The sequence below is a fragment of the Vibrio sp. McD22-P3 genome (genome assembly GCF_021568915.1).
Lineage (GTDB): Bacteria > Pseudomonadota > Gammaproteobacteria > Enterobacterales > Vibrionaceae > Vibrio > Vibrio mediterranei.
The window spans coordinates 114,123-171,793 of the sequence record NZ_JAKGTN010000007.1 but is presented as its reverse complement, the minus strand read 5'-3'; the positions used below and the strand labels follow the sequence as shown (position 1 = coordinate 171,793).

The following is a 57,671-nucleotide window of genomic DNA, read 5'->3' as shown; positions in this document are numbered from 1 at the left end:
ATGGAATAAACCACAAGTGTACTAATCCGCCTTCAAACAGTGAGTTGAGCGGACTTTGTAGCAAATAGTTCCAATAACCTTGACGCTCAGCTAAATAACCATGTTCGGCCACTACGGCTAAATTGAAAGGCAATACTAAATAAATCGCGCTCCAAATCACCCAAATGAGCATCAAAGGCAAAGTGTAAGCCTTGGTGGTTTGATATGGCTTTTCGTTTAGCTTGGGATAGATAAGATATCCAGCAATAAGGAAAAACAACGGAACGGCAAATCGAGCAAGTTGATTGGTGATGTAGTTAAGCCAAGGCTCACCGTTAATAAACCCGTAATCCATAAAGAGCTGACAATGGATGAAAATGACGGCGATCAGAGCGATGACTCTAGCGAATTCGAAGCTGGCAATTTTCTGCTTTGATGACATAAATGGAGGTAACAATCTCTTAGTAATACTTCGAAGCAAACAGTACCATCTAGCCCATTTTTAGCAGTGTTCAAAGTCAATAATTGCGTCTCTGACCTGATGTGAATTGCAACAATTTGTTGTATATCGCAGTTTTGACTAATCAGATGTTGACTATTCTTACACGTTTCTCGTGCTACATATCAGAATACTTGATAGGACCTATTTTGTCCTGTGCTGTCCGATTCACTAAAGTACCCTTACTGAAGCACTTTAATGCTTTGGTACCTTAAGCTTGTAATTAACTTGAATCACTGATTTAAGTCTTGATTGACACATGGTGTAGACGCACTTTTCCAATCTCAACGGTTCCCAACTAGGAGCCGTTTTTTTCTCTCATTTTTCTCGCACGTAAAGTTAAGTTTATCTGAACGATATTTAGATATTACTTGATATATTGAACGTCTATCTCTGAGTAGTATTCATCTGTAACGTGATGAGCAGGAGTGGCTATGTGTGAGTTAGATGAAGGTTATGATGACCTCAATTTTGAATTAAATGAGAGTGAGGTTGAGTTTCTTGGTTGGAATGACAAAGAATGGTTAATAGAGTTATTGGTGTTTTTACTGATTTTAGTCGGTGCCGTTGCAATTGTTACCTATCGAGTGTGTTTCGATGGTTAAAGATCTTCAAGAGGCGAAAGCAATACGCAGACGGCCCCTCTGCTGGAGTTTCTATTTCATCGGTTTATTAGCGGTTGCGATGGGAGTGCTAATCGGAGTGATGGCCACTTCTTAGTATTGGAAGCGACCATTTATTGACGGCTTAACAACAACTGTTAATAGCCTACTGCTCGTGCCAACGATTCTTGTATGCACTCGAATAATCAGGTGTTTCGATACTAGGATGGAGATCATCGCAAGGCTCAAGCGGTCCTATAACGGTGCGGTAGGGTAGAATGCCTGCCCACGCTTTTAGATCGAGATCCTCTTTGTCGTCATTGACTCCATGACGGCCAATTTTCACCGAAGCTTCGTTGAGCTCAATAGCAAGCACGTCCGTTGCGGTGAGCTCTTTATCGTTGCTGAGGCGAACTTCTTCAGTTCTACCTGGTGCAATATGCTCAACAAAGTGGTTTAACACTCGGTCTTTCTCTTTATTTTCTTCAATGTTTTCAAATTGGCCAAAGACGATTGCACTTCGATAGTGTGCACTATGATGGAAAGCGGAGCGGGCCAATACCCAGCCATCAAACAGGGTAAACGTTAAGCAGGTTTTTTGTCCCGCTTTGAGCGTACGAAGCAAACGACTGTTCTTGGCGCCGTGTATATAGACTTTATTGTCCAATCGCCATGCCAGCATAGGAATCACGATAGGACCGTTGTCATCATTGATGGCGACGTGGGCAATTAATGACTCATCAATAATGTCATAGAGTGCTTGTGGGTCGAAGACAGCTTTATGGCTGCCTTTCTTAATCTGTGTTCTTGTCGTGTTTGAAAGCACTGGCGTTCTCCATTCGATTGCAGTTAACGCCAAAGTAAATAATATTTGGTACTCTAGTTAGGTCCAAATAGATAAAAATGGTGGATCCAGTTTGAATGTTATTGATATCAGCGACATCTCATTGGCAAAATCCGGTGTCACGCTTCAGCACAATCTCTTTAGCCAAATACGCTCAAGGATCCTCAATGGACGTTGGGTATCGGGCGCCAAATTGCCTTCCACTCGTACGATGGCGAACCAACTTAAGGTCAGTCGCAATACCATTATTCAAACCTATGATCAGTTAGTAGCGGAAGGTTATCTAGTATCGAAGCCGCATAGCGGCTTTTTTGTTTCTTTAAGCCTGCCCGACCAATATCTCAACGCGCCCGAAGGCAAGAATGAAATTGCGTTGGGCGTTGATAACACGCCTAAAAGTGGTTTATTTTCACCTGGTGTCGCTGAATTAGCGCTGTTTCCTACAGCCCAATGGAACCGCTTATTACAACGTCATAGCACCCGAATCTCTCTACTGGGAAACCAAGATCTACAAGGGTATCTACCACTACGTGAAGCGTTGCATCGTTATTTAACTAGCAGTCGCTCTGTTGTGTGTAATCCAAACCAAATCATTATTACCTCTGGAGCTCAGCAATCTATAGCTATCGCTTTGCTGGCAATCAATAGCTTGGGAAACAACGACAAGTTGTTGGTTGAATACCCCGGTTACCGTCAGGTCGTCAAGGTGCTCGATACCTTCAATATGGATTATGGATTTGTCGACGTGACAGCTGAGCATGGATTGAATACCGAACATATCATCAACCAAAAAGCACTAGGTGTTTACTTAACGCCAAGCAATCAATATCCAATGGGTAGCTCTATTCAGACGGAGCAACGTTTGCAGTTAATCAGCTGGGCTCAAGAAAACCAAAGTTGGATTATTGAGGATGACTATGACAGTGAGTTCCAATTTGATAGTCGTCCGCTACGAAGTATGCAAGGGTTGGCTGCAGAGAGTGGTAATGCTAACCATATGGTGTATATCGGCTCAATGAGTAAGGTAATGTTTAATGCATTACGAATCGGCTATATGGTGGTTCCGGAAGGTTTAGTTAAAGTCTGTCTAGAAATAAAAGACGCGCTTTCCGGTGACACACCATCGCACACACAAGCCGCGTTAGCTGAGTTCATTGATGAAGGTATGTTGGTTCGCCATATACGCAAAATGCGCCGTCGATATGAGCAAAAATACCACCTGATGAAGCAATGCATTACTGAGCGTTTTGGAAGTGAGTGGCAAGTTGTCTCCCAAGGAGCTGGGCTGCACATTACTGTTCAGTGGCAAAGTGACGTCGATGAGCATCAATTTTCCGGTCTCGCCCTATCTCATAATATCGTGGTGCGACCGATGAATTATTATGAACCTATCAACCACAAGCGTCTCTGCGGTTCGGTTGTGTTAGGTTATGGAAATGCGCCGTTAGAGTCGATACCAGAGAGTATTGAAAAATTGTCAGTGCTTTATTTTGAGCTAAAGAACGATAATGCTGTCGACTCCGCGGAATAAATCTATAGTTCACGGATGCTCAAAAGGCACAAGTAACCAACTCGTGCCTTTTCATTATTGTGCGGTAGCCAAATTAAGACTGAGTAATCGGCTTACTTTCCAGCTGCTCCTCGAGGCGAGATTTATCAGCTTGCTTCTTTTCAAAGCGGGAAATCCACCACCAAGCAAGACCAGAGAAAACAGCAGTCATAAAGACGTTGATAAAGAACGCTCTGACTAAATCCACTCCAGTTGGGAAGGCCGACGCTGTCATACTAATCACGAAGATAGCAATCAGTACTGAAACCACGCCCATTCCGAATTTTCGAGAGCCCATGCGGAAGTCGCGTGGCGTGTCGTCATGTTTGAGGCGGAATACGAAGTAAGCGACCATGATAAAGATTGGTGGCAGCATCGCGGTACCTGCGGTGAGGTTGATCGCGGTGTTCATCATGTCTTGTACTGATTCTGAACCAAAACCGTTGATAACCAACATCACGAAGACAAAGGCAAATTGCCACCAAGCTGCACGCACAGGAACGCCGTGTTCGTTGAGTTCTGTGGTTTTCTCGCCGTAGACTCCTTTTGGAATTTCCGAGAAGTGGATTTTTACTGGTGCCGCGGTCCACATCATCATTGAGCCGAACATAGCGATAAAGAGAACAATACCAACGAAACGACCGACCAAAGTTTCTGAGATGTTGAAGTACTGTGCCATTCCTCTAAAGATTTCTACCATCCCGCCAGCGTAGGTCAGGTTTTCGCGGGCGACAAAAACGTTAACTAACAATGAGCCTACAGCGTACATGCCACCAATCACAACACCTGCGGCGATGATGACCTTGATAAAGGATTTGTGACCACCTTTGACATCGTTAAGGTACGCCGCTGCGGTTTCTGCCCCGCCTGCGGCTTGGAAAATCCAACACATAATGCCCAGTGTTGCCCAGTTTACGGTTGGTGTCATGGCTTGCAGTGTAATTGGCTCTGCAGGCGTGTGGTCACCACTCAGTGCCATCAATGCACCAAGAACGTAAACTGCAAATAACGCAAACACACCGTAAGCAACGATTTCAGCGATTTTACCCAGCCAGCTCGCGCCTTTTGTTGAGATGTGAGTAGCGGCCGCAAACAGTGCGATAGAAATAATAGAAGTGACTAATGGCGAGAAAGTGTACTCGTAACCCAACATCGCGTAAGACGCGTAAGCAATAACATTAGGAAGCAGGGAGACAAACCAAAATAGGTTCACAAACCAGTAAAGGAAAGAACCTAAATAGGCAGATTTGGTGCCTAGTGGCTTTTTGAGCCAATCGTACATGCCAGATTCAGAGTTTTTGTTTGCGGATACAAACTCAGCGATGATAAATACGAAAGGGATGAAGTAAACGACTGTCGCTAATAGGAAAATAGGAGCCGAGCTTAGGCCCAACTCAATGTTGTTGTTTACAATGTTGCGAACGTTGAAAACCGCCGCAAATGTCATGGACAATAGGGCAAACTTGCCTATTGTGCCGCGCATAGATTCAGACATAGTGTCCTCCAATGAATCACGTCTATTGTACTCTCATTCTTGAAGAGCAGTTATTTGAGGGGGCCAGATACTTGTGTCTGGCCCGAATAGTGTTATTTGTTTAAGAAGTAGCCATCTTCGATGGTGACTTTAAGCACGACCTTGCGAGCAGGCTCGTTACTGACAAATCGATGCGCTTCGCTATTGTCGAAAATCACTACCTGTCCTTGATGGACTTCACGTCGCTCACCTTGTCCAGAGAAAAACTCTCGGTCAGTTTCGTCTTGATATCGCTGCTCAAGTGTCAGGTCGGCTTTGCTTGCAAACTCAATAACCTCATGACCTGCCAAGTAGTAGTGCACATCAAAGTAACGACGGTTGCCCTCGAAGAGTTCAGTCCGTTTGCTCTCATTGGTTTCAATCATATAAACCAGAGAATCCCCGATAGAGTGCATTACGCCATCTTTGATATTTTCAATATTTTCAATGGCTTCTATGCAACGATTCCACTTCCGGCCATCACGATAGACCGACTTAAATTGTTCTAAGCTCTCTAAGATGATCATGGGTTATGCCTCGTTTGTGGTTGTGCGGGTAAAAAACTGGTTACTGAAGTCATAGTTGGCCAACGTATTGGCGTTACAGTCTCCGGACTGCATTGGAAGTAACGTTAAACCGTAGCGGAAGGTATCCATGTAGACACGGTAAGAGTCGAGAACTTCACTTCCCCACGAGTTAGAGCCTAAGCCCATGAGCTTGTGATCAAGGTTTAGTGTGATGTGACCGCTTGGTTTAAGCTCGTTGGTGTGCTGGGCTTGGTGCAGGTTTTCATTGCTGTAGAACCAAGCGCTTAGGTTGAGCTCTTGTTGTGGCTTAATAAACAAACCATTGCCGTTACGGTTAGTCAGAGCTGCCCAGCGCACGTGCTGACGATTGCCGTTGTTTTGCGGGAATGGATAGTTTTCGAACATATTCGCGACTGTGCTTTGATACACGTCGATAATATTGGCTTGTTGGCTGTCGAGGTAATTCTCTTCTGGGCCTCGGCCATAGTATTTCACTTGGTCGAACTGTTGATTGATGCCTAGTTCAAAACCAATAACAGGAATCACATGTGGATAGTCACCATAACGCTTACCTTGAAGCTCGATATTGAGCTGACCTTGAGGTGAAATTTGATAACGATATTCGGTGCGCATGCCAAAATCGAACACAGGTGGTGCAATAATGCTGGTGGTGCGAACTTCAATGCGCCCGTCGATCTGCTCTACTTCAATGGTTCGGAAATGCTCTTGCATGATTGGTAAGTGAGCAGGCTCCCATAGACCTTCGTGCTCTTGTTTATGGTTATCGATCATCGGTTTGAAGAAATTGAGCTTAGGCTCTGATTCGATAAACTGTTTCCCGTTTACTACCCACGAAGAGAGCTTGCCGTTGACTTTCGAGAAAGTCATTGTGAAGTTATGACCAGAAATTAGGTACGCTAATCGACTCTCCTCTAGTGAAAGAGGTGTGGTATTTGTACAAACAAACTCGGTTTCTTGTGCGCTATTTTCTTTGATTTTATATTGGTAAACGGCAATATCATGATTTGCTTGGCTATATAAAGTGCGGCTATCTTTACGCACGGTGAAGTTGATAAATGTTTCACGGTCATCGAGTTGAGGAAGACTAATTTCGATTTGGCGCTCGCTATTTGCGCTAAGATCCGCAACCTTAAATTGAACACTGCGAAGCGTTTCACCTTCTGCACGAATGTCAGCGGTGATGGTGTAGTCGTCTAGGTTGGTAAACCACAGTTTATTGCTAACGATGAAGGTACCTAGGCGTGCATCTACCTCGGTAATTTTCACTGGAGCGATGACTTGTTTGTATTCTTTCAACCCCGGTCCCGGTGTTTGGTCTGAGTAAACCAATCCGTCCATACAGAAATTGTAATTGTTTGGGTAATCACCAAAGTCCCCACCATACTTATAGAAACTTTGTCCCTTTTCATCGGTGGCGAGAATGCCGTGATCACACCATTCCCAAACGAAATGTCCTTGAATATGATCGTGATCGTAGAACACATTTTGATACTCAGTCAGACCACCAGGGCCGTTGCCCATTGCGTGAGCGTATTCGCAGATGATGCGTGGCTTTTCGTGGGGGTGTTCGCCAAAGTAGTTCATCAATTGAGCGCGAGAGTACATGGTTGAGATAACGTCAACGACTTCGGCGTCACGGTCTTCTTCATAGTGAACAAGACGCGTGTCATCAATGGCTTTAGTAGCGTCGTACATCGCTTTGATGTTACATCCATAGCCAGATTCATTGCCTAAAGACCACATGATGATGGAAGGGTGGTTCTTTTGTGCGTGAACATGACGTTCAGCACGGTCTACGAAGACGGCTTCCCATGCAGGATCGTTGGTGATGCGGCTAAGATCGCCAACATTGGCGAATCCATGGGTTTCCACATCAGTCTCTGCCATAACGAACAAGCCATAGATGTCGCAGAGTTCGTAGAATCGCGGGTCATTAGGATAGTGAGCAGTTCGTACGGAGTTGATGTTGTGCTGCTTCATTAAGATGATGTCTTTTTCAACACGATCCATGCCTACAGCCCTGCCTTTTAAATGGTCGTTATCGTGTCGGTTAACGCCATGCAGCATGACGTATTGGTTGTTAACGTAGAAGAGGCCATTTTTAACTTTGATATCTCGAAAGCCAACTCGTTGTGGAACGACTTCTATGGTCTCACCTTGGTTGTTCTTCAAAGTGATAAAAAGTTGATAGAGGTAAGGGTTCTCAGCTGTCCAATGGGTAGGCTCATCGACATTAATAATGAAGTTCGTCGTGGTAGCACCTTGTACTGAGATGTGGTCAATGGTTCCAGCAGCAATGCTTAGCTGGTTATCCTTTAGCTCATAATCAACTGAAACAGCATCGCTACGCGCAGACGAAAGGTTTTCTAGCATCAGTTCACACGACAATGTCGCTTGCGAATAGTCAGCGCTGAAGTCAGTACGAATAGAGACATCCTGCACATGCAGCGGTTCTTTCCCTACTAAGTAGACATCACGGAAGATCCCACCGGTCCACCACATATCTTGGTCTTCAATGTAAGTCGAATCAGCCCATTGCATGACTCGAACGCTTAGCAGGTTGTCACCAACTTGAGCAGCAGATGAAATGTCGAATTCTGCGGTGAGTCGACTGCCTTTACTAAAACCAACATAGTTGCCATTAACGTAAACTTCGAAGTAGGTCTCAACGCCATCGAATTTGAGGATGGTTTGCTTGTCTTGCCAGTTGTCGCCGAGAGTGAAAGTACGTTGGTATGCACCTGTTGGGTTATCAGTGGGTACAAAAGGTACGTCAATTGGAAACGGGAAGCCTTCGTCAGTGTATTGAAGGTCACCGTGTCCTTCCATTTGCCACATGTTAGGTACGGTGATCTGTCCCCATTGTGTCATTGGTTGGGAGTAAAACTCGTCGGGAACAAGAATAGGGTTATGAAAAAGTTGAAACTGCCACTGACCGCTAAGCAGCATAAAGTGACTACTAAGCTCTCGCTGAAATGTTCGAGCGGCGTTAACTGAGGGATATGAGAAGAAATACGCGCGTGGAGCCATGCGATTCTCATGAAGATGAAGAAAGTTTTCCCAGTTGTTCACGTTAAATCTCCCTCGACAGGTAAACCGTGTCGATGCTGTGTTAAAAATGCCCGTTTAGGATATGAGATGATTTTAGTAAAAGTTTTACTAAAATATATTGAATTTTGTTTTTTACTTTAACTTGATCACGATTTAAGCGTTCAAGAGAGTTAAAGTTGTGATCGGGTTTAAATAAACGGAGTGAATGATAGGGGCGGGTTTAACTTGATATAAGTAGTAGGGTTTTAGCTGGGTGTAATAAATTTAATCTTTTAAATACAATTAGTTATAGTTTTTGTGGTGTTTGATGATTTTACGAAGAGGAGGAATGGTGAGCCAACTTTGAATAAAGTTGGCTAATCGATGTCAATGAGTCGAACTAAGGTGGAATGTAGAATAGATAGGTAAGTTTTACTAAAAAATATGAAAGTGCCTATTCTTTTGTTGTGCCTCGTAGTTTTAGTTTACTGGGTACATAGACTTTCAATGGCAGTGCACGTCCATCTCTTGCTTTTTCCATCAACAGGTTAACACCTTGAATACCCATCATCTCAGAGTGAATCCTGACGGTAGAAAGTGAAGGAAAGGTGAACTTTGCTGTAGGAATATCGTTGACGCTGATAAGAGATATGTCTTCTGGTATCTTGAGGCCGTGCTCATGAATTGCGCGCAATACACCAATAGCAATAGAATCTGAAGCGATAAACAGTGCTCGAGGGAAGTTATTGTTGGAAAACATCTTTTTCGCAGATTCGTAGCCGGATTGACTGGTAAACTCTCCACGGTAAATATCATCAAGCGATACCACGCCTTTTAAGCTGCCATATTCTACAAATGCCATTTCTCGGATGTCAGAACTATTAGGTGCATCTTGACCGCCGATAAAGCCGATCCGATTGAACCCTTGATTGATAAAAAAGTCTATGATTTCTTTGCTAATTTTAGTGAGGTCGATATCAACCGAGTCGTACTTTGAGTTTGGGTCAGAGAAATCAATGAAGCAGATATTGTCTGTGATGCTTTCAGCTTCGGAGCGAACGGTCTCAGGGCAACGTCCAACAAACAGTATTCCGGTGATTTTAACGTCTGAATGGGCTAACTCTCCTTCATAGCAATTAACCAGTTTTATTCCCAGCTTTTCACACTGTGTTTCTATACCATGACGAATGGATAAGTAGTAGGGGTCGTTAACCTCCGCTTCCTGCTTATAATTATAAATGGCCATGAAATGGTGGCTATGCTTCTTAGGCTGGATCGATTTCTTCGAACTGCTGGTCTTATATTCTAAGGCTTCTGCGATCTCTAAAATTCGCAGCTTAGTTTGTTCTTTTACACTCAAACTCGGGTCATCATTCAGTACGCGAGATACTGTCGCCAATGAAACACCTGCTTCATTAGCGATGTCTTTTAATGTTGCCATTCAATCACACCCTTCGGCATCATACCGAAAAACTAATCCTATCTATTGGGTTCTATTGTAAACAATCTTCATCAGTAAATACTAAAGTTTTAGTAAAAACAGCGTTAATCGTTTAAATTAGCAGCGATTACTTAATAAGTTTTAGCAATTGCTTAAACTGATCGCCTTGGGCGATTTTTTGTAGTTCAAAGAGTGCCATTTCAGTGGAAGTTAACACGGCCCCTTGTTTTGACAGGCGTTGGATTGCGAGCTCTTTGTTTTCTGGTGCACGCGAAGAAATAGCGTCGACAACAAGGTGAACTTCATATCCTTGGTCCATCAAATCACAAGCAGTTTGATGGACACAAATATGTGCTTCAATACCAACCAATAGTATTTGTTTTCTGTTGTTACGTTGGAGCGTCTCTTGAACAGCAATTTCACCCCAGGCGCTGAACACGTCTTTTGCAATGGGGGATAGGTGTGGAAGTTCTTGGCGAACTTCATCGATAGTATGACCTAATTTATCTGGGATTTGCTCTACCCAAACAATGGGTAATTCCATGAGCTGTGCAGCCTTGGTCAAGGTATTTAGGTTGGCGAACAGGTGCTCTTTATCGTGCATGATTTGGGCAAGCTTGCCTTGTACATCGATGATCATTAATTGGGTGTTGTCTTGCTCTAGCATTTAACGCTCCTGTTCTAATACTTGTTCTATAAACCACGTTCCAACTGTGCCGAGTCCACTGCGCCACGACAGTTCGACTGGCCACACCATAGAACTATCATAATGTCCTACATTTAACTTGGTTACTAGACCATGGTCGATAAATGGTTGAGCTAGTTTGATTGGGTAAGTGGCAAAACCAGCGCCGTAAAACAGCATGTCTTGTAGTTGATCAGGGGTTTCGTAACGAATGAGGCGAGGGCTAAAACGCAGTGATTCCAGTAGTTCGCTAGTCGCAACTTTACCTTCTAAAGATAATAGTTGGGGATATTGTTCTAGATCTTCAGGTGTAATCTCACCTTTGAGCTTTGCCAACGGATGATTAGGTGAGGTTATGAAGCACCATTCGATATTATCTATGATTTGTGCATTTGAGCCTCGTTGGGGACATAGCCCGCCAGGAGCAATCATGATGTCAGCGCCTAAGATCTCATCATTGGTGGATAGCTGGTGCTTTTCTGCATCAACTAAAATCAGCTCTAGCTCTGGAAACTGCTGGGTTAATGAAGACATTAGCTCGGCAAACCTTGGGTATAAGGTCATACTGTGAGTTGCAATCGTCAGCGAGGGCTCTTCACCACTTTGCAGCGAACGTGCTTTTCGTTCTATAGCTTGCAAGCGGGGAACAATTTCAAGCGCTTGGAAGTACAGCGCTTTTCCTTCAGGTGTCAGTGAGGGAGACTTTCCGGCAACACGTTCAAATAAACGAATGCCAATATCAATTTCCATCGCTTGTACCGCTTGATTCACAGCGGATGCACTGACATTGAGTTTTCTGGCCGCCGCAGAAAATGACCCAGTCTCGGCAATACAAACCAGATATTGAAGTCGCTCGGTATTAAGTAGCATACTGATCTCCGAGAAAAGAAGGTGTTTCTACTGTGCTTGAATTTTGTAGAGAGGTAAAGCATGAAGGGGCACTTTGTTCATTGGAAGGGTATTATTTAAGGCTGGTTCTCGTGTCTCCTAGGTTTTACATTGTAAATATGCAGCGCCAGCTAGATGTCAACTAGCGCTGCTGATGCTAACGATAACGGAACGAAATTATTTCGAGTGAGGTTGCTCCACACCTTTTGCATACGTCACGATTTCGGTATCGGAATTAGGTTTATACATTCGTAGTATTCCTGTCCAGCCTTGTTCCACTTCAATGTTGTTGATGGCCTGAGAACCACAGTTAAAGTTAACGGTATAGCTGCCATCATTATTCTGTTTGAGCTCATCTTCGCGACTTGATAACGCAAATTTCTCAGTGTGAACGTAGGCATCTGCGCCGTAAGTCGTGATTGAGAAGAAACCGTTTTTACCCAGTGGTGGGGCGTCGAAGTTCATTGTTTGACATTGACCTGAGCGATCCTCAGCAAGTAAAACTTTGTAGTAAGCGTGCTCACTAGGCAATCCTCCGAATCCCATCGATGTTAAACCTCTTGCATGGAAAAGCTCGACTTTACGTTGTTCTAGATTCTGTTCTGGTTTTAAAGGTTTGCCTTCAGGTGCACCCATCGCCTTGGTAAAGTCGAGCTTGAGTACATCGGCTTCTAAAGATAAACGAACATTTTCTCTATCAAACTGGTCAAATCCTTTTGGTATATAAGGGTTTGCAAAGTTGGCGGTCCCTTTAATCATATCTTGCTTCGCATTTCCGGCTTTAATGTCGGCAGGGGAGTTGGAAGCAACTTGGGTGCGTGCAATGACCCAAACATGCTGACCAGAAGAGAGCATCTCTGGCGTAATGGTAATCCTATTTTTCCCTTTCTCTGCATATAGGACAGCGACAGTGCGATGCTGTTCATCGATGATCTGAAGAGTCTGATAGGAATCGAGTATTGGTAGTTCGAATGTTACGCCACCCTCGGCATCCCAGATTGATTTAGAATAGAGAGTATCTCGATTCTGGCGTACGACGGTCTGAGTATCCATGGTGAGTAGTTGACGATCGTGAGTAAACTGGTTGATGCCGGACTTCTCTTGCTGCTCGAAAAAGTATTTGTCGGACTCCGCAAGGATAAAGTTATCTTTGGTAACTTTTGTCGAGCCGCCGTTCAAGATTTGAGTCTCAGTCGGTTGCCCTTTCTTAGGTAAATGGTCACCAAGATCGTGAGCGATTGACGCAGAAGTGAACAGGGTAGCTGTCAGGGAAGCGATGATTGTCAGTTTTTTCATTTCAATAACCTTTCGTATCTCTATTGTACTGTTCGAGCATTGAGGACGCTGCCCGACCGTTCGTTTGACCGTATGACTCTCCCTAGCACGACAATTGGTTTATTTCCTTAGGTCTGGGTAAATCATAGAGAGATAAAGATATATTTTGAAATCATTAAATCTAATTATTGATATGTTTTTGGTGCATATCATGGTTCGCTGTAATCAACGAACCATGATGTAGCCTTGGATATTAACTACGCATCTAGGTGACTAGTTAGCAGCTTCTGCTTTAGGATGAGCACCGAGCACGACTTCTGCGGCTTGATTGTTGTCGAACATCGTAAAGTTGTAACTCTCTACTTGCCATGTGTCGTAACGGTCTAGGTAAATCGCTTTCGCATTCTGGTCTGTATAGACTGTCCATAGTGTAGGGAATACATCATTAAGATATGGGTCAATTTGGTCATAGCCAGCAAAGACCGTTGCTCCAGCAGCTTTCAGGCTATTCAACGCTTCGCCACTGTCTGTAACGTCACGCTTATACATATCTTCAACCACTTCTTTGGCGCGTAGTCGTCTATCATAAGCGCGGATCGTTGCGCCCGGTTCTGCTTTCTCTTTATCCAAGTTGATATGGAAGCCGAACTCAGGATCATTGGATAAGTACTGGACACTCGGTGCATCCGTCACATCGCCGTGATAGATTTTGACCTCGCCACCAACAAACTCAATCACCGCGCTATCACCATTGGCGTCGGTGAGGTGATAATGCACAGGCGCTGGAAGGCATTCATTTTCATGGCCTGGCAAATCACATACTTTGTCTTGCACAACATCAATCTTGTCTAATGTAGCAACGACCTCTTCAACCGAAGCGAAGTTATCGACCGCGTAATTAGCGAATTGTGATGCATCTACATCAGGCACGCCGGCGCGGTTAGGTGCCATTTCGGTGTATTCCAAACCAAGGTAAAGAATACGAGCGACCAAACCTTCTTGGTTCATTGCTTCGGCGACAATTTGTGGCTCGAATGATTTGATTTTGATAGACGCGTATTTGCTGGTCGTGTTAACTGACTCTTTGGTTGTGCTGTACTGATTTGAGACTCCTTTACCTGTGCCGACGACCACAGCATCATCGTGTCCAAACCAATCCATGGTTCTCACTGAGAGACTAGCATCACCATTATTGTAGATTGCTGATGTGCATGCTGTTACATCTGCGACGTAACCTGCTGATAGTGTTGCGACAAGAGCTAAACTTAGGACTGACTTTTTCATAATGACCTCACTTGTTGGGTGTTGTGTTTTGTTGAGGCCATAATAGACAACTACCGTTAACAGCTTAAATTAGCACCTGTAAGTATAGCTAATAAGATGGAGTGAGCGGATGAATAGGAAGAGTTGTTGATTTTGGTCTAGAGTATTAACACCAGTCGAATAACAAGGAAGTCAAATGAAGTCGTTACAGCAGTGGTTAGATGCTTACGGAGAGAGTCACCAGAACAGTACTAATCGAAAAATACACAAAATTGCAGTTCCCGGTATTTATCTTTCTATTGTGGGGTTGATTTGGTCTCTACCCCAGTTACCACTTGGTGGCATGTCTATTAACTGGGTATGGGTGGTGATGCTACCTGTAATGGTTTTCTATTTTCGTTTATCACGGTCGGTGTTTATTCAGATGTTGATCTTTACTCTCGCATGCTTAGCAATTATTACCTTCGCTGCAATGCTGGGAATGTCGGTGCTTACCGTCTGTATTGGTATGTTTGTGGTGCTTTGGATAATGCAGTTTGTTGGACACAAGATTGAAGGAAAAAAGCCATCGTTTTTTGATGATTTACAGTTCTTACTGATTGGACCTATTTGGGTGTTTCGCCAGAAATGATGGTTGACTGAAAAAAGACCGCTATCCCAGTCAAACTAGGATAGCGGTCTTTGAATGTAACAATAATACCTTCGATAATCGGTTTAGAACAGTCCTCCGTTCATCGAAAGGTGAGCGAGAATACTGGCGGCGTAGCCGAGGGCAATCACCGGCATCCACTTCAAATGTCCGAAGAAAGTGTATTTGCCGTGTGCAGCCCCCATTAATGCAACGCCAGCTGCTGAACCGATAGACAGTAAGCTACCGCCGACACCTGCCGTTAACGTTACGAGCAGCCAGTTGCCCATAGAGAGCTCTGGGTTCATAGTCAATACCGCAAACATCACTGGAATGTTATCGACGATGGCCGAAAGAATACCTACCATTACGTTGGCCCAAACTGGATCCCATTGGGTATACATGATTTCTGAGACCACACTTAGATAACCTAGCAAACTTAACCCCCCGACACACATCACCACGCCATAGAAGAATAGTAATGTATCCCACTCGGCATGAGAGACTCGTCTAAATACATCAAACGGCACGATGGAACCTAGTCGTTTCAGAGCGGTTTCATCGTTGTTTGCAATAGCGATGGCTTTCTTCTTCGCAATGGAGCGAGGCAGTGTTTTACGCAGGAAGAAACCAAAGAATTGTAGGTAAGCTAGTCCCATCATCATGCCCATGACCGGAGGGAAATGAAGCACTGCGTGGAAGGCAACGGCCGTTGCAATGGTGAGAATAAAGAGTCCAACAATGCGAAACGCTCCACGTTTTAGTTCTACGTGAGCATGGACCGCATCGGGTTGTGTTTTAGGAACAAACAGCGACATGATCACCGCAGGCACAATGTAGTTAATCACTGAGGGGACGAACAGAGGCATAAATTCGGAGAAAGACACATGCCCCGCTTGCCAAACCATTAAGGTGGTAATATCACCAAATGGGCTGAATGCACCGCCCGCATTAGCTGCGACCACGATGTTAATACAGGCAATATTTACAAATCGTAGATTGCTTCCCCCGACTTTAAGCACGACTGCACACATTAATAATGCGGTGGTGAGGTTATCGGCAATAGGGGAAATGAAGAAAGAGAGGATACCTGTTAACCAAAATAAGGTTCTAAAGTTAAAGCCTTTTCCAACCATCCAAGATTGAAGTGCATCGAATAGTCGCCGCTCTTCCATTGCTGATATGTAGGTCATTGCGACCAACAAGAATAGTAAGAGCTCGGCGTATTCGAGCAAATTATGTTCTAGTGCGGATTTCGCAACTTCGATTTGACCTAGGTCTTTATAGACTAAGCCGATTATTATCCAAATTAAGCCTGCTGCGAGCAGAACAGGTTTTGACTTACGTAATTTAAGGTATTCCTCCATCATGACAAGGGTATAAGCAATACCAAAAATAAGTAATGCTGCATAACCTACTGTGGATTGAGTGAAGTTAAAGGTATCCGAAGATACCGTTTCCGAAGCGAAAGTAGACGTGGCGATAAAAGGGAGTACAAAAAGGGTCTGCCATCGACTTTTTTTCATCATGTTTTGATCCTTCAAAAGCTAAATAAAATCAGGCGCTAACAATTGCGATACGATATTTTAAAGGTTATTCAACATTTTCGTTGTGAGCTAACTCGAATCTGATGAAGAGCTTGTGGTTAAAAAATAGACTTTTGACAATGTTTTCAGACCTCCTAGGCTTAGATGAAGGAATCTGTCTAATTTGGTGTAAGGGAGCAAACTCATGAAAACAGTCATTTCATTCTTGTTGACGACACTAATGTTTCTATTTGCGAATCCAGCTCTAGCCGAAACGCAACCTTACGTTTGTGACAGTGCCAACAAAGTAAACCTGCCGTTTCCAGTCTTAGAAAGTGAATGTCCTATTGGAGAAGGGTTATGGGGACGCAGTGTGCCAAGCGAGAGTGATAAGTCTTTCTGGATACAATGTGGGTTCGTTCAATCGGGAAGTTTGCGTGCAGTACCTAGCAACTTGCAGCAAAATGTCAGTAAATCGATATGGTTAAAACCTGAAATAGACGGAGATCGTTGCTTGATTGGTCCGTATGAAAACTTCGAAGCAGCAAGTCTCGATTTAGCCGAGGTGAAAGCCCTACCGGCCTATAAAGATGCGTTTATCAGAACAACCAGCACTTTGATTACTACCAGTGAAACCCAGTTGGTGGCCAGTGCTGAAGGAGAGTCATCTGCGAACTCGTTGAAAGAAAGCTATAGTGCAGTGGTTGCGGCCACTCCTTTTATGATTGGTGGGCAGCATGGGCGCAACTCGTGCCTCTGTTACTTTTAGCGAAGGCTTGATTACAGCGATTAGAGCTAATCAGTATGCTTTGATACCAAACGGCTTTAATTTTTTCGGTAATAGCTCATCCAAATTCTGAATATCGTCTGGGAATATTTCAATAAGACTCAGGTCATGCTCTTGATAAAGCGTACGTGTGTGTTCAATGGTCCTGTCGTCTGCTGCATCGCTATCTGAGCCCCAATATTGTAGGTAGACTTTCCCTTGTGGTAAGTAAAAATCACTCACGACATCTTGTTCTATTGGTAACTGCCGTTGATAAGCATGAACAACGCCAGCCATATATAACCAGTTATCAATAATTAGCTCGCCTTTCGATTGAACGTAATGACCATCGAGAGTGCGGTGCTTTGCCGCGAATTTTTGCCGAAAACTCGAGAAGGATTTTTCAGTAGAGTGCGCTTCTGCATCGTGACCTTTAAATTCGATGACGGACTGTTTTAATCGAGCGTGGCGCAATACAGAGGGGTGCCAAACAACAAACTCATTGTTGTTCTGTTTATCTTTACGAAGACGAGCACCAGCGCGAAGGCCAATGGCCGTCGCCTTCCATTGGCTATCGTCACGCTTTATCCAACCCAGCTCACTAAGTAGAAGATTGATCTTTTTAGCCGGAAGCGCAAAGTGTTCACCAAGTTGTGTTGCAGTCAGTGTTGAGTCACTAATAAGTGTATCGTCGATTACAAGGTTTGCCGGCCACACGATAAAGCGTCCATATTTTTCACTGTCCACATAGTCACCGCCGAAACGATGCCCAATGTCAGTCAGTAACCAACTGGACTCGTGCCAGCTGATATAACCTGCGCGCTTCAAAAGCGTAAACAGTACTTTAGACTCTTGGTTTCGACTTTTTGCTAGTGCGGATGTGGACAGTTTATCGTGCATTCGATTCCTTACTCGACCTTTTCCATAATAGTTAACAGTTGCTGAGCTGCTTGTTTGGGTGAGCCGGCATGACTAATTGCTGAAACGATCGCGACACCATGAACACCAGTTTTTGCCACATCTAACAAGTTTGATTCGTTGATACCACCAATAGCAACAATAGGTAGCTCTATCTGTTGAAGTGCATTCGTAAGCCCTTCAAGCCCCCATTCAGTTTTTATGTTGGTTTTGGTTGTCGTTGAGAATATGGCGCTTAGCCCAATATAGTCGATTGGAAGCTGTTTCGCTTGTTGCAGTTGCGTTTCGCTTTCAATAGAAAGACCAAGAATCTTATCCTCACCGATAAGGGTTCGAGCTAGGGTCGCTGGCATATCGGTCTGTCCCAAATGCACGCCATCTGCATCGATGGCAAGGGCGACGTCTACTCGGTCATTGATGATCAATGGAACGTTAGTACCCTCAAGCACCTTTTTGACAGCTGCTGCTTTGGTGATGAAGGTCCTAATATCATGATGCTTTTCACGTATTTGCACCATTGTCACTCCACCTTCAACAGCCTGCTTCACGACTTCTATTAACGTATCGAGGTCTTGATTTTCGTCTGTTACAAGATAGAGTCGATAAGGGTTGCGAGTCATCGTTTGTCCTTAACATTCTTTAATGTGGAGACGGCGTAGCACTTCTTCATCACAAAGCTGATACAGAGCATCAAGCAAATTCATTTGCAGTGAACCTGGGCCTTTTGATTGTTCAGCCGCGATTTCACCTGCGATGGCAAATATTGCCGCAGCTGCGAGGCCTGTGGTTTCACCAACCGCAGCAAATGCTCCTGTTACCGCTGATAGTGAGCACCCCATACCGGTGACAAAAGGCATCATCTCATGACCATTACTCAGTGCGTGAGTGGCTTCTTTATTGACGACGTAGTCGGTTTCACCTGAGATTACGACACAGCAGTTGTAGGCCTCTACTAATGCGCGCGCCGCAGATAAAGCTGCCTCACTTGAATCCAGTGCATCAACACCCTTGTTTTGTGATTTCTCCCCTGCCATGGCAATGATTTCTGATGCGTTACCACGAATGATTAAGTTGTCAGCGAGTTCTGCAAGTTGACGAGCGGTTGAGGTTCTTAATTTGGTTGCGCCACATCCAACAGGATCGAGTACAACTGGCTTATTATTTTCATTGGCTTGTTCTACGGCGAAGAACATACCAGGACGCCACACACTATCTAAAGTTCCAATATTGATGACTAGTGCGCCTGCGAATGACATCATTTCCGCCATTTCTTGCTTTGAGTGTGACATGATTGGTGAAGCGCCTACGGCTAATAGCGCATTGGCGGTGTTATTCATGACAACAAAATTCGTGATATTGACGACGAGTGGTTTTTGCTCACGTACTTTTTGTAGCGCGTTGATAATAAGGTCTTTGTTCATGTTTATCTCCAAACCTAGATTGAGCCGATAGAATGACAATAAATTAAAACAGGCTCAGGTTATGACTTTTTGAATGATTGTAATGGTATTTAGCTCTGTTTGCTTTAGATAGCGTGTAAAGAGGTCAGAATAATGATACCGACAGTGCAAGTAAGCGTCGAAAGCACTGTTGTCAGTGCGATGATATTCGCTGCAAGCACTGAGTTTCCTCCCATAGAGCGAGCCATGACGTAGCTTGCAGCAGCGACTGGCGATGCACTCATAAAAAATAGAATGCCTAACTCCAAACCTCTAAAACCGAACCAGTAGCCTGCTGTTGTCACCACAAATGGAGCCAAAATAAGTTTGTAACTACTGGCGAGCCATGCTGGTTTCTGTTCTTTTTTCATCGAGCTTAAGTCTAGCGACCCTCCGGTACAAAGGAGGGCTAATGGCAGTGTCATTCTGGCGAAATAATTGCCGGCATCAATGGCTATATCAGGCACGGGAATCGACAACATGTAGAATACCAGACCAGACACAATTGCGATAATTAATGGGTTTTTGGTCAATGTAGTCAGCATGATTTTTCCGGCTGAAACACCAGAGTCTGTGCCTTTTGGGGTAAGGCAAATAACCGCTTGAACATTATAAATAAAGGTAGTGACAGCAACATAGATAGCCGCTAAAGCGACCCCTTTTTCTCCGTATGCGTTGGCGACGTAAGCCAAGCCTATAATCCCGGTATTAGCTCGAAAACTTCCTTGAATAATGACGCCTTTATCCGTGGAGTGACGAAACATGGCGCCAACAGAGGTGTATGTGAAAATGAAGAAAAGTATATTGGCAATAATACTAAAAGTAATGAATTGGCTCGCTGCGGAGAAATTGTGCTCGGAGTTGACGATGCTTAAAAATAGCATGGCGGGTAGGGTAACTTTAAAGACTAACTTAGACGCCACGTCGATAAAATTATCGTTGATCAGACCGATTCGTTTGAACACTACTCCCAAAATGATCATAAGACAAATTGGGCCCGTGATGGTGATAGAAAACAGCAGTTGGTCGACCAAAGAGTCCATAAACATTCCATATTATCAGCGCAGTAGCATTGAATAATTATTCCACATCTTCTCATCCCAATAAATCAAGGATTGCAAAAAAGTACGACCGTGCTAAATTGGTGGTGTATTCGTTTTATTAGAGATTTAAATGAGCAAAGGTAAGCTGACCAAAGAGCACATTCTTAATCAAGCGTTCGGCATAGCGAGTCGTGAAGGCTTAGAAAGCCTGACGATCGGTGAACTGGCTAAGCAGTGTCAGATGTCGAAGAGTGGTCTATTTGCGCATTTTAATTCCAAAGTGAACTTACAGGTAGCGGTGGTTGAGTATGCCGACGCTACGTTCCAGACTCGTGTGATCGCCCCTGTTAGAGAGCATCAGCATGAGTTGGTTATTGATAAGCTTAAGCATTTGATTGATAACTGGATGTGTTGGAATCAATCTTTCCAAGGCAGCTGTATGTTTATCGATGCTTGGCGTGATAATCGTCAAGACGAACTGCAAGTTTCTCTACGCAAGGCGATTTATCGCTGGATCAGCTACTTAACGATACAAATCGAGAAGGCCGTCGAAACTGGTGAGTTGAAAAAAGATCTGGATGTTAAGCAAGCGGCATTTGAACTTTATGGGCACTATCTTAGTGCGCATGTTTTTTACTCCCTCGTTGGGCAAGAAGAAAGTAGCCAAAGGTTTTGGAATAGTGTGACTAAGTCTTTTGAGTCTTGGTCGAGCTAATAGACATTTTTTTAAGATAAAAAAGCACGACCGTTCGAATTGTGCTGCAAGGAAGAGTCAGTTATGAGTGACAAAATTTACTTCAACACTTCTAATAAATTCAGTTTTAAAAAGCGCATGATTAACCTTACAACGCGCGCTCATCATAAGTTGGCGCCTAATCATGCGAAGAACACCGCGAAGAAGCTATTGTTGACGCCTGTTCGTTCTAAACCAAAGAATTCTGAGCCTCAGGGATTGGTAAAGGGTGAGATCGCGACGCCAGAAGGGATGTTAAAGACATATCGTCTTGGTACAGGTCCTGTGTGGATTTTGACTCATGGTTGGTCTGGTACGGCAAGCCAATTCTTCCCGCTAATGGAGCACATCGCAAGTCGAGGGTTTACTGCGCTTGCGTATGATCATCCTGCTCATGGTGAAAGTGAAGGTGCGTTTGGGCATATTCCTGCTTTTGTCGGCGGTTTAGAAGGTCTGCTAGACAATGAAGACGATGTTGCTGGGTTAGTTGGGCATAGCATGGGCACGGCTTCGGCGATTGAATGTAAGCACGCGAAACTTCATGATAAACCTTTGCTGCTTATCGCGCCGGTTCTCGACTATCTTGATAATTTGTTTGGTAGCGTCGCGCGTTCTGGCTATTCGATGCGTTTGTTTGAAGCGGTAGTCGATGATATTCAAACCCAATATCAATATCCTCTGCAAACCATCGATCCTTATAACAAATTAGCGCTTCGCAATGCGCCAACTATTATCGTTCATGATGAAAAGGATCGTTTCACTAAATATTCCGTGTCGAAGAAAGCAGCGCAAGAGATGGCTAATGTAGAGTTGGTCACGACACATGGACAAGGACATGGTCGGGTTATGCAATGTCAGGAGGCAAAATCGAGCTTTGATAAGCTGATTGGTGCTTAATAAAATCAAGATGTTGTAATTATATCCATATTGTTGATGTGGTTAACAGATTGATAATTTTTCATTATGCGCTTGGTTTTCTATATGGGATCATAGCTTGGTCCCATAAGCGTAGAAACTGAGTATCAGTGTCGTATCCTCTTTAATATAACTACATCGGATACAGTCAGCCTTCTGATCGAATCTAACTTCCGGTTTCATTATCTCGTTTATGGCGTTAGGGCCGCGACATTGAAGCGTGTTTCAAGGTTGCTTTCGCCCGTCTAATCAAAGGAAGCCATAATAATGAATAGAAACGATAGTGTCCCCTTACCCTCCAATACCCGAGAGTGGTTCTTTAACCGTAACAGCATGATTATTCTTGCCGACGTCGTGCTGTTTGCTGTGCTCTATAACACCTTACCATTTGAACCCAGTGTCGTGCTGGGAATTAGTATCTTAGCGTTTATTGCTGTGCTGTGGTTGACCGAAGCGCTTCACGTGACTGTGACTGCTATATTGGTGCCGGTGATTGCGGTTTTGTTCGGTGTGTTTGATACGCAGACCGCTTTAAATAACTTTGCCAATTCCATCATATTTTTGTTCTTGGGTGGTTTTGCACTAGCAGCCGCTATGCATAGGCAAGGCTTAGACAAGGTTATTGCCGATAAAGTGCTAGTAATGGCAAAAGGTAAGATGAGCGTTGCGGTGTTCATGCTGTTTGGCGTTACCGCACTTTTATCTATGTGGATCAGTAATACTGCTACTGCGGCAATGATGTTGCCATTGGTGCTTGGTGTATTAAGTAAAGTAAATGAAGAAAGCGGCCATAACACGTACGTTTTTGTACTACTTGGCATTGCTTATAGTGCGAGTATTGGTGGTATTGCAACAATGGTTGGAAGTCCACCTAACGCGATCGCCGCAGCAGAGGTAGGGCTCTCTTTTACTGACTGGATGGCATTTGGTTTACCAACATCAATCATTCTGCTCCCTATTGCATTAGCTGTCTTGTTCTTTGTATTAAAACCTAAGCTTGATGGTGAGTTCGAAATCAATCATGAGCAAGTGAATTGGGATAAAGGGAAAGTAGTTACTCTGCTTATCTTTGGTCTTACGGTATTCTTGTGGATATTTAGCAAACCGATCAATGCAATGTTGGGCGGGTATGCGAAATTCGACACCATTGTTGCTCTTGGCGCTATTGTTGCGGTGAACTTTGCTCGAGTAGTTCATTGGAAGGATATTGAGAAGACCGCAGACTGGGGGGTCTTACTGCTGTTTGGTGGTGGTATCTGTTTGAGTAATGTCCTTAAAGCAACGGGAACGAGTGTTTTTCTTGCCAATGAATTAAGTGACATGATCTCTCAGTTCAACATGTTGGTGATTATCTTGGTGATTGCAGCGTTCGTGGTCTTCTTAACTGAGTTTGCCAGTAACACAGCGAGTGCGGCGTTGCTGATTCCAGTTTTTGCGAGTGTCGCTGAAGCGTTTGGAATGTCACCGGTGATTTTGTCGGTGTTAATTGCAGTGGCAGCCTCTTGTGCGTTTATGCTTCCGGTAGCGACACCTCCGAATGCGATTGTTTTTGCCTCTGGTCATATTAAACAGCAAGAGATGATGCGTATTGGTATTATCTTGAATATCGCTTGTATCGGCGCTTTGACCATAATTGCAATGAGCTTTTGGGCATAGTCTAACGTCATTGAGTTGACTAAATAATCAAATAGGTCGTAAATACAAAAGGGTCATCAGTGTGTACTGATGACCCTTTTGCTTACCAGTTTATTTTGTCCAGCGTATTATAGATAAGCTGAGCGCCAAGCGGTGACAAATGAATACCATCGGCTTGGTATAGCGATGCGTAGCCTCTTTCGCATGCATATTGTTCAAACGTTTGGTAGATATCCACGATCTCAAGCCCATTCTCTCCGCTGCTGTACATTGCTTTCAACTTTTCGACATGTTTTTGGCTCAACTGCTTAATAGCACTGCGTATGGCTTCAACGGTGTCTTTACGATTGCCAAACATTGGGAGCGAACCAACTGGGTCGATAGCAGAAGTGACGATTAAAATGGGTTGAATACCATGATGTTGAGACTGAGCAATCATAGCGTTGAGGTTACTGGCAACCACACTGATATCTGTACCCCAGTTGAGGTCGTTCAGCCCGCCAAATAGAACAACGGCATCAGGAGCTTGGTCTAAAACTTGTTGTTTGAATCTAGATAGCATTCCTGTTGTCGTGTCACCGGGTACACCACAGTTGATAAACTCAATATCTGGATGGGCTGCAATGAGTTTATCTGACCAGTTTTGATTTGTGGCTAAACCCCATCCAGCCGTCAAGCTGTCACCCAATAGGACAATTTTTTTCACGTATTATTCTCGTATGATCGAAAAAGCCGCTCCATTAAGAGCGGCTTTTGAATAAGGTAGATTAGTTGCTGCTGATGTATTCTTTAAAGCGGGCTTTAGTGTCAGCATCTGCCTTGTTGTACCAAAAGATTAGCATCTCTTCAGCCGTATTGTCTGCTGCGCCACCTGGTACTGCGATTTCTGCGTTTGCTGAATTAGCAGGTAAGGTTGCGGGTAGCGTTACTGCGGAAACAGTGCCTGCTACAGCGATAGCAGCCACGCCACCTTTACGGTTGTAATCCTCGGCTTCTCGGTCATAATCACGACCTATCTGCATACCGTCCTTAATCAGTTTGTCCTGAGTCACTGGAATAGCATTGCCATCAGCGTCGACCAAAGACCATTTAAAGCTATCAATGTCCTTTTTAGCCTGGCGTTCATTCTGGTAGGTGGGCACTTCTAGAGTGAGTTCTGTATTGCTAGCATCAAATCGAGCGATGATTGCTTTGCTTGGAACCGTAACACGTTCTTCTCGATTCAAATCAAACAAAGGCTCGAAGCGAAATACAATTTGATTTACACCATCTGGAAGCGTAGCAGTTTTTCCAGAAGAGAAGAAACCGTTGGATTTTGTAACTGGGTCTCCAGCATTGACTGATAGTAGATCAACAGAGTCTGGGATTTTGATCGTCACATCAGCAACAGCCATGGTGCTGCAACCGGCGAGTAATGCACAAGCAAGAATCTTAGAAGCTTTCATTTTATTTTATCCTAGCAGAATTATTCTAATAGTTTAGCGTACACTAGATTGCCTATGTTATGGATTGATTGCAATCTTCGCCGCAATACTAATATGGAATTTAATCAAAAAATTACAATGCATGCTTGTCATTGTTGTGGTCGACGATCGGAAATACTGCATCGTAAACCAGATTAAAGAAATAGGCGTAAAATAGAGCCACAATTACGAAGCCCAAGTCAGCTAGCACGGCATCGATTAATGATAGGTTTAAGCTCCATGCCAACAATGGAATAGTCGCGACTAGTAACCCTAACTCGAACAGTAATGCGTGGTAGACACGTTGAGTGGGGGTCTTTTTTGATGTCCCTCGTAAGTAAATCAAAGCTCGATCAAAAGCATAATTGTAAATGTAGTTCCAGACCATAGCGATCAACGACAGCGAAAATGCAGTTAACGCTGCGGTTTTGACGTTAGCTCCGAAAACAAACATACAAATTGGTGCTGCAATAAGTAACAGTAATAGCTCGAACAAAATCGTATGTCTCAATCTATCCGCAGGGCTTCGCATTACATTTTTTGAATTCACAATGTGCTCTCCTTCACATCTCATCGAATTGCGCAAACTTTATAAAAAAAATATTACATTTTGAAGATCGATCTATTGTATTTTCGAATTGGTCGGAGGAGTGATGACTCTAATGCCATTTTTTCGTAAGAATATGATCTAAATATACGTTTTCAATAACTTCAATGAATGTGTTGCTCATTTGGTGTGTTATTAATATATATATGATCGACTATTGTTTGTTCTGAATTGCCAGTTTTGAAAATTACCTATTAACTATGCGGATACTTGGTCTTTTTCCTCAAACTAATATTTAGTAGGATGTCGATTGGTGATACCTCCACCAAACTGCACTCAATGAGCCTAAGTGGTCTCAAAAGAATGGAATCTAAGTGCTACGTACGATTTTCAATAACGCACAGAGATTTCATTTGAACACGCCAAACTTTTCATCGACTTTGATGGCTATATCAATACTAGCTTTTGCCCCTTATTGCGATGCGAGCGAATCGAAGACTTCAACAGAGAGTCAGGACAAGCCCGAAGAATCGGTGGAAACATCAGATGAGCTTCCTGACCGCAAGTTCGCCGCATTTCCTGTTCCAATTACTGATGATGCACTTGGTCTGGGTCTTGGCGTTAATGCCATGTACCTTCACGACCGAGCCGAAGGCGCTAAAAACCCCTCTACCAGTATGTTTTACGGTCAATACACTGATACAGGCAGTGGCATGGCAATCATAGGACATGAACATGTTTTCGCGCATGATGCGTGGCGTGCGGGTTTCTATGCTGGACACTTTGGTCTCAATTTGAAATACACAGGGCGCGTCGGAATGCAGTTACCTAAAGCCGCTCAATATTCATCCTACTCTAACTTTGTTTACGCAGAGGTACGTAAGCAAATCATTGATGATCTGTATTTGGGGGTGCAAGGTTTGTGGAGTGGTGGTAACGCAAGCCTTAATGAGCATACCGATCCAGAAATTAAAAAAGCGTTTGAGCAAGAAATGAGTGGCAGCAATAGCGCGCTTGGACTGCTTATGACCTACGACTCTCGCGATAATATGATGGGGGCGACGCAGGGATTAAACGTCGATTTGAGTACCTTGCACTACTCAAGAGACAAACGGACGGGCAAACGCTTTACCAGACTGGATGCAGAAATTAGTCAATATTTCCCAATTGGAGATGATGTGCTCGCGTACCGAGTTATGGGTAAGGAAATGTTAGGTGATGCGCCAGAATATGAGTTTGTGACCCCCAGTTTACGTGGTGCCGATTGGAATAAATACCGGGGCAGTTCAGTGTACCAAGCTGAAATTGAATATAGGCATAAGTTCTCCACACTCTGGAGCGGTGTGGCTTTCGCTGGTGCGGCGGTGATAGGTAATCAGGACCGGTACTACACGTACTCGGTTCAGTCTGAAGTTGTACCGTCGGCTGGCGTCGGTGTTCGTTACCTATTGAATGCCAAAGAGCGATTTACTGTTGGCGTAGACGCGGCGGTATCAAAGATGGGAAATACCAGCTTTTATATCCGTTTTGGAGAAGCTTTCTAGATGCCAGCTAAGCCATTTTATTGATTTATAGCGCAAATAATCGGTACTGGCATTATTGTTTTGGTTTATCTTTGGGTGCAATTTTTGTGCTATTGTTTTACGATGGTGCGCTTGTTAATAATATAGTCAAAGGGTTGGGTATGCTGAATATTGAACAGCTTGTTGCTTTTGTCGCTGCGGCAGAACAAGGCTCATTTTCTGCTGCTGCGAGGCATTTAGGAAAAAGCCAAAGCTCAGTGAGCATTGGTGTCAATAATCTGGAGGTCGATCTCGGGATTACGCTCTTCGATCGCAGTACCAAGTACCCCAAGCTGACGCCGCAGGGTGAGCGAATGTTATCGCAAGCTAAGGTGCTATTAAGACAAGCTGAACGAATTCGCAATTACTCTCAAGCTAGTGTTGATAGTGTCGAAGATACACTTAAGATAGCCATTGATCCTTTATTGCCATTTTCTTTGTTGGAATCCGCAATTGAGAAAATGTCTCAACGCTTTCCTTTCACACAAGTCGATGTTTCGAGACTCGCAGCACATCAGCTCACCAACGCGATTATTAAAGATGAAGTGGAGCTTGGCTTTAACCTAGCGGCTGATGCGGTGCCAGAAGGGCTAGACTTTGTTTCTATCGCTAATATTGAGTGGGTCTGTATTTGTAGCCCAGATTCGATTTTTGCCGACATGCAGCAAGTGAGCAATGAAACCCTTATTGGCGAACGACAAATTGTATGTCGCAGCATGATGCAGAATACGGTGCTTCAGGCTCAGGGCGCGTTTTCTCAAGATATTTGGCAAGCAGACGATCAAGAAGATGTGATCAAGCTGGTGGAACAGGGTATCGGTTGGGCGATTGTGCCTAAAGATTTCACTGTTGAAAAGCAGGCGATGGGTACCTTGATTGATTTTAGGCCTGAATTCCAGCGCTATGAAATGATGAACTCAGCGGATGTGCTGTGGAAATCCAATACGAGGTTAGGTCCTGCCGCTAAGTACTTATGTGAGATGCTTGGTGTCTTCTAAGTAAAAAATAGCCCCTCAACCGAGGGGCTATTTTTATGCTTGATGAATATGGACTTGATTACGACCTTTTAGTTTTGCCTGCTGTAGGCTTTGAGTAGCTCTACCAATAATGCCATCTGTACTATCTCCTGTTGCTGTAACGCCAATAGAGACGGTTGCTGTAATCCATTCATCATGAATGTTCAAAGGTAGCTTTTCTATCAGCTGTCTTAACCATTCAAGTTGCTTTTTCGCATCGACGTTGTCGTTTGCCTCGAATAGTACCGCAAATAGTCCGCTTTCATAGCGAGCAATGCAATGTGACTTTGGCTTTGGGAAGCTGCGTTTGATGATGTCTGCTACATACAGAATAATCGTGTCGCCAATCATATCGCCATAGTCAGCATTGATTCTTTTTAATCCATTTATATCGATCAAAGCAAAGTAAGCGCTAGAATTTCTGAGTTGCTGGGTCAGCTCTGAACGCATGGTGAGCTTGTTGTCCAGTCCAGTAAGTGAATCCTTATCGTTGAGGTATTGGAACAGCAATAAGTTTGAAAGAGCGACTTCAGAGAAATCTCGAATAGCCCTTATTACGCCATCAAAGGCAAAAAACGCACTCTTAACGTATATCACGCCAATTAGGGTATCCCTCTGAAATAGCGGCAATATGTAATGACGCCCATTCACTTGAAGCTTTCGCGCTAACGCATCATTGTTACTGTTATATACATAGTTCAATTGACGTGAGGTGAAGATGGACGGCAATGACTGGCATTGATGAATAACTTTGGTATTGCCATGAAAGTCGACGGTTTTAAAGCTCCCAGTATCTTGTTCGTATAGACAAAATTGTACGCCTTTGTGGAAGATAAAACGGTCAAAGATGGCGCGAAGATCGTGTTTAAAATGAGCAATGTCAGGCGCCTGGTTGAGTCTTGCTAAAGAGTGGTTGAGTTGGTAACTGATGTAGTTAATAGATAGAGCCAGCGATAACAGCGCTAATATCACCAAAGCGGTGAGTGAAATCTGATAAGACGTAAACAGAATATCTGCTCGACTCGTTCCAGAAACGAATATCCATTTCATTGGGTTTCTTGCGTCAAACATACTAACTTTGAGTTCGCCATTGTAGTGGTATTCGTAGCTACCTCTAGTTTGTCCATAGGTGATCTTCTGTTCTAGACCCTTTAGGTAGCTGATGGATTCTGTGCCGATTCTCAGAGGATTAGGATGGAAAATAAGTCGGCCATTAGTGCCATCAATTACGAATACATAGCCTTCTTTAAGCGTTTTCATATTCGCGAGATACTGGGTGATATGCTGAGCGTCTACCTCAAACCAAACTTCTAGCCTGGGGTGACTAAGTTGCTGTTTGATAGCAAATACCCAGAGCCCATCTTGCTTTTGATATAGGGTCGAAACAGCATACTGGTGCGAAAGAGCATCGAAGGAGTGCCACTGAATCGATGACTTTGTCTGCTCGCTAATACCTTCTCCATGATTATCGACATAAGTTTGAGCGACTGGGTCGAACACACTAATACTTTTATACAGGTACGTGTTGTCTAGTGTTTGCGTAACAAGTGAAGCAAAACGTGCATCGTCAATATTCTTTTGCAGTAAATCCACTTTTGCAAAGGTCGCTTCAATTTGAGACCAAACTAGTGCCGTTGCCATTTTCACATTGGACTGAGATTGAGATTTCGCGAGTTGAAGAGAATGTTGATATTGCTGATAGGAGATAAAAATAAGCGCTGCAATAAGAGCAAAAGTGAGCGGTTTTAGGGCTCGTAGTAGGATTTTCGGCAGAGACATATTGTATTAAACCATTTGAGCATGCGGAAATGGTACTACGTCTTAGATAAGGGATACAAAACAATTATTTGACGTAAAGTTAGTAGAGATCAATTGATAAAAATAAGAGGTTGAAAAACAACCTCTTATTGATGAATGGATTAACGTTAGATCATGAATCTGTTGGAGAAAAGTGCAAAATAGCCATCGACATTGGGGCTTGAAGTATTTCACCTTCAGCATGTCCTACTTCAGACTCTGCAATATGAGTATCGCAAATGGTCTTCCAAGTCTGGTTTCGATCGTTTGGCAAGGTAAAACGAGCAGGTGCTTTGGTTTGGTTAATTAAGTAAACCATCTCATCGCCGTCATCCCCAATACCAATATGTAGTGCGACGCTACTAAGTCGATTCCAATCTTCCATGCTCATTAATTTTCCATCCACACGGCTCCAGAAAATGCGATTGTCGTTACGCTTCTCGCCGCTAAATGCGCGGATGAAAGGCACCATATACTCCTGGCGAGCGGCAAGCATGTCAGCTAGCCATTGTCTGAAGTGCTCTTTCGGCTCGCTTGAGCTCCAGTCCAACCAACTGATCTCATTGTCTTGGCAATAGGCGTTGTTATTACCTTTTTGCGTGTGTGAGAGGACATCTGCGGTCAAAATATGGGGAATACCAAACGAGAAGAGTAGCGTTGCCATAAAGTTACGCTTTTGCTTCTCGCGAGTTGCCAAGATGACTGGGTTGTCTGTGTCGCCCTCTGCGCCATAATTGTCTGAGCGATTATCACCGTGTCCATCACGGTTTTGTTCACCATTGGCCTCATTATGCTTATGCTTGTATGACACCAAGTCTTGCATAGTGAAACCATCGTGGTAGGTGATGTAGTTCACGGTCAGTTTATATGGCCAATTTGCCGCACTGTATAGGTCTCGAGAACCCATTAATCGGGTAGCGAACTCTTTCAAGTAACCTTGATCGCCCCGCCAGAAACTGCGCGTAATGTCTCGCAAACGGTCATTACACTCATTCCAACCAAATGGGAAGTTACCGACTTGATAACCATTAGGACCGATATCCCATGGCTCTGCAATTAACTTAGTCTGTTTTAATACAGGATCTTGCGCGACAGCTCTAAAGAAGGCAGCGTCACGGTTAAAGTTATCTCCGTTACGACCGAGTGTCGCAGCAAGGTCAAAACGGAAGCCATCGACGTTGAACTCTTGAACCCAATAACGGAGTGTATCCATAACAAGGTTGAGTGCTGGCTGATAATTGAGGTCAACCGTGTTTCCGCAACCGGTAAAGTTTGCAAAGAACTCACCATGGCGTAGATAGAATTTAGAATCCAAGGCTTTCAGATTGAAGACCGCTCCGTTATCTCCACCCTCTGCAGTATGGTTGTAGACCACATCAAGAATGACCTCAATACCATGGCGGTGAAGTTCACGAATAGCTGATTTTAGTTCTAGGACAGCATCTGAATCTGCATAGCGCGGATCTGGTGCCATAAAGACATATGGGTTATAGCCCCAATAGTTAACTTTATCCATGTTGAGCAGGTGAGGTTCATGCATACAGGCAGCGACAGGGAGCAATTGTATAGAATTGATATTCTGCTGCTTATAAAACCTCAGCATCTCTTCGCTGACTAAGCCTAGATACTTACCTCTATTCTGCGATGGGACCTTCTCATTGAGCTTAGTGGAGCCTTTTACATGAGTTTCGAACAGCACCATTTCTTCGCGTGGGATTCTTGGTAGCTTAGTGTCTTGCCAATCGAAGTCGTCAGCAATGACCACACATTTCGGTAGTTCAAAGCTTTTTGATGCATCAAATGGCGGAATATAGTGCAGGGCTTTGTCCAACGATTTTGCGTAAGGATCTGATATGAAATGACGCTCTTCACACGTTTCTATGACAAAACCATAACGTTGCCCAGCCTTGACTTCGCTAATGTGGGTATGCCTTACTCCAGCATATTCATTAGGGAGTGGGAACAATTGAATATTATCGTTGTCATCAAAGAGAGCTAATTGGATATCTGGGCAATCTGGAGCATGGATCGCGAAGTTACATCCTCGTTTATCCAGCGTCGCCCCTAATGGATATGGGCTTGATTGATGTTGTGTCATAAGATTTTTTTCTATTTGTTCGTGAATGACATTACTTAACTTTCAATAGTTAATAGCTTTGTAAACATTAGGTCAAGTTAAGATCACAGAATTTTAAATGTAATTTAATTTCAGTTTATTTGGCGTTATTTTGTAAAAAGTGATGTAAGACGTATTTTGTGCGTCAAAACATTACCAAATCCGCTACTCCTCCCCCCTTTTTTTGTGACTTATCCTTAAAAAACACCATACGGTTATTTTTCTCATCCTTTCTCATCCCCCTTAACAATCTTCAGGGTGGAGGACGTATCGCACTTACTACTTGGTTAATCTGACACCGTTCAATCAACTCGGGACCCTAAACCGATAAATATTTCAGACCTAAACGCATCAGTACTGCCTCTGCGGCGTTTTGGAAAATGAAATTGAATATAACGATAAGTTAAACGGAGTTTTCTAATGAAAAAAGTAAGTGTAATTGCTGCTGCAGTGGTGGGTGTTCTAGGAACTGGTACAGTTTCTGCCGCAGATGTTGACTTCCACGGATATATGCGAGCTGGATTTGGTGCAAATATGGATGGTGGTTCTCAATTTTGCTACGGGAATGGTGGCCCAGCTGCTCACGTTGTGGGTCGATTAGGCGATGAATGTGATGTATACGCTGAGCTGTCGCTAAGTGCAAACAATGTTTGGGAAGGCAATGACGGTCAGGCATTTAATATTCACACCTTAGTTGCTTATGGCTCGGTGGAAGATGGTGGCCTAGATGGGCGAGGTAACTCTTTTCAGTCAATAGGGACTGACGCAACAGACCCTTGGAGTGGTGGCCGTGCGGCTTTTCGTGAAGCTTGGGCTGACTATAAAATGAGTAATGGTATGAGCCTGTGGGCAGGTAACCGCTACTATGGCCGTAAAGATGTTCATATCCAAGATTTCTATTACATCAACAACTCGGGTAATGGTGTTGGTGTCGAAAATATCGATTTAGGCCCTGGTAAATTTCATGCTGCCGTAGTTCAACATAAGTGGAAAGCACCGCAAAAGACAGATAACCCAAATTACAACCCTAGTAACCCGAATGATACTCAACATGATCCAAGTAAGCCATTTGATGACAATAAGTATCTTGAGCCATTAGAGAGTACACAGTTATATTCAACATCAAATACTATCGATCTACGCTATACAGGACTCGAGACCAATACTAACGGTAGTTTGGAATTCATAGTACTGGCGGGCAAACCTTCTTATACCGATGAACAAAAGAATGCGATAGCTACAGGTACGGGAAATGTTGGTGATTATGGGCTCGATGAAATTGGTTATTCTGCAACTATCGAGCATACGCAAGGCAACTTCTTTGGCGGATTCAATAAGGCGGTTGTTCAGTATTCAACGGAAGGATATGCATGGGCTGGCTATGGTGTAAATAACCACCTAGGTGACTCATTCAACATGGAACAAGATCAAAAAGGTCGTAAAGCGTGGCGCTTTATTGATTGGGGTGTGATTGAGCAAGAGAAATGGAATTTAGGCTACTCGTTCATCTATTCCCAGCTTGAAAATGGTGATGGCAAAAAAGGAACTCGTGCTAGCGTAGTCCTGCGTCCTTCTTATAAGTGGAGCGATACTATGAGTACGGTTCTGGAAGGTGGTTACTACGTTCAAGATGACCCTTGGATGTCTGAATCTCAAGATTTGAACAAGATCACTATTGCTCAACAGTGGCAAGCTGGTAGCAATTTCTGGGCTAGACCGGCGATCCGCATCTTTGCAAGCATGTATGGCGGTGACCAGGCTCAAGAGAACAACGATAAAATGATTGGCGCACAAGTTGAAGCTTGGTGGTAATCAGGATATCTAATTAAGAAAAGACAGTTAGTGATTGTGCTAGCTGTCTAATTTTTTCGGTATTACATGAGGGAATGAAGTATGAAAAAACAGGCTGTGATACTGACATTGTCACTAGTGGCACTATTTGGCTGTACATCTACACAAACTATTGATACGTCTATTAACACTCATCAAGAGTTAATTTTAAGCGATTTATCAAAGGTAAAGTGGAATACAGTAAGTTCTAAGGCTAACCTCGCATTTCGCATTGACGAAAATACGCCTATGTTGGATTCTGATAATATTTCCAGTCGTATTGTTGGCATTTCCATTAAGTCTTCAGGTAAGCCAATTGAGTTGACTATGACTTCAGAAATGAGAGACCTTAGAGTGTTTCAGCCGAACCTTGCTGTCTATGATCAGAATAATACCCTCATACGTTCTTTTGACTCAAGCTTCTTTCCATATGACCGAAAAGACTTTGTGAAGGGCGAGGTTTTGGAAGGGTCAGTGGTTATTACTCCTAAGCCCGATACAACAGAGTTAAGGTTCCTCATCTATACAAGTCAGGAAGATTTAGGTAAAGAGACAACGATAATTCATCCAGCGAAAGCATTCGCAATTTCAAAACGAACCGTGGAACCAAACATACCAGACCCTGTTGTTCAACACGTTGATATTGGAGAGATTAAAGTAGCAATTAGGGAAGCGGCTTCATCTATATTTGACTTCACAGAGAGCAAATCGCCGTCCGCGCCAAATATTCCTTCTGATTCGTTAGCAGTTGTACCTGTGCAAAGTGAAACGAAAACCTATTACATCTCAGCGATCCAAAAAGCCGTCGCCGAGGACAACATCCCTAAAGCTCTGAGCCTGCTAGATGAAGCGAAAGCTCTTAACGTCGAAGGTGCTCAGGAAACGTTTGTTAAAGCAATTAACAGCCGTAAGTAAGATAACTTAGAATTTACCCCGTCTCGAATCATTCTGCTCGGTATAGGAAGCGGCAATGGTTCGAGGCTTTTTCTCTAAACAGATATTCAGCCAACGTCATTTCTCCAAACTAAGTTGTAAAAGCGTGTAATAGATCGCCTATATCACTTAATTAATCTCCCTTCCTGCCGTTACTATATAGAGTAACCGTTACCCAAAAAGCTATTAATCAATGTCGACACTTTCTATTGCAATAGGTGCAACCAGTCTTTCGCTCATCTTGGCATTTATCTGGATGTTCTCGTTATCCTTGAGACGCAAGAGGATGGAGCAAGAGCGTCTTGAGCGTGAAGCTGCCTACCGACGTGCTATTGAAAAAGCGCGTCAACAAGAAAGGCAAGAGCGTGTTTATAAAGCGGAAACGGGCCATGTACCTACAATTTTGTATTTAGCGAAAGAAGCTGAACGCAAGAATGTGAAAGAAGCGCTGTATTGGTACCATAAAGGTGCGCAGTTGGATAACGTCACGGCGATGTACGGCATTGTTCGTCTCAGTGATAAAAAGCGCGAAGACTTGGTATTACGTGAGCAAGCAAACTATTGGCGCCTTTGTATTGCTGGTACTGAAGGGGATTCTCATGCCAAATTTGAGGCTGCGAAGGCTTTAATTTATGGGCGAGGTACCGAGCGCAATATTCCCAAAGGTGTATTTACCATCCAAGAAGTTGCTGAAGAAGGAAATTTAGAGGCCATTCTCTATATGGGCGACTGGAGTATTTCTCCTGATAACCCAACACCATCGCCTAAACAATCGACTCTTTGGTTTGAAAAAGCCGCGGAAAAGCAAAGTGAAGAGGGCATGACCAAACTGGGTCTGAATTACCTAAATGGTGTTGGTGTTGAACAAAATACTGACAGAGCTTGCTATTGGTTAGAACGCGCGGCTGAGAAAGGCAATGTGGAAGCTATGTATTATGCAGGTGAAGCATGGCGAGACATTAAGCCTAATGGCGCTGCTATCGCTTATATTTGGCTTTTCATGTCCGCCTATTTAGGTTATGAGGCTGCAAAATCAGCAAGAGACTCGGTGGGTTCGACATTAGGAGTGGACTCCGTCGTGGGACTTCAATCGTTAGCAAAACCCGTCATTAAAAAACTTCAGTTTGGACCGATGGTGAAACATTCGCTAATCAAGGCATTAAACAAGCTCTATAAAAGAGAATTACCTCTTTTTGCACTTGAAGATGCAGACACTTTGAATAAAGAGCAGCCAAATACGGAATCTTCAGAGAGTCAGCAAACGACCTCCGATAATGACACCTCAATGCAAGTGAATGAATCTGATTACAATTACTCCAACTATCACACATCTTACTCCAATCAGTAATCGTATTTATGGTATGAATTCATCGTTAATGATTAATGTGGTTTCATTTATGATTAATTTGAATCAAAAATAGGTGTATAATCTATTTTTGTTATCGATTTGAGAACATTTTGTTCCGTAAATTAGCTTGTGGTTCAATTATGATGTGATGCTCATCACTTCAAACTCTACTTTGACATTCCTCTGACAAAAATGATGCTCAACAAAATATGCTGAGCTCAGTTTTAGTGTGGCGTCTAAGGATGCTTGGCAGTGGCCTAAACGCTCGCACGTTAAATTAATGCCTTTTGGCATTCCTGTTCTATACGGAGCTTTTCATGAAAACTTTTAAAATGACATTAGCGGCGGCACTTGTTGCTGCTGTAGCCCTTCCTGCAAGCGCAAACTACGTTGACGTTCGTGGTGCTTACAAAACAGAAGCTAAAACTTACGAAACTCGTGTACGTGCTGGTTTTGACTTTGCAGAAGATTGGCAAATCCACCTTGAAGGTACTCAAGCTCAAGGTGATAAACTGTTTAGCAATTCTGGTAAAAGCGTTGCTGCATTCGAAACAGAACTAAACTACAACTGGGCAATTAACGATAACTTCACGTTAACTCCTGGTTTCGTATACTGGAACGGTTCTGACCACATGGAATACCGTCCATACCTAAAAGCAACGTATGCTGAAGGCAACTTCTATACTGCAGCTCGTTACCGTTATCAAGCAGCGTCTAGCAGCACAAACTCAAATGTAAAAACAAACGACACTAACCAAGTCGACCTATGGGTTGGTTATAACCTAAACGACTTCGCACTTGAGTATAACCCTGCTTACATCAACCAAAAAGACGGTGGTGCATACACAGGTAATGGTACTGATAAATCAGATACTAAGTGGGAACACACATTCCAAGTTAAGTACACTGGCTTTGAAACATGGGCTCCATACGTAGATTATCAGATCCTTGATAAGACATATGGTGCTAGAAACAACGGTGTATTTGAAACTAAAACAGAAAACCGCATCCGTGCAGGTGTAACGTTTAACTTCTAATCGTTATCGAATACATAGTCGCTTGGCGACAAACCGAATTGAAAAGGCAGCACATAGTGCTGCCTTTTTTAATTTTTATAACCCGCCTTTGTTTAACTCTCTTTCAGATGATGTACCATCTGCTGTCTTAACCATGTAATGGCAGAGTTATGGCTCATTTTACTTGGCCAAACCATATAGGAATCAAAGGTTTTAGTTTCAAATGGGAAAGGAAAAGTTTGCAGTTGAAATATATCACTGTACTGCTCCGCAACAGATAAAGGTATGACCGCAATCGCTTGTGAATTGGATACTGAAGGAAGCATTCCAAGCAATGAAGAGTGTTGGCTAAATACTTTTCGTGGTGGCAATACTTCGCTGACCAACCATTCCACAAATGTGAGATTGTGGCGCCTGATATTCAGTAGAACATGACTTTCGGTCATATAGTTGGATTTATCGAATTTACCTTGCTGTATGCGTGGATGATTCTTACTGGCGACGCATGTTAGCCCTTCACTGTGCAGTAATTCTGATTGAAATACTTTGCTATCTGATGGTGACACATCAATAACTAGATCCACTTTCTCCATCTGAAGATCTTCGTAGATTCTGGCATCTTTGGGAGGTAGTTCTTTTAAGATGATCTCGATATTTGGATAGGTAGTACAGACATGGAGACGTTTCTGAAGCCTTAACATAGCGGCTTCATGACAATACACGACGAATGTACGTTGTGTTTTCTTTGGATCAAACGCTTCTAGACCTTGAATCACTTTCTCTATACTCATGATATGGTCATGGGTCTGCTCATACAGCTCTTTGGCATAGCGTGTCGGTTTGATGCCTCGGCCTGTTCTCGAGAATAGTTCCTTGCCAACATTTTCTTTAAGGCGTGTCAGCGCATTACTCACCGCAGATTGCGTCAGGTCGAGTTGCTCCGCTGATTTGGTCACAGATTCTGTTTCGTAAGTAGAAATAAACACTCGCAGTAAGTTTAGGTCGAACTTCTTGTTAGGTTTGCTTTCTAGCTTTTTATTGTCCATAGCAACGTCCTGTGTCGTTGTCTGTTAATCGAGAGTTTTCTTGAATCTAAAGGCGGCAACAATAAGACCGACGACGGTAAATCCAGCCAGCCAGACGGTATCACGCCATACGTCAGACAAATCAGCACCACGTAAAATAATGCCGCGTATCATGCGCATAAAGTGAGTAGCTGGTAAAGCTTCTGCGACCCATTGAGCGGCATTCGGCATCGCTTCATAAGGAAACATAAATCCAGAGAGCAAGATAGAAGGCAGCAAGATAAACACGGTCATTTGCATGGCTTGCAACTGAGTCTGCGCGATGGTTGAAATCACCAAACCCAAAGTTAAGCTAGCGGCTATAAATAGCAAACTTCCCATCAAAATTTGACTCACTTGACCATTTATGGGAACGCTGAAAATCGCCCAACCGAGTCCTAAAATAATGAAGATCTGAATCAGTCCGATAAAGATATAAGGGACTATCTTACCGATCATTAGCTCAAGGGAATGAATAGGTGTGGTGATTAATAACTCCAGATTGCCTCGTTCGCGTTCTCGCACGATGGCTGCACTGGTAAATAAAATCATCGTCATTGTCAGTATCACACCTAAGAGTCCAGGGACAATGTTCACTGCGGATCGGCGACTTGGATTATAGAGTAGGGTTGCTTCGAAGGTTTTCGGAGAGCTTGGCTGGTAGCCTGCGATCGCAAACTCTTTGATAGGCATGTTTTGTAAGCCCAAAAGCGCAGAACTGATCATAGTATCGGAACCGTCGACCAGCCATTGGCCTAGTGTCTGCTTATGAGAAATACGTTGCGTTAGGTTGTTAGGTAAGATTAACGCCGCACGTACCACACCCTCACGAATGGCAACCTCTGCTTCCTCAACCGTTGGATATTGTGCTTTAACGGTTACGACTTGAGTGACCTTGACGGCTTCAACAATAATTCGCCCCGGGGCTGATTGGCTTTGATCAACAATCGCAATCGGAATATTCCGCACGTCTGTATTCATTGCAAATCCAAATAAAATAAGCTGAATGAGCGGTATCATGACAACCATCCCAAACGTAATGCGATCCCTTAAGAGCTGACGAATTTCTTTGACCATTATGGCGCTCATGCGCGTTAAGCTTTTCATTGTCTGCCCTTACCTGTCACGGAAACAAAGACATCTTCTAAACTTGGTCTTGCCGGCGTGAGCTCTGCCTGAGCTAAATCAGGGAAGCGCGTTTTAAGCCATAAGATGGGGTCTGCGACGGATTGATAGATCAATACGCGTAAGCGAATTCCTAACTGAGCTGCAGATCTAACCTCTTCACAAGCGATGAGCTTCTCTTTCAATGCTCGTAATTGAGGCGCTCGCACTTCGATAATGTTGACTCCCATATTATTCATCAGCACTTCTGGCTCATCATCCGCGCGCATTTCTCCCGCTTCCATAATGGCTAATCGATGACAACGCTCAGCTTCATCCATATAGTGGGTGGTGACTAGGATAGTGGTGCCTTGATCACTAAGATCAAACAGCTGCTCCCAAAATTCTCGACGATTCTCAGGATCCACGGCTGAAGTCGGCTCATCCAAAAAAAGCAGTTCTGGTCTGTGCATGGTCGCAGCTGCAAGAGATAAACGCTGTTTTTGGCCACCGCTCATGCCGCTGACTCGTTGTTTCTTGAGGTTGGACAGACCGTAGATACTCAGTTGCTCTTCTATTCGATTGTTACAAAAAGAGCGGTTCATTCCGAATATTTGCCCAATAAACTGCAAGTTCTCCTGAACAGAAAGATCGTCATACAGAGAGAATTTCTGTGTCATATAACCAATCTTTAGTCTCAGTTGTTCTGACTGTTGGGGAATATCCAATCCCAAAACATTAACGGTGCCCTCGGTAGGACTAAGCAGGCCTGTTAGCATGCGAATAGTGGTCGATTTTCCGCAACCATTGGGCCCTAGAAACCCATAAATACTGCCTTTGGGAACCGACAAGTTAATGCCATTGATGGCAGTAAAGTCACCAAACTTTTTGGTGATATTGGTTGCTGTAACGGCAATCTCGCTCATCTACTTCAGCCCCGCTAAGTCAACTTGAGCTGGTACTCCGGTAGGAAGTGTTTGAGCACTGTCAGGTAAGTCGATCTCTGCCAGATACATCAAGCGTGAACGCTCATCTTCAGTTAGAGCATAATAAGGGGTGAATGACGGATCGGATGCGACCCAACGAACGTTGCCCGTCAGTATTTGATCTAACCCGTCCACATGAACAGGCACTTCAATACCCGGAACGAACTTCACCCTGACTGATGAAGGAACATAGACACGCGCATAAGGCACTCGGTCTGCAAGCACCACGGCAACAAAGGAACCTGTGGCAACTCGTTCGCCAAGATTGTATGGCAGGTTATCAAGTACGCCATCACGTGTCGCGACGATAGTGAGCTCATCCAACTGCTGGGTTTGTAATGCAACGTCGGCCTTGGCAGCAGCCAAGGCAGCTTCTGCTTGTGTAATATCCTCGGGTCGGGTACCGGCTGTCAGCTTTGAGAACTCTTCTGTTGCCGAGTTTAGCTCCGCTCTTGCTGAGTCGCGGTTAGCTAACGCTTGGTCCTTTTGCGATTGACTTGCGAGTTTTTTGCGCACTAACTCTTCTGCTCGAGAGTAGTTCTTTTCCGCTTCGATCAATCGAGCTTGGGCCATATCTACTTTAGCTTGCGCAGCTGCAATATCTTCAGGTCTTTCACCATTGGTTAGGCGAAGTAAGTAAGCACTGGCTTTTGCTTCTTCAGCTATCGAATGAGCTAATACGGCTTCTTGCCGTTTGGTGTCTAAGCGAACTAGAACATCTCCTGTTTTTACCATACTCCCTTCACGAATAGGCAATTCACGAATGATTTCATTCGCGGTAGAAGAAAATGTAATGCGGTCTCGCTCAAGTGTACCTAGTGCTTTGCCATTGTCGTCACTTTGGCATCCCACCAGAGAAAACAAGATAGAGAAAACAATGAACAACGACCGTTTCATAGAAAACCCTCAAATATCACTTATATAGTCAATATTAGAAGCCAGTTGATTATTTTCTAGCTAATTTTCATAAAGTTATGAAGTCAAGACGTTTTGGATATTGGTATTCGTTGGGAGGTGAGATAGTGATTAATTTCAGGGGGAGTCTGACAAGCTGTCAGATAGGGAGCAGAGTATGATTACTTCGCGCGGATCTTTTTAACCAGTTGTTAAACCTAACATATAGTTTTTATTGATTGTTTGACACAAAGTCACGTCCTGACATTTCCTTGAACTTTCTGACTAGTACCTGTCATCTGTATTCCGTAAATTAACGCTTAGTTCAACAAAATCAAGCAATACAGTGAACTTGGTTTGTAGGGAAATTCTGCAACAGTCACGGATAAGACAGCATCAAACATGAAAGACCAACTAACGATTTCAGTTTCAACCATTAACGGCTCCAAGCACTGGCAGTTGAGTAAATCGATGCGCCGGAGCTTAAAAAGCTTGCTTGGAGTCAGTGTTGCGGTGGTGTTTGGCGGCGCGTTGCTTATTCAACACCTTTATCAAGTTGTGGATTACGCTGAGCTCAAACAAAAAGAGCTTGCCAGTGAGTCGCAAACATTGGGTGACGAACTGGCAAATTTGCAGGACCTGAAACAAACCTTAGAGAACGACCTATCTGATAGAGAAGAGCGCATAGCGTTAGTCTCTGAACGACTTTCTGATTTAGAGAAAGTACTGGGAGTGTCTGACCAAGGCGGTGATATTGAGTTGGAGTCCCGTCTGGATGCTGCGGCAATCCACTCTAATATCCGAATGGTGATGTTGACCCAGATCCCGAGCGGTTCGCCCGTGGGGAAACATCGAATGTCGTCTCAATTTGGCAAGCGTACTCATCCTGTGACTGGGAAAGTTAAAATGCACCGAGGGTTAGACTTTGCTGTGAATACAGGTACGTCAATCTACGCCCCTGCAGACGGTGTGGTTGAGGTAACAAGGCGCAGTAGTAAAGGTTCTGGCAACTTTCTTCGACTACAGCATTCATTCGGATTTTCAAGTTCGTACTCACATCTTAAGAGCTTCAAAGTTAAGAATGGGCAGTTTGTACGTAAAGGGGATTTGATTGCCATTTCGGGCAATACAGGTCTGTCATCTGGACCACATTTACATTATGAAGTTCGCTTTGTTGGGCGAGCGTTAAACCCTAGGCCTTTTGTGGAGTGGGGTGTGCATGAGTTTGAAGATATCTTTAAAAAGGAACGAGGAATACGATGGGAATCTTTAGTAAAAACAGTGGAACAAAGAGTCGCTCAGCAGCTGCAACTCTCATCGCCAAAGGCTGTACTATTAGCGGAAAACTCAAATTAGAAAGTGATATTCAAGTCGATGGAATCGTCGATGGACAAGTTCACGTCGAAGGCTCATTAGTTGTTGCTGAGTCGGGACGAGTGAAAGGTGAAATATTCGCAAAGCAGTTAATTGTTAACGGTATTGTCGAAGGCAATTGTCATGCGGAGCATATTCAGATTCTCGCTAATGGTCGAGTTAAGGGTAAAGTCTGGAGTAACAACTTGAGTATTGAACCGGGCGGTAAATTCTTTGGCGAAACGGCAGAGTTTCCGGATGATGAAGTAGTGAGTCTAAAATCAAAAGAGACGACGGAAACAAAATTGCCAATCAACCCGAAAAGTGGTCCAAAAAACGACATTAAAAAGAGCGCTTAAGCGCGAAAGGTGCGGTTCTCTCGCTGCACCTCAATCCTCTGGAACTACAACCTTAATTTCTCAATTTGTGATAACGATAGCTATCCATTGTTGATATTAATCAATCAACCCTCAGTATAACCCTTTCGTATAGTAGGGACATTAGTTAGAAGAGTTACAATTCGCCTAATACAGCTCATCTGAATGAGCTCGGAAGTAGTATAATTAAATAATACCTTTGACTAAAAGTGAAAGGATCTGAGCATGTCTAGGCAAAACAATAAGTCTTCTGAAAGCCGTCGCAGATTTCTACGTGACGCAGCGAGAACCGCTGTTGGTGTTGGCGCTGCGGCGACTTTACTAGGGTTACAATCCAAGCAAGGGCAAGCAAAAACCAGTGGAGGAGTGCCTATTCGGCCACCTGGAGCGCTTGCTGGCGACCAATTTGACCAAGCGTGTTTGCGCTGCGGTTTATGCGTCCAGGCCTGTCCGTACGATACGCTAAAGCTTGCAACCCTTTTATCTCCTGTAGCATCAGGAACGCCATATTTTACCGCCCGTGATATTCCTTGCGAAATGTGTGAGGACATTCCTTGTGTGGTGGCGTGTCCAAGTGGTGCGCTTGATCATTCACTTACTAATATCGACGACTCCCGTATGGGGCTCGCGGTACTTATTGACCATGAAGAGTGTTTGAACTGGCAGGGGTTGCGCTGCGATGTTTGTTATCGAGTGTGTCCGGTCATCGATAAAGCAATTACCCTTGAGCCAATTCGCAACCAGCGCACTGGTTACCATGCCAAGTTTATTCCAACGGTTCACTCTGACCACTGTACAGGCTGCGGTAAATGTGAGCAGGCATGTGTTACCGATGTACCTGTCATAAAGGTTGTGCCTATTGAACTCGCTAAAGGTCATATGGGCGACCACTATCAGCTTGGATGGGAAGAAAAGGTAGAACTTCGTGATGGTACCTTCCCTGAAACACCAGAGATAGCGCCGAGTGAGCACATCCGCATTAATGACGGGAGGAAATAACCATGGCTAAGAATCTCGCAAAAGATGCGGGTAAAGACGCGATAAAAGAGCTTGGCTGGTGGAAGGCACATCGTTTTTTGATTTTAAGAAGGTTATGCCAACTGGCCATTATAGGTCTATTCATGGTGGGGCCAACATGGGGAATTCTTGAAGGCAACCTATCATCCAGCATGTTATTTGGGGTGATTCCTCTCAGTGATCCACTCCTCGTGATACAGACATTGGCCACAGGGCACTGGCCAGAAGTGAATGCTCTCATTGGTGTTGCTATTGTTGTTGTGTTTTACGCTCTTATCGCTCCTCGTGCGTTCTGTGCTTGGGTTTGCCCTCTCAATATGGTCACCGATTTAGCAGCGTGGATGCGACGTAAACTAAATCTTAAGGCAAGTTATAAATGGTCTCCAAAACTTCGCTATTGGTTGATTCCGGTGATTCTGCTGGGTAGTGCGGTTTCTGGTTCACTGTTGTGGGCGTGGATTGATCCTGTGGCATCGTTACATCGTGGATTGGTATTTGGGATGGGTGCTGGCTGGATATTGATTCTATTGGTTTTCTTACTTGATCTCGTTTTGGTTGAACACGGTTGGTGCGGGCATTTGTGCCCACTGGGTGCAACTTACGGCGTCATCGGTCGTAAGAGCGTTATCAGAATTAAAGCTACTCACCGCGAGGCGTGCACTAAATGTATGGATTGTTATAACGTGTGCCCTGAACCCGATGTTCTTAGGCAGCCCCTTAAACAGGGGGACAGACGTGTTATGAGCCAAGATTGCATTAGCTGTGGGCGCTGCATTGATGTGTGTGCTGAAAAAGTACTCGAGTTTACTGCGAGTTCAAAGCAAGACCATAGTTAGAAGTCATAAGTTATGGAACGTCGCGTCTAGGCTCTGTAACGTTCCATTCTAAAAGTTTGCTGCTTTTTACTTTTCTATCAATGGCGTGTTTGTGAATATGGGCTAAGGCCATATAGGTGGCTAACACTATGCTAAGCATGCTTATACTTTTACCTTATTGGTCAACATGTCTAAGGTGACACCGTTCATTTACGATGAATACCACCCAAGCACTATCGTTCCATACTGAGTCTTTTTCTGGAGTCCAAACTGTGCAGTCCAAGGTCTTGGTGTCGCTGTAGTTTACGGTGAGGTCAAAATTCATAAGATCTTTTGACATATTTATTTGTTTGAAGTCACCGTGTGACGAGATATCAATAGGCGGCGATTGTTGACCAATGTGAACCGCGGTTTTACCTATATGCTTGTGAACATCAAGATCTAGGATAAAAACGGGCACTTTGCCGTCCACATGTTGAACGTTGGGTTGGTGTAGAGCGTATAGTTGATAGTCATCGGTGTCGGTATCACCTAGACTAAAAACCCAATAGCGAGCTTTATCCACTAGTTCAATTTGAGTATTAGCTAGCACCTGCTGTTCATTTCGACTTATAAGTTCAATGTTTAACAAGTTAACCAAGTCGTCTGTGTCTCGAAATTGTACGGTTTTCGAGTAACCGATATGACGAGAGTACTGGTTTTTCAACAAGTCATGTTTCTCTCCCTTTAGAGACATAGCAACTACGTCAGTCTCAGTGTATTCACTGGGACTAGCGATAAAGTCAAATGTACGAATAACCATACTTTGAGGTTGCGCTAGGGTAGCTTCTGGATTAGTTGGACTGCTTCCTCCACATCCAAGCAACGTGCTGGCGGTTAACAGGAAAGCAAAACATGACAACGAGCGTAGTACATTCATAGAGTTTCTCTTAATTGAAAGTGGAGTTAAAGTTTATTCAGGCGATGAAATCCAGGCTCTTGATATACAGAGCCATTTTGGGGCATCGAAAAGGTTGGCTGATATTAATCCAGCTTGGTTTTCTATCTTTTACAGAAACGGAATAGTGCGCCTCCATAAACAGCAGTGTTTCTTCAATCACAGTATTCCAGCGTTGATCCTGTCTAACGATAAGTTGGCTAGACTTTGGGTAAAATTTCCATTTAGTCGTACTTAACTGAGGGCAGATATAAACCTGACCTAAATGGTCAACGATCACCTCACCTTCAAGTTTGTTAGCACGAAACTTCTTATTTACGTCATCCTTGGTATCAGTGTGAATTTTAATGGCATAGATAAACGGCATATATAACCTACAGCTGTGTTTGTTCCTCAGAAGAACCTGATAAAAGTTGTTTAAGCATATTCCAAAAATGTAGTCACATTATTGGATAGAATTGGTAATGACTAAATATACAGTCTCGGATCGCGGATGCTTAGATCAATGTCGTCCATATAAGCGGCTAGCTTCTGTGGCGAATCAATGCGAATCTTGCCTCTATATAAAGTAACAAGCTGACTTCTTTCTAGTTCTTTCATTACTTCGTTTACCCGTTGGCGTGCGATACCTGTCATGTCACTTAATTGTTGCTGTGACACTGAAATTTCGACCATCGATTCTTTGGTGTTCATATGAGCCAATATATCTATCAGCTGATAAACAATTCGCTCTGTGATATTCGCACTATATATTAACTGGCTTTGTAGCCACTTCTCTTTTGACTCAAACGTTAATGAATAAAACCATTTGTAGATTTCAGCATTCTTTTCACATATTGGACGCAAGCGTTGGTTGCTAAAATGAATAATACTACAAGGTTCTATTTCAATAAATATAAAAGGCAACAACGAGGCATTGGGGTCAATATAATTTCCGAACCAGCCATCTTGACCCACTAATAGGCAATTTGCAGTTTTTAAATTTGGTGTTTGTATACAAATCGCTAATGTTCCACGTTCTATAAAGTTGATGCCTCTATTTATGAGACTCGGACTTGTCAACGCAGGGTCTTCGATTGAAATTCGCTGAGCCACAGAAACCAGTTCTTGTGACAACTCTGGCGACAACGACGTCGTCCATCTCAATTGTTCAACCGCTATCGTCTTTGTCATAACCGCCTCTTTTAATATCTTCTTATAGATTATAGAGGCTTACGGATATTATGAATGCGTTTCTTGCCGTCGTTGAGGGAGAGTGTATAGGGGAATGCAGAGAAGAAGTATCCGATGGCGGACACTTCTCGCAATTAATTTAATAAAAGTGGTGGACTGTGTTCGAAAACAACGATGGTGTGCTTAATGAAATAGCACCCCTGTAGGGGATGATGGCTACTGAGCTATATCCAATATGTTGTCTTTTACACCATTGGTTCTGAACCAACCTGCGATGCTAAAACGCTCGCGGTGAGTTGGCAGTACTTCGTGAGGGAACTGCTCTGAGAAAAACACAAATAATCGGCCTGATTTTGGTTTGATTCGTGTCAGCTCATTGTCATCTAAGTCGTAGACAACTAAATCACCACCATCTTGCTCTGTCCATTCATCGTTCATGTAGAACACTGTCGTCAAACGGCGATTCTCGTTACCGCGGAAGCAATCTAGGTGTTTCTGGTAGAAATCACCCTTTTCATATTTTGCAAAGTGCGCTTCATATTCAAATAGGCCCAAGAAAAAATTCTGGTTTGCAGCTTGGCGAATGATCTCCATCTTACTAAGAAATTGTTGAACTGGCTCACCAAGATCGCTCGATAGCCAGCAGATTTTGTCACTGCGAATTGCGCTTTCACGCATGACTTCATCGTTGCGACCAATACACGCTTTTTTCCAGTTCTCTGGCAGACACTCTTTGAGCGCATCAACTTGATCGGGAGACAGAAAATCGTCCCAAATGTAATAGCCTTGAGAGAATAAGGAATCGATGAGCTTTTGCATGATAAGCGCCGCCGTGGTTATAAGAAACAGGAGGCGCTTTATAGATAATTAACCCGTTGTCATCAAATCTGTTTTTTTGTCGTGACGATTAACACGGTTATGCTCTGGGATCTGACAAAAACGGTCAGAGCCTAAAGCGTGATTAAAGATCGATTCTAAAGACCGATGTTGTACCACTGACTTCATTACCGACGGCAATGAAGTGGTTGCCCTGACGTGTGAAGTACTCGATGGATTCAGGCCCAAGATCGCCTGCCTTTGGGTTGTATTGGTCATTATCGCAATCGCCATCATCTACTTGAGTGCAAACTGGCTGGGAGAAGTCACGGTTATTAACGTAGGTGATAAACAGGGCTTGTGCAGGTTCTGTAACATCATAGACCATAATGCCGCCATGACGTTCTAAGCCAATGAACGCGTAGTGACGACCATTAATATGTGCAACTTCAATGGCCTCTGGCTCGACACCTTTATCATCACTGCGGTCATCTGCGGAGCCGTTATTATCATTAGTGCTATTGAAGTACTTCGCTTCCTTCATGAATACAATGTTGGCAAATTCATCGCCACTGTCATAAACCCGTTCACCCGTTTCATTCCAGATAGAGAAGGAGCGAGCGCCAAAGGCTTGCACTTTTTCATCTGCTGCCAATGTTTGGTTTGGCTTGATCACTTTAAGGCGTGCTAATTGTGCGTTGTCTTTTAGAGCGACTGCCAGAGGATGATTCGGATCCACTTTGAGCTTCTTGCCACGAACCTCATCAACGTAAGCGATACAGAAGTCTTGCTTGTTAGCGTAGTCCTCAGCATTTTGCTGTTCGTCACCGTCCCACTTGAAACCTTGTTTATCACATTGTTGTTGTGTGGTGTTGAAACCATACTCACGGCCATCACCTTCATTCGCGGTCACAACATAAGTTTCGCCATTTATGCTATAGCTAGCTATGCTGTCGGGCATATACAGGCCTTCTAACATTGGGTAGCTCTTCAAATTGCCCACAATGTTGTCTTTATTAGAGGCATCAAGTTTCGTTGTTTGCCAAGATTTGCCTCCCAAGCCAACGATACTTTTAACACTCGCTGAAGCAACATCAATAGTCGCCATCGCATTGTTTTCTTGAAGGGCTACATAGAGCGAGCCTTTCTCATCAAACGTTAAATATTCCGGCTCTAAGTCTTGAGCAACAGTCGCGTTAGGATGAGAGATGCGAACTTTAGAACTAAGTTCTGAGTGACGAGATTGGCCCTGATTAAACTCGCGAAAGTCAATCTGAGTCACTAATGCTTTTTGAGGTCCATTGTTTAGGTCGACCAAAGTGACAGATCCTTCTGGGTCGACAGAGTAGTCTGCGTTGGGTTCACCTTCGTTTGCACTAGCAAGGTAACGGCCGTCTTTGGAGAAGCTGACCATGTCTGGCAGTGAGCCTGCTTGGTAGGTGGTAATGAGCGCTAAGGTATCGGAGCGATACAAGGCAATAATGCCTTTGTCTTGCTTATTACTATTCTCGATAGCGACAGCGACCAGTCCTTCATGAGCCGATACACTATTCGCTGCGCCAATTTTAATGCCGGATTGCTGTGCTGCGGATACTAGATCAATCTGACCTGTCGAACTTGGCTTACCTTGTTTATCAAGCGAAAGTACATCGACTTTCTTTGCTTGTGCATTGACCACATATAGCTTGTCGGTGCAGCTATCGTAACTGACAATCTCTGCAGCAGATGTACCAAACGGGGCATCTGCGATGGATGTGCCGACCAAGGTAAGACCGGAAATTGACATTTCTGAAGGTTCAGGGACAACTGATGTTTTACATTGAATATTAAACGTCTCAACGGCATTGAAAGCTGTCTTTGAAGAAGAGTTTGATGCACATCCAGATAGTGCGATGCTTGCTACGATAACCGAAGCAAAAGTGGTTCTAAGCGAGTTCATATTTCCTCCTTGAATGATTAACTCGCCGAGGATAAATATATTTTGTTACGTTTGTGTGTATGGACTAAAAAACCTACGAGAATGTTCACATGGACAGGCTGATAGTGGGCTAGATTAAAGGATGAGATTCAGCAGTGAATAATGAAAAAAGCGAGGAGATCCTCGCTTTTTAATGTTGGCTATTTGGCGACGTTACCTGCTACGTTGAGAGCATCCCATGTTCTTGCGAATGGTGGGGCGTAACAAAAATCCAGATAACCTAGTTGTTGAGTCGTCATCTTAGCGGTAATGGCGACCGCAAGTGCATTGATGCGCCCAACTGCACCTTTCTTACCGATGATCTCACCACCAAGTAGAATGTTGGTCGTCGGCTCGTACACCAGTTTGATCTTTATGTCTTCTTGTCCTGGGTAATAGTCGGTCTGGTTTTTGTCTTGGATGGTTGATGTCTTAACTTCCAATCCGTGCTCTTTCGCCATCATCTCGGAAACGCCAGTACACGCCAGTTCGTAATCGAGAACCTTCAAGCAAGATGAGCCTAAGAAGCCGTTTAAATAAGTGTCCTTACCTGCTAAATGATCTGCCATCATACGAGCTTGTTTGTTCGCTGTGGTGGCTAGTGGTACGTACACTGACTGTCCCAGCGCCATATGATGTGCAACAGCGCAGTCACCGACCGCATAGATGTGCTCATCGTTTGTTTTACCAAACTCGTCAACCAAGAGCGCGCCATTCGCTGCTTTTGGTAGATTGAACGCTTCGGTGTTTGGTTTGAAGCCGAGAGATAGAATAACAATGTCCGCTTCGATATCACCGTTGTCAGTTGCAACGATGTAACTACCATCTTGTGCATCGCGAATGGTATTGACGCTACAACCTGTTTTCAAGGTCGCGCCAGATTCACGCACGGTCGCTTCGACAACATCAATCATCTCAGGGCTAAATTGACGACTCATGACAGTGTTTTCACGTTCAACGATAGTGACATCTTTGTCAAGCATATGTGCAGCATCGAATACTTCTAGGCCAATGAAGCCAGCACCAATAATACAAACTCGCTGTTTGCTGGTGTCTTTAAATGCTTCTTTTACGGCTAGGCCGTCTTCTTGACTCGTTAGGGTGTAGACATTCTCGCGGTTGTATTCACCAAATGGTGGGACGATTGGACGAGCGCCGGAACAAATTATGAGTTTGTCATAGCCAATAAGCGCATCTGTACCATCATGACGAACACTGATTTGCTTTTCCGTGCAGCTTAAGGAGATTACTTCGCTGTTAAGACGGACGTCCAAACCCGATGCGATGGCTTGTTCTGGTGTTCGTGAGATCATGCGCTCAGTGTCGTCAAAAAAGCCACCTGCGAAATAAGGAAGACCACAACCACCAAAAGAGATGTAATCACGTTTTTCAATAACAATGACATCGTCACTTGGTTGATTGCGCTTGTATTTTGCCGCAAAACTCATTCCAGCAGCGTTACCGCCAACCACTACAACTTTCATAACTATTACCTAAAATAAGACTGAAAAGAGCACCCAGAGGGTGCTCGTATTATTAATATAAGACGTTAAACAATTGCTTCGCTTTCTTTTGTTGGCGTTGCTGCGCCTTCTGCGTTGTATTGTTCTAAGTCGAGTGTGCCGTTTTTCTTCGCAGTAACCACACCGGACAACATCGAACCAGAGATGTTCAGTGCAGTACGCGCCATGTCGATCAGTGCTTCAATCGATACCAAGATAGCAACAACGGTGATGTCTAAGCCCATGATAGTCAATACAGCAACCGCTGCAAAGGTTGCACCGCCACCAACACCCGCGATGCCAAAAGAGGCAATTGCAATTACCGCGACAAGTTGGATTATGAAACTTAGGTCAACAGGCATACCCATGACTTGTGCAGCCATAATCGCAAGCATTGCTGGGTAGATACCGGCACAACCGTTTTGACCGATACTGGTACCAAATGTCGCTGACATATTAGCGGTTTCTTCATCAACACCTAGGCGCTGTGTTTGAGTTTCCACGTTTAGAGGGATGGCCGCCATACTTGAACGCGAGCCAAAACCAAACACAAGAACAGGCCATGATTTCTTAGCAAACTTCGCTGGAGACAGGCCAAACATTGACACCATGACAAAGTGGATAACAAACATCACTGCGATAGCAACATAGCTTGCTACTAGGAAGCGGCCCATTTCAGCCAGTGCGAATAGGTCGTTAGTCATCATGAACGTTGTCATCAGAGCAAATACACCGTATGGCGTTAGCTTCAAGATTTCACGAACCATGGACAGTACCACTTCTTTCGCTGCATTGATGAAATCAACAAAGCTCTGTACTTTCTCTGGTTTACGCTTTTTCACTTGCAGAATGCTGTAGCCTAAGAACATACCAAACAGAACAGTCGATAGCGTTGATGTTCTTTGCGAGCCAGTTAGCATGTCAAAGATGTTTGCAGGAATGATAGACAACACTAGGCCAGAAAGACCGCTGCTTGCCATGGCATCTTGAGTTGCAATCAATCTGTCGCCACGAGCTTCGATAGCACTGTTAGTACCAATAGTGCTTACTAGAGCGTTTGCATCAATGCCGAAGATATAGATACTCGCGATGCCGACGACTGCAGAAATTGCTACCGTGAAAATGAGGATACCAATAATTTTCGGCGCAATTTTAGACAGTGCACCACTTCCATCTACGTTCATGATCGAAGAGATCATCGCGACGAAGACGAGTGGGATAACAATCATTTGTAGAAGCTTGATGTAGCCTTTGCCGAAGATAGAAATGAATTCGGCGAAGCCTGTTGTTGCTTCGTTACCAAAACCTAAGACCAGTTGAATCGCACCACCAAACAGTAGGCCCGCGACTAACGCACTTAGTACTCGGAAGTTAAAGCTTTTCTTTTGCTTTTTAAAGTTTGCTAGGACGGCGTAAAATCCCAAAAACAAGACGCATAACGCTATAAATGTAAGACTCATGAGATACTCCTATTGTTCCCCATGGTTATTTCTTATGAGCAATGGCTTCGATTTCAACCAAGGCATCTTTTGGTAATCTTGCTGCTTCAACACATGAGCGAGCTGGTGCATTTTCTGTCCCAAATACTTCGGTATACACTTCGTTGAATGCGGCGAAGTTTTCCATATCTGAGAGGAAGCACGTTGTTTTAATCACAGTGTCTAATCCTGCTCCACTTTCTTCTAAAACAGCTTTAAGGTTTTCTAGAGATTGCTTAGCTTGTTCTTTGATTCCACCTTCTACAAATTGCATTGTTTCTGGTACAAGGGGTAATTGACCAGAGGTATAAACTACGTCGCCGTAAATGGTGCCTTGTGAATAAGGACCGATTGCTGCTGGTGCTTTTTCTGTGGCGATAATTTGTTTCACTGTAAACTCCTAATTATTGATTTTATTCAGATTTAAATTCTCGGATGAACTTGTAAACCGCTTGTCGACTGATTCCAAGTTGCTCAGATACTTGTGTGGTTGTTTCCTTTAGTTCAAAGATGCCGTTGTCAAACAAACAGCGCGTAATGGCCTTGTTTCGACCTTTTGTGGTAATCGCGCTGTTTTGGTCAACTTCAGCGATGGCCGCAGTGAGCGCTTGAGCGATGACATCATTGGCATTATTGCTAAAGTTCTCGTGGACTAACGTCTGTGATGTTGAGCATTGAGGCATCAGTGTTTTGATGATCTCAGGGAAAGGAAACGATAAATTCATGTTGATGCAAAGCATCCCTATGGCTTTGTTATTTGGGCCAGCCAAAACACAGGTTGTTGACTTTAATAACGAACCATCCGCGGCATTGGTAAAATAACTCTTAGGAGAGACTTCTCCTGTTTTTTCAAAAGCACGCCACATTCGTAAACCTAAATCGGTAACCGGTGAACCTATTTTTCGGCCTGTATGGTGACCATTAACGATTTTAACAACAGAGTTTTCTAAGCTTTCAAAAGAGTGAATCACGACTTCACAATGAGGACCAATTAGGTCAGCAATAGTGTCAGCAACTCTAAAATAATTGGCTAATGCCGCTCTGTCTTCTTCGCTAAAAGGTACTTGTTTAACATTCATACTTAGGTTTACATTTTTTAACTTTATGACTCAAATCTACTCCTTTTGAGGTAGTTGAGCAACTGTAAGGTAAACTTATGTAAACCTAAAAAAGACGTGAATAAGTGTTTATTTAACCGATATTTAACAAGATATTCGTTCGAAATATGAACAGGATCACGATTGGTGAGGTCTTTGATTTTAAAATCTTAAACTAGCTCAAAGTTTACTATTTTAAATTTAATGAAATACTAAATGCAGGTTTATTGACTAGGCTCAATTTTGAAAATTGAAATGTGCGTCCTGCCCAAGTTTAATTGGGCAGGATGGCTATCATTTACTGACTAAGCTCACTAAACCTCGGCAAACTCTTAGCAAACCTCTGGTGCACATCCATATAGGTTTGCATGTAGATCTCATCGATACTGTCAGCGCAAGGGAAGCTGGATGAGAAGTCGACATGTTTACGATCGATGGACAATTTGGCTGCCTCGATAATATGAGCGACAAACATTCGAGGATCTTCCAAACCGATGGAGATCCGCATTGTGGTTGGCTTGATACCAGCTTCATTTAGCGCTTCGTCGCTAAGTTCGGAGTGGGTCGTTAAGGCAGGGCAAAGCGCAACGGTGTTGGTTTGTCCCAGACTTACCTGCATACCGATAGCTGGCTCAAGCATGTCAAAGAACTGTTTGAACCCAGCACGATTGATTGGTGCACGATTGCCATTGCCTTCCATATCGATGGTAAACAGAGCCGCAGGCAAGCCCAAGTGCATGTTGTTCTGGCAGTGTTCGTAGTTATCACTGTCAGGCAGAGCCGGGCATGACACGTTGATGTCTGGGTGAGCATCGAAGATCTTCGCCAAGGTGAGAGTATTGATGGTTTTCTGCACCACACGCATTTCGTAAGTTTTCATACCATTGAGTACTTCAAATGCTTTGTCGGCGTCTAAGAATGCACCTTTAATGTAATACACATTCCAAAAGAGCGTTTCGTTCCATGGAATGATGACCTCATCGCCGTTAGGTTTGGTGAAGGTGACTTCTTCTCCTTTTGGTACAAACATGGCTTCGTTACGGCCGATGACGACCCCAGCGGTTGTGGTCCCTGAACCAGCTAGCTCTTTGGTGTAGGAATGAACTACGAAATCAGGTCGTTCCATCACGTCATCGCGTTTTAGTACTGGGTGCAGGAGCGGGGTACCAACCGTTGAGTCAACGATAATGTCCCAACCACGAAGATGAGCCGCTTTACTGATGCTAGCAACATCTAAGACGTATCCATGTGGATTACAAGGTGATTCTAGATAAACGTATATTTTCTTACCAGCGGCAAGGCGGTCGGCGTATTTATCGGCAATCTCATCAAGACGAGCCGCAAACTCATCTCCGGAGTAACCATCGACCCATTCGACCGCTACATTCAAGTTTGAGGGTTTTCCAAACCAATCTTCTAATAGCTGATAAGACCCACCGTAGATGTTGCGTGATGCCAGCACAATATCTTCATGCCCAAGTAAGTGGCTCAACAACCCATCAATTGCCGCCATGCCAGAGTTAAAGTTCCATGCAAGGTACTCATTAGCTCTTGAGCCTGCCTCTAGGTCAACCATGTGGTTAGCCAGTGAGATTGATGTTGGGTTGAGCAGTCGAGAGTAAATATCGTGAAGCGGCTCTTTACCGTTGAATGCATCTTCAATCCATTCGGTACACGCAAACAAATATGTTGCGGTACGCGTAATCACAGGACTGGCTGAGAATATAGCGGCAACATTGTCGAAGATAGGGTAGGCACCCTTAGAGGCAAAATGACCATTATTGGTGGCAATGGATTGGTAAGTAGTGCGCATGGGGTTTTGCAGGTTGTCGAGGATCTTCGCGATCTGAAATGACAAAAATCGCTTGGCGTTAAACCAGGCGATTCGGTCACTTTTGTCGAGCTCTGAAAGTCCATCAACGGTCAATGCCCAAAGATCGTGTGTTTTCGTGTTGGCTTTGTATAGTGTGGTCGCTAGTTCAACCAGCGTGGTGCCGTATTCACTATTTGGGTCGATGCCAAAGTGTTTTGCTTGCTCAATGGCAAGAGCTTCTGCTTGTTCGTGTTTGGTTGTTTTACGCAGCGGGCTAAGTTGAGTTGAGGTATTCATAGTTCCATCCTTTATTGTACCTCTTATAACTTTAGTGTTATAAAAATGTTAAAGATTGCGATTTAAGAAGTAACTTACCAACTTTGAGCAATTATATTGCGCATATTGGTTATAAATTGATGGAAAATGCTAATGGATGAGATCGACAAAAGAATACTGGCTGAGTTGCAAAGCAACGCTCGGCTAACTAATCAAGAGTTGGCAGATCGGGTTGCTCTGTCGCCGTCCCCCTGTTTGCGCCGAGTTCGGTTCTTGGAGAAGCAAGGAGTCATTCAAGGTTATCATGCCAGTGTTGACCAAGAAGCGTGCGGGCTGCCTATTAATGTCTTTGTATTGGTGAAACTCGAAAAGCCGACAGAAGAGAACATGCGAGACTTTGAACATCACATTGAAATGATTGATGAAGTGTTGGAGTGCTTTTTGATGACGGGCAACCACGACTACTTGTTGCATGTAGTCAGTGAGTCGCTAAAAAGCTATGAGCAGTTTATCCGCAAGCAATTAACTCGCCTGCCAAATATCGCCTCCATCGAATCGAGCTTCGCCTTTGGTCAAGTAAAAGCAAAGACGAAGCTGCCAGTGAGATAAGTAAGTCCCATTAGTGTTTAGATTTAATGAGTGCTAAAGCTTTATCAAAATCGAATTCTTGTAGAGCGTCATCAAGTTGCTTTAGTTGATTTTGGGTAAGCCCCAGTAATTGGCTTTGCTCTATGTTTTGCACTATCTCAAGCGCATCGGTATCGTTCTGTTCAATGGCGCTCTGCAATCGTTCATAGAGAGTAGGGTCAAAATTCGCTGTATGCTCAGGGTTATCGTTAGCCGCTGTATGAGAGTGTAAAACGTCACTCTCTCTTATTGCCTCAGTGGTTTGATTCAGAGCATTGAGTAGCTTCTTTTGAAGTTGTTCATTGTTGATATCAGATTCTAATGCACTACAGAGCTCAAATAACTCGTTCGCACCTATATTTCCTGAGACGCCTTTTAAGCTATGGATGTAGCGTTTTAAATCGGAGGACGCTGCATTAGCGAGTTGTTCTCTTGCTTGAGATAAATCAGAGTAGTGCTCATAAAAGCGTTGTAACAGTCGGCGATAGAGCTGGTGGTTGTTATTCGCACGAGCAAGACCTTGGGACAAGGTGATGGTGTTAATGTCATGAAGTTTCACTGGTTGAGTATTAGCATTAGAGTCGGAGCCGGAAATGCTTACTTCTGACCCAATTTCGCGTTGAGGCGAGGTGATCCATCGAGCAAGGGTGCTGAACATGATGCCTACATCGATTGGTTTAGCTATGATGTCGTTCATCCCTGACTGGTAGGCGCGTTCTCTATCACGCTCCATCACGTCGGCGGTCATGGCAATGATAGGGATAGCTCGGTCATTGAGTGTGTTTCTTATTATCTCTGTTGCGCTGTAGCCATCGAGCACAGGCATTTGGCAGTCCATAAGAATGCCATCGAACGTCATTTGTTTATACAAGTCGATCGCGACTTGCCCATTTTGAGCTACGGTGACTTGGATGTTTTGGCTTTCCAAAAGTTCTACCGCTAATTCTTGGTTAATTTCGTTGTCTTCAACGAGTAATAGATGAGCTCCTGCTAGGTGTTGGACATTAGCCAAATGGGTTTGCTGCTCAAGCTCGTCAC

53 protein-coding genes (2 of these 53 cut by a window edge) are annotated in these 57,671 nt (G+C 43.8%); 18 read left to right on the top strand and 35 right to left on the bottom strand.

Going from position 1 to position 57,671, the window contains the following annotated elements:
- A protein-coding gene (locus tag L2W36_RS10425) for an acyltransferase (RefSeq protein ID WP_236109991.1) crosses the window boundary here: on the bottom strand, positions 1 to 421 show its beginning. The gene continues 647 nt to the left of window position 1, outside the view; 421 of the gene's 1,068 nt are visible here — the first part of the coding sequence; its start codon is at positions 419 to 421; its stop codon lies off the left edge, out of view.
- Between the two features lie 491 nt (positions 422 to 912).
- Between L2W36_RS10425 and L2W36_RS10420 the strand changes: the two genes are divergently transcribed.
- Positions 913 to 1,083, top strand: coding sequence for a hypothetical protein (locus tag L2W36_RS10420; RefSeq protein ID WP_164491492.1), 171 nt, complete (start codon positions 913 to 915; stop codon positions 1,081 to 1,083).
- A 163-nt stretch (positions 1,084 to 1,246) separates the two neighbouring features.
- Here L2W36_RS10420 and L2W36_RS10415 read toward each other — a convergent pair whose 3' ends face one another.
- Positions 1,247 to 1,906: a pyridoxamine 5'-phosphate oxidase family protein gene (locus tag L2W36_RS10415; protein WP_236109990.1), complete on the bottom strand. Its 660-nt coding sequence runs from the start codon at positions 1,904 to 1,906 to the stop codon at positions 1,247 to 1,249.
- Between the two features lie 91 nt (positions 1,907 to 1,997).
- Here L2W36_RS10415 and pdxR point away from each other — a divergent pair, with 91 nt between their 5' ends.
- A complete protein-coding gene (gene pdxR, locus L2W36_RS10410) occupies positions 1,998 to 3,455 on the top strand; it encodes a MocR-like pyridoxine biosynthesis transcription factor PdxR (protein ID WP_236109989.1) in 1,458 nt (485 codons plus the stop codon).
- Between the two features lie 73 nt (positions 3,456 to 3,528).
- On the opposite strand, the gene L2W36_RS10405 is transcribed toward pdxR, so the two are convergent.
- From L2W36_RS10405 to L2W36_RS10370, 8 genes are all read right to left on the bottom strand, one after another.
- Complete coding sequence (locus tag L2W36_RS10405) at positions 3,529 to 4,968, bottom strand: amino acid permease (protein WP_088877686.1); 1,440 nt, start codon at positions 4,966 to 4,968, stop codon at positions 3,529 to 3,531.
- A gap of 92 nt (positions 4,969 to 5,060) precedes the next feature.
- On the bottom strand, positions 5,061 to 5,513 hold the full coding sequence (locus L2W36_RS10400) for a beta-galactosidase subunit beta (RefSeq protein ID WP_124941675.1): 453 nt from the start codon (positions 5,511 to 5,513) through the stop codon (positions 5,061 to 5,063).
- 3 nt (positions 5,514 to 5,516) lie between these two features.
- On the bottom strand, positions 5,517 to 8,606 hold the full coding sequence (gene ebgA / locus L2W36_RS10395) for a beta-galactosidase subunit alpha (protein WP_236109988.1): 3,090 nt from the start codon (positions 8,604 to 8,606) through the stop codon (positions 5,517 to 5,519).
- Between the two features lie 412 nt (positions 8,607 to 9,018).
- Positions 9,019 to 10,005: a transcriptional regulator EbgR gene (gene ebgR, locus L2W36_RS10390; RefSeq protein ID WP_236109987.1), complete on the bottom strand. Its 987-nt coding sequence runs from the start codon at positions 10,003 to 10,005 to the stop codon at positions 9,019 to 9,021.
- Positions 10,006 to 10,132: 127 nt separating this feature from the next.
- The gene (locus L2W36_RS10385) at positions 10,133 to 10,672 is read right to left on the bottom strand and encodes a hydrolase (RefSeq protein ID WP_236109986.1); all 540 of its coding nucleotides are present in this window, start codon (positions 10,670 to 10,672) and stop codon (positions 10,133 to 10,135) included.
- Positions 10,673 to 11,560: a LysR family transcriptional regulator gene (locus tag L2W36_RS10380; protein WP_088878997.1), complete on the bottom strand. Its 888-nt coding sequence runs from the start codon at positions 11,558 to 11,560 to the stop codon at positions 10,673 to 10,675. It abuts the gene before it with no gap.
- A 195-nt stretch (positions 11,561 to 11,755) separates the two neighbouring features.
- The gene (locus tag L2W36_RS10375; RefSeq protein ID WP_236109985.1) at positions 11,756 to 12,874 is read right to left on the bottom strand and encodes a DUF1254 domain-containing protein; all 1,119 of its coding nucleotides are present in this window, start codon (positions 12,872 to 12,874) and stop codon (positions 11,756 to 11,758) included.
- A gap of 252 nt (positions 12,875 to 13,126) precedes the next feature.
- On the bottom strand, positions 13,127 to 14,137 hold the full coding sequence (locus tag L2W36_RS10370) for a linear amide C-N hydrolase (RefSeq protein ID WP_236109984.1): 1,011 nt from the start codon (positions 14,135 to 14,137) through the stop codon (positions 13,127 to 13,129).
- A 175-nt stretch (positions 14,138 to 14,312) separates the two neighbouring features.
- Between L2W36_RS10370 and L2W36_RS10365 the strand changes: the two genes are divergently transcribed.
- Positions 14,313 to 14,747: an Mpo1 family 2-hydroxy fatty acid dioxygenase gene (locus L2W36_RS10365; protein WP_088878994.1), complete on the top strand. Its 435-nt coding sequence runs from the start codon at positions 14,313 to 14,315 to the stop codon at positions 14,745 to 14,747.
- An 83-nt stretch (positions 14,748 to 14,830) separates the two neighbouring features.
- Here the strand turns inward: L2W36_RS10365 and nhaD are convergent, their stop codons facing one another.
- A complete protein-coding gene (nhaD, locus tag L2W36_RS10360) occupies positions 14,831 to 16,273 on the bottom strand; it encodes a sodium:proton antiporter NhaD (protein ID WP_006070121.1) in 1,443 nt (480 codons plus the stop codon).
- A gap of 202 nt (positions 16,274 to 16,475) precedes the next feature.
- On the opposite strand from nhaD, the gene L2W36_RS10355 reads away from it, so the two are divergent.
- Entirely contained in the window at positions 16,476 to 17,039 is a 564-nt protein-coding gene (locus tag L2W36_RS10355; protein ID WP_006070120.1) for an SPOR domain-containing protein, read from the top strand.
- Positions 17,040 to 17,069: 30 nt separating this feature from the next.
- On the opposite strand, the gene L2W36_RS10350 is transcribed toward L2W36_RS10355, so the two are convergent.
- The 4 genes from L2W36_RS10350 to L2W36_RS10335 form a co-directional block, all read right to left on the bottom strand.
- Positions 17,070 to 17,936 carry a glycerol kinase gene (locus L2W36_RS10350; RefSeq protein ID WP_236109983.1) on the bottom strand — a complete coding sequence of 289 codons (867 nt, stop codon included), beginning with the start codon at positions 17,934 to 17,936 and terminating at the stop codon, positions 17,070 to 17,072.
- 8 nt (positions 17,937 to 17,944) lie between these two features.
- Entirely contained in the window at positions 17,945 to 18,574 is a 630-nt protein-coding gene (thiE, locus tag L2W36_RS10345) for a thiamine phosphate synthase (RefSeq protein ID WP_236109982.1), read from the bottom strand.
- Positions 18,575 to 18,583: 9 nt separating this feature from the next.
- Complete coding sequence (gene thiM / locus L2W36_RS10340) at positions 18,584 to 19,375, bottom strand: hydroxyethylthiazole kinase (protein ID WP_236109981.1); 792 nt, start codon at positions 19,373 to 19,375, stop codon at positions 18,584 to 18,586.
- Between the two features lie 104 nt (positions 19,376 to 19,479).
- Positions 19,480 to 20,436 (bottom strand): AEC family transporter, encoded by a 957-nt coding sequence (locus tag L2W36_RS10335; RefSeq protein ID WP_006070116.1) that lies wholly within the window; start codon positions 20,434 to 20,436, stop codon positions 19,480 to 19,482.
- A 130-nt stretch (positions 20,437 to 20,566) separates the two neighbouring features.
- On the opposite strand from L2W36_RS10335, the gene L2W36_RS10330 reads away from it, so the two are divergent.
- The 3 genes from L2W36_RS10330 (at position 20,567) to L2W36_RS10320 (ending at position 23,740) form a co-directional block, all read left to right on the top strand.
- The gene (locus tag L2W36_RS10330; RefSeq protein ID WP_006070115.1) at positions 20,567 to 21,151 is read left to right on the top strand and encodes a TetR/AcrR family transcriptional regulator; all 585 of its coding nucleotides are present in this window, start codon (positions 20,567 to 20,569) and stop codon (positions 21,149 to 21,151) included.
- Positions 21,152 to 21,214: 63 nt separating this feature from the next.
- Positions 21,215 to 22,066, top strand: a complete 852-nt coding sequence (locus tag L2W36_RS10325) for an alpha/beta fold hydrolase (protein WP_006070114.1) — start codon at positions 21,215 to 21,217, stop codon at positions 22,064 to 22,066.
- Positions 22,067 to 22,351: 285 nt separating this feature from the next.
- A complete protein-coding gene (locus L2W36_RS10320; RefSeq protein ID WP_006070113.1) occupies positions 22,352 to 23,740 on the top strand; it encodes an SLC13 family permease in 1,389 nt (462 codons plus the stop codon).
- 82 nt (positions 23,741 to 23,822) lie between these two features.
- Here L2W36_RS10320 and L2W36_RS10315 read toward each other — a convergent pair whose 3' ends face one another.
- From L2W36_RS10315 to L2W36_RS10305, 3 genes are all read right to left on the bottom strand, one after another.
- Positions 23,823 to 24,425, bottom strand: a complete 603-nt coding sequence (locus tag L2W36_RS10315; RefSeq protein ID WP_236109980.1) for an SGNH/GDSL hydrolase family protein — start codon at positions 24,423 to 24,425, stop codon at positions 23,823 to 23,825.
- 61 nt (positions 24,426 to 24,486) lie between these two features.
- The gene (locus L2W36_RS10310; RefSeq protein ID WP_198558590.1) at positions 24,487 to 25,164 is read right to left on the bottom strand and encodes a DUF2057 family protein; all 678 of its coding nucleotides are present in this window, start codon (positions 25,162 to 25,164) and stop codon (positions 24,487 to 24,489) included.
- A gap of 112 nt (positions 25,165 to 25,276) precedes the next feature.
- The gene (locus L2W36_RS10305) at positions 25,277 to 25,732 is read right to left on the bottom strand and encodes a PACE efflux transporter (protein ID WP_038168217.1); all 456 of its coding nucleotides are present in this window, start codon (positions 25,730 to 25,732) and stop codon (positions 25,277 to 25,279) included.
- A 371-nt stretch (positions 25,733 to 26,103) separates the two neighbouring features.
- Between L2W36_RS10305 and L2W36_RS10300 the strand changes: the two genes are divergently transcribed.
- On the top strand, positions 26,104 to 27,273 hold the full coding sequence (locus L2W36_RS10300) for a hypothetical protein (protein ID WP_236109979.1): 1,170 nt from the start codon (positions 26,104 to 26,106) through the stop codon (positions 27,271 to 27,273).
- A gap of 140 nt (positions 27,274 to 27,413) precedes the next feature.
- Positions 27,414 to 28,289 carry a LysR family transcriptional regulator gene (locus L2W36_RS10295; RefSeq protein ID WP_236109978.1) on the top strand — a complete coding sequence of 292 codons (876 nt, stop codon included), beginning with the start codon at positions 27,414 to 27,416 and terminating at the stop codon, positions 28,287 to 28,289.
- Between the two features lie 33 nt (positions 28,290 to 28,322).
- Here L2W36_RS10295 and L2W36_RS10290 read toward each other — a convergent pair whose 3' ends face one another.
- Positions 28,323 to 30,086, bottom strand: a complete 1,764-nt coding sequence (locus L2W36_RS10290; RefSeq protein WP_236109977.1) for a sensor domain-containing diguanylate cyclase — start codon at positions 30,084 to 30,086, stop codon at positions 28,323 to 28,325.
- Positions 30,087 to 30,237: 151 nt separating this feature from the next.
- Positions 30,238 to 32,202, bottom strand: a complete 1,965-nt coding sequence (glgX, locus tag L2W36_RS10285; protein ID WP_236109976.1) for a glycogen debranching protein GlgX — start codon at positions 32,200 to 32,202, stop codon at positions 30,238 to 30,240.
- Between the two features lie 438 nt (positions 32,203 to 32,640).
- Between glgX and L2W36_RS10280 the strand changes: the two genes are divergently transcribed.
- The 4 genes from L2W36_RS10280 (at position 32,641) to L2W36_RS10265 (ending at position 37,368) form a co-directional block, all read left to right on the top strand.
- Complete coding sequence (locus L2W36_RS10280) at positions 32,641 to 34,032, top strand: carbohydrate porin (RefSeq protein WP_236109975.1); 1,392 nt, start codon at positions 32,641 to 32,643, stop codon at positions 34,030 to 34,032.
- A gap of 81 nt (positions 34,033 to 34,113) precedes the next feature.
- Positions 34,114 to 34,965, top strand: a complete 852-nt coding sequence (locus L2W36_RS10275) for a MalM family protein (RefSeq protein ID WP_236109974.1) — start codon at positions 34,114 to 34,116, stop codon at positions 34,963 to 34,965.
- A 211-nt stretch (positions 34,966 to 35,176) separates the two neighbouring features.
- Entirely contained in the window at positions 35,177 to 36,331 is a 1,155-nt protein-coding gene (locus L2W36_RS10270) for a tetratricopeptide repeat protein (RefSeq protein WP_236109973.1), read from the top strand.
- 317 nt (positions 36,332 to 36,648) lie between these two features.
- On the top strand, positions 36,649 to 37,368 hold the full coding sequence (locus L2W36_RS10265; protein ID WP_236109972.1) for an oligogalacturonate-specific porin KdgM family protein: 720 nt from the start codon (positions 36,649 to 36,651) through the stop codon (positions 37,366 to 37,368).
- Between the two features lie 92 nt (positions 37,369 to 37,460).
- On the opposite strand, the gene L2W36_RS10260 is transcribed toward L2W36_RS10265, so the two are convergent.
- Genes L2W36_RS10260 through L2W36_RS10245 form a run of 4 tightly spaced genes read right to left on the bottom strand, consistent with a single transcriptional unit; the run spans position 37,461 to position 41,398 of the window.
- On the bottom strand, positions 37,461 to 38,393 hold the full coding sequence (locus L2W36_RS10260) for a LysR family transcriptional regulator (protein ID WP_063604787.1): 933 nt from the start codon (positions 38,391 to 38,393) through the stop codon (positions 37,461 to 37,463).
- 24 nt (positions 38,394 to 38,417) lie between these two features.
- The gene (locus tag L2W36_RS10255) at positions 38,418 to 39,518 is read right to left on the bottom strand and encodes an ABC transporter permease (RefSeq protein WP_236109971.1); all 1,101 of its coding nucleotides are present in this window, start codon (positions 39,516 to 39,518) and stop codon (positions 38,418 to 38,420) included.
- Positions 39,515 to 40,441 (bottom strand): ABC transporter ATP-binding protein, encoded by a 927-nt coding sequence (locus tag L2W36_RS10250; protein WP_062463440.1) that lies wholly within the window; start codon positions 40,439 to 40,441, stop codon positions 39,515 to 39,517. Before L2W36_RS10250 ends, L2W36_RS10255 begins: the two co-directional genes overlap by 4 nt.
- Positions 40,442 to 41,398, bottom strand: a complete 957-nt coding sequence (locus L2W36_RS10245; protein WP_062463443.1) for an HlyD family secretion protein — start codon at positions 41,396 to 41,398, stop codon at positions 40,442 to 40,444. It lies immediately after the preceding gene.
- Between the two features lie 399 nt (positions 41,399 to 41,797).
- Between L2W36_RS10245 and L2W36_RS10240 the strand changes: the two genes are divergently transcribed.
- The 4 genes from L2W36_RS10240 to napH all read left to right on the top strand — a co-directional run bounded on the left by L2W36_RS10240 (position 41,798) and on the right by napH (position 44,978).
- Entirely contained in the window at positions 41,798 to 42,751 is a 954-nt protein-coding gene (locus tag L2W36_RS10240; protein ID WP_006070096.1) for a M23 family metallopeptidase, read from the top strand.
- Positions 42,655 to 43,107, top strand: coding sequence for a bactofilin family protein (locus tag L2W36_RS10235; RefSeq protein WP_081411526.1), 453 nt, complete (start codon positions 42,655 to 42,657; stop codon positions 43,105 to 43,107). Before L2W36_RS10240 ends, L2W36_RS10235 begins: the two co-directional genes overlap by 97 nt.
- A 243-nt stretch (positions 43,108 to 43,350) precedes the next feature.
- A complete protein-coding gene (napG, locus tag L2W36_RS10230; protein ID WP_006070094.1) occupies positions 43,351 to 44,124 on the top strand; it encodes a ferredoxin-type protein NapG in 774 nt (257 codons plus the stop codon).
- A gap of 2 nt (positions 44,125 to 44,126) precedes the next feature.
- Positions 44,127 to 44,978, top strand: coding sequence for a quinol dehydrogenase ferredoxin subunit NapH (napH, locus tag L2W36_RS10225; RefSeq protein WP_171390564.1), 852 nt, complete (start codon positions 44,127 to 44,129; stop codon positions 44,976 to 44,978).
- A 154-nt stretch (positions 44,979 to 45,132) separates the two neighbouring features.
- Here napH and L2W36_RS10220 read toward each other — a convergent pair whose 3' ends face one another.
- The 10 genes from L2W36_RS10220 to L2W36_RS10175 all read right to left on the bottom strand — a co-directional run bounded on the left by L2W36_RS10220 (position 45,133) and on the right by L2W36_RS10175 (position 56,027).
- Complete coding sequence (locus tag L2W36_RS10220; protein ID WP_236109970.1) at positions 45,133 to 45,876, bottom strand: hypothetical protein; 744 nt, start codon at positions 45,874 to 45,876, stop codon at positions 45,133 to 45,135.
- 37 nt (positions 45,877 to 45,913) lie between these two features.
- Complete coding sequence (locus L2W36_RS10215; RefSeq protein WP_151899240.1) at positions 45,914 to 46,261, bottom strand: hypothetical protein; 348 nt, start codon at positions 46,259 to 46,261, stop codon at positions 45,914 to 45,916.
- A 101-nt stretch (positions 46,262 to 46,362) separates the two neighbouring features.
- Positions 46,363 to 47,067, bottom strand: coding sequence for a Crp/Fnr family transcriptional regulator (locus L2W36_RS10210; RefSeq protein ID WP_236109969.1), 705 nt, complete (start codon positions 47,065 to 47,067; stop codon positions 46,363 to 46,365).
- Positions 47,068 to 47,283: 216 nt separating this feature from the next.
- The gene (locus tag L2W36_RS10205; protein ID WP_062463464.1) at positions 47,284 to 47,886 is read right to left on the bottom strand and encodes a 2OG-Fe(II) oxygenase; all 603 of its coding nucleotides are present in this window, start codon (positions 47,884 to 47,886) and stop codon (positions 47,284 to 47,286) included.
- Between the two features lie 142 nt (positions 47,887 to 48,028).
- Complete coding sequence (locus tag L2W36_RS10200) at positions 48,029 to 49,822, bottom strand: choice-of-anchor I family protein (RefSeq protein WP_236109968.1); 1,794 nt, start codon at positions 49,820 to 49,822, stop codon at positions 48,029 to 48,031.
- Between the two features lie 179 nt (positions 49,823 to 50,001).
- Positions 50,002 to 51,324 carry a CoA-disulfide reductase gene (locus L2W36_RS10195; RefSeq protein ID WP_031493524.1) on the bottom strand — a complete coding sequence of 441 codons (1,323 nt, stop codon included), beginning with the start codon at positions 51,322 to 51,324 and terminating at the stop codon, positions 50,002 to 50,004.
- 65 nt (positions 51,325 to 51,389) lie between these two features.
- Entirely contained in the window at positions 51,390 to 52,802 is a 1,413-nt protein-coding gene (locus L2W36_RS10190; RefSeq protein WP_031493523.1) for a cation:dicarboxylate symporter family transporter, read from the bottom strand.
- Between the two features lie 25 nt (positions 52,803 to 52,827).
- Positions 52,828 to 53,211 (bottom strand): RidA family protein, encoded by a 384-nt coding sequence (locus L2W36_RS10185; RefSeq protein ID WP_063604804.1) that lies wholly within the window; start codon positions 53,209 to 53,211, stop codon positions 52,828 to 52,830.
- A 22-nt stretch (positions 53,212 to 53,233) separates the two neighbouring features.
- Positions 53,234 to 53,899, bottom strand: coding sequence for a helix-turn-helix transcriptional regulator (locus tag L2W36_RS10180; protein ID WP_031493443.1), 666 nt, complete (start codon positions 53,897 to 53,899; stop codon positions 53,234 to 53,236).
- Positions 53,900 to 54,215: 316 nt separating this feature from the next.
- Positions 54,216 to 56,027 carry a trans-sulfuration enzyme family protein gene (locus tag L2W36_RS10175; RefSeq protein ID WP_236109967.1) on the bottom strand — a complete coding sequence of 604 codons (1,812 nt, stop codon included), beginning with the start codon at positions 56,025 to 56,027 and terminating at the stop codon, positions 54,216 to 54,218.
- Positions 56,028 to 56,159: 132 nt separating this feature from the next.
- On the opposite strand from L2W36_RS10175, the gene L2W36_RS10170 reads away from it, so the two are divergent.
- Positions 56,160 to 56,615 carry an Lrp/AsnC family transcriptional regulator gene (locus tag L2W36_RS10170; RefSeq protein WP_236109966.1) on the top strand — a complete coding sequence of 152 codons (456 nt, stop codon included), beginning with the start codon at positions 56,160 to 56,162 and terminating at the stop codon, positions 56,613 to 56,615.
- 10 nt (positions 56,616 to 56,625) lie between these two features.
- On the opposite strand, the gene L2W36_RS10165 is transcribed toward L2W36_RS10170, so the two are convergent.
- On the bottom strand, positions 56,626 to 57,671 hold the 3' portion of the coding sequence (locus L2W36_RS10165; RefSeq protein ID WP_236109965.1) for a response regulator. Its footprint extends 2,572 nt past the window's final position; 1,046 of the gene's 3,618 nt are visible here — the last part of the coding sequence; its start codon lies beyond the right edge, outside the window; the stop codon is at positions 56,626 to 56,628.

What these genes read in the sequence shown, in the direction of transcription:
- L2W36_RS10420 (WP_164491492.1), top strand. Translation starts at nt 913, where the DNA reads ATGTGTGAGTTAGATGAAGGTTATGATGACCTCAATTTTGAATTAAAT.
- L2W36_RS10405 (WP_088877686.1), bottom strand. Translation starts at nt 4,968, where the DNA reads ATGTCTGAATCTATGCGCGGCACAATAGGCAAGTTTGCCCTATTGTCC.
- L2W36_RS10400 (WP_124941675.1), bottom strand. Translation starts at nt 5,513, where the DNA reads ATGATCATCTTAGAGAGCTTAGAACAATTTAAGTCGGTCTATCGTGAT.
- ebgR (WP_236109987.1), bottom strand. Translation starts at nt 10,005, where the DNA reads ATGGCAACATTAAAAGACATCGCTAATGAAGCAGGTGTTTCATTGGCG.
- L2W36_RS10385 (WP_236109986.1), bottom strand. Translation starts at nt 10,672, where the DNA reads ATGCTAGAGCAAGACAACACCCAATTAATGATCATCGATGTACAAGGC.
- L2W36_RS10380 (WP_088878997.1), bottom strand. Translation starts at nt 11,560, where the DNA reads ATGCTACTTAATACCGAGCGACTTCAATATCTGGTTTGTATTGCCGAG.
- L2W36_RS10375 (WP_236109985.1), bottom strand. Translation starts at nt 12,874, where the DNA reads ATGAAAAAACTGACAATCATCGCTTCCCTGACAGCTACCCTGTTCACT.
- L2W36_RS10370 (WP_236109984.1), bottom strand. Translation starts at nt 14,137, where the DNA reads ATGAAAAAGTCAGTCCTAAGTTTAGCTCTTGTCGCAACACTATCAGCA.
- L2W36_RS10365 (WP_088878994.1), top strand. Translation starts at nt 14,313, where the DNA reads ATGAAGTCGTTACAGCAGTGGTTAGATGCTTACGGAGAGAGTCACCAG.
- nhaD (WP_006070121.1), bottom strand. Translation starts at nt 16,273, where the DNA reads ATGATGAAAAAAAGTCGATGGCAGACCCTTTTTGTACTCCCTTTTATC.
- L2W36_RS10355 (WP_006070120.1), top strand. Translation starts at nt 16,476, where the DNA reads ATGAAAACAGTCATTTCATTCTTGTTGACGACACTAATGTTTCTATTT.
- L2W36_RS10350 (WP_236109983.1), bottom strand. Translation starts at nt 17,936, where the DNA reads ATGCACGATAAACTGTCCACATCCGCACTAGCAAAAAGTCGAAACCAA.
- thiE (WP_236109982.1), bottom strand. Translation starts at nt 18,574, where the DNA reads ATGACTCGCAACCCTTATCGACTCTATCTTGTAACAGACGAAAATCAA.
- thiM (WP_236109981.1), bottom strand. Translation starts at nt 19,375, where the DNA reads ATGAACAAAGACCTTATTATCAACGCGCTACAAAAAGTACGTGAGCAA.
- L2W36_RS10335 (WP_006070116.1), bottom strand. Translation starts at nt 20,436, where the DNA reads ATGGACTCTTTGGTCGACCAACTGCTGTTTTCTATCACCATCACGGGC.
- L2W36_RS10330 (WP_006070115.1), top strand. Translation starts at nt 20,567, where the DNA reads ATGAGCAAAGGTAAGCTGACCAAAGAGCACATTCTTAATCAAGCGTTC.
- L2W36_RS10325 (WP_006070114.1), top strand. Translation starts at nt 21,215, where the DNA reads ATGAGTGACAAAATTTACTTCAACACTTCTAATAAATTCAGTTTTAAA.
- L2W36_RS10320 (WP_006070113.1), top strand. Translation starts at nt 22,352, where the DNA reads ATGAATAGAAACGATAGTGTCCCCTTACCCTCCAATACCCGAGAGTGG.
- L2W36_RS10310 (WP_198558590.1), bottom strand. Translation starts at nt 25,164, where the DNA reads ATGAAAGCTTCTAAGATTCTTGCTTGTGCATTACTCGCCGGTTGCAGC.
- L2W36_RS10295 (WP_236109978.1), top strand. Translation starts at nt 27,414, where the DNA reads ATGCTGAATATTGAACAGCTTGTTGCTTTTGTCGCTGCGGCAGAACAA.
- L2W36_RS10290 (WP_236109977.1), bottom strand. Translation starts at nt 30,086, where the DNA reads ATGTCTCTGCCGAAAATCCTACTACGAGCCCTAAAACCGCTCACTTTT.
- glgX (WP_236109976.1), bottom strand. Translation starts at nt 32,202, where the DNA reads ATGACACAACATCAATCAAGCCCATATCCATTAGGGGCGACGCTGGAT.
- L2W36_RS10280 (WP_236109975.1), top strand. Translation starts at nt 32,641, where the DNA reads ATGAAAAAAGTAAGTGTAATTGCTGCTGCAGTGGTGGGTGTTCTAGGA.
- L2W36_RS10275 (WP_236109974.1), top strand. Translation starts at nt 34,114, where the DNA reads ATGAAAAAACAGGCTGTGATACTGACATTGTCACTAGTGGCACTATTT.
- L2W36_RS10270 (WP_236109973.1), top strand. Translation starts at nt 35,177, where the DNA reads ATGTCGACACTTTCTATTGCAATAGGTGCAACCAGTCTTTCGCTCATC.
- L2W36_RS10265 (WP_236109972.1), top strand. Translation starts at nt 36,649, where the DNA reads ATGAAAACTTTTAAAATGACATTAGCGGCGGCACTTGTTGCTGCTGTA.
- L2W36_RS10260 (WP_063604787.1), bottom strand. Translation starts at nt 38,393, where the DNA reads ATGGACAATAAAAAGCTAGAAAGCAAACCTAACAAGAAGTTCGACCTA.
- L2W36_RS10255 (WP_236109971.1), bottom strand. Translation starts at nt 39,518, where the DNA reads ATGAAAAGCTTAACGCGCATGAGCGCCATAATGGTCAAAGAAATTCGT.
- L2W36_RS10250 (WP_062463440.1), bottom strand. Translation starts at nt 40,441, where the DNA reads ATGAGCGAGATTGCCGTTACAGCAACCAATATCACCAAAAAGTTTGGT.
- L2W36_RS10245 (WP_062463443.1), bottom strand. Translation starts at nt 41,398, where the DNA reads ATGAAACGGTCGTTGTTCATTGTTTTCTCTATCTTGTTTTCTCTGGTG.
- L2W36_RS10240 (WP_006070096.1), top strand. Translation starts at nt 41,798, where the DNA reads ATGAAAGACCAACTAACGATTTCAGTTTCAACCATTAACGGCTCCAAG.
- L2W36_RS10235 (WP_081411526.1), top strand. Translation starts at nt 42,655, where the DNA reads ATGGGAATCTTTAGTAAAAACAGTGGAACAAAGAGTCGCTCAGCAGCT.
- napG (WP_006070094.1), top strand. Translation starts at nt 43,351, where the DNA reads ATGTCTAGGCAAAACAATAAGTCTTCTGAAAGCCGTCGCAGATTTCTA.
- napH (WP_171390564.1), top strand. Translation starts at nt 44,127, where the DNA reads ATGGCTAAGAATCTCGCAAAAGATGCGGGTAAAGACGCGATAAAAGAG.
- L2W36_RS10220 (WP_236109970.1), bottom strand. Translation starts at nt 45,876, where the DNA reads ATGAATGTACTACGCTCGTTGTCATGTTTTGCTTTCCTGTTAACCGCC.
- L2W36_RS10215 (WP_151899240.1), bottom strand. Translation starts at nt 46,261, where the DNA reads ATGCCGTTTATCTATGCCATTAAAATTCACACTGATACCAAGGATGAC.
- L2W36_RS10210 (WP_236109969.1), bottom strand. Translation starts at nt 47,067, where the DNA reads ATGACAAAGACGATAGCGGTTGAACAATTGAGATGGACGACGTCGTTG.
- L2W36_RS10205 (WP_062463464.1), bottom strand. Translation starts at nt 47,886, where the DNA reads ATGCAAAAGCTCATCGATTCCTTATTCTCTCAAGGCTATTACATTTGG.
- L2W36_RS10200 (WP_236109968.1), bottom strand. Translation starts at nt 49,822, where the DNA reads ATGAACTCGCTTAGAACCACTTTTGCTTCGGTTATCGTAGCAAGCATC.
- L2W36_RS10195 (WP_031493524.1), bottom strand. Translation starts at nt 51,324, where the DNA reads ATGAAAGTTGTAGTGGTTGGCGGTAACGCTGCTGGAATGAGTTTTGCG.
- L2W36_RS10190 (WP_031493523.1), bottom strand. Translation starts at nt 52,802, where the DNA reads ATGAGTCTTACATTTATAGCGTTATGCGTCTTGTTTTTGGGATTTTAC.
- L2W36_RS10180 (WP_031493443.1), bottom strand. Translation starts at nt 53,899, where the DNA reads ATGAATGTTAAACAAGTACCTTTTAGCGAAGAAGACAGAGCGGCATTA.
- L2W36_RS10175 (WP_236109967.1), bottom strand. Translation starts at nt 56,027, where the DNA reads ATGAATACCTCAACTCAACTTAGCCCGCTGCGTAAAACAACCAAACAC.
- L2W36_RS10170 (WP_236109966.1), top strand. Translation starts at nt 56,160, where the DNA reads ATGGATGAGATCGACAAAAGAATACTGGCTGAGTTGCAAAGCAACGCT.